The 57,671-nt window shown below is 60.3% G+C and carries 49 protein-coding genes (1 of these 49 running past the window's edge); 10 read left to right on the plus strand and 39 right to left on the minus strand.

Annotated features, from left to right (window positions below):
* From GT019_RS06395 to fabF, 15 genes are all read right to left on the minus strand, one after another.
* Positions 1–147, minus strand: partial view of an AAA family ATPase gene (locus GT019_RS06395; protein WP_161741993.1) — the 5' end (the start) only. 837 nt of this gene lie to the left of the window's left edge; 147 of the gene's 984 nt are visible here — the first part of the coding sequence; the start codon lies at positions 145–147; the stop codon falls past the left edge of the window.
* A 128-nt stretch (positions 148–275) separates the two neighbouring features.
* Complete coding sequence (locus GT019_RS06400) at positions 276–956, minus strand: YdcF family protein (protein ID WP_161741995.1); 681 nt, start codon at positions 954–956, stop codon at positions 276–278.
* The gene (locus GT019_RS06405) at positions 953–1,507 is read right to left on the minus strand and encodes a DUF402 domain-containing protein (protein ID WP_161694488.1); all 555 of its coding nucleotides are present in this window, start codon (positions 1,505–1,507) and stop codon (positions 953–955) included. Before GT019_RS06405 ends, GT019_RS06400 begins: the two co-directional genes overlap by 4 nt.
* Before the next feature lie 319 nt (positions 1,508–1,826).
* Positions 1,827–2,561: a peptidylprolyl isomerase gene (locus GT019_RS06410; protein ID WP_235946936.1), complete on the minus strand. Its 735-nt coding sequence runs from the start codon at positions 2,559–2,561 to the stop codon at positions 1,827–1,829.
* Positions 2,562–2,669: 108 nt separating this feature from the next.
* Positions 2,670–5,387, minus strand: a complete 2,718-nt coding sequence (locus tag GT019_RS06415) for a PBP1A family penicillin-binding protein (protein ID WP_161741997.1) — start codon at positions 5,385–5,387, stop codon at positions 2,670–2,672.
* A 209-nt stretch (positions 5,388–5,596) separates the two neighbouring features.
* Positions 5,597–5,836 carry an RNA chaperone Hfq gene (hfq, locus tag GT019_RS06420; protein ID WP_090635997.1) on the minus strand — a complete coding sequence of 80 codons (240 nt, stop codon included), beginning with the start codon at positions 5,834–5,836 and terminating at the stop codon, positions 5,597–5,599.
* Positions 5,833–6,840, minus strand: a complete 1,008-nt coding sequence (gene miaA, locus GT019_RS06425) for a tRNA (adenosine(37)-N6)-dimethylallyltransferase MiaA (RefSeq protein WP_161741999.1) — start codon at positions 6,838–6,840, stop codon at positions 5,833–5,835. Before miaA ends, hfq begins: the two co-directional genes overlap by 4 nt.
* Positions 6,837–7,607, minus strand: coding sequence for a class I SAM-dependent methyltransferase (locus GT019_RS06430; protein ID WP_161742001.1), 771 nt, complete (start codon positions 7,605–7,607; stop codon positions 6,837–6,839). The genes miaA and GT019_RS06430 overlap by 4 nt, the downstream gene beginning before the upstream one ends.
* A complete protein-coding gene (mutL, locus tag GT019_RS06435) occupies positions 7,604–9,874 on the minus strand; it encodes a DNA mismatch repair endonuclease MutL (protein ID WP_161742003.1) in 2,271 nt (756 codons plus the stop codon). Before mutL ends, GT019_RS06430 begins: the two co-directional genes overlap by 4 nt.
* A 96-nt stretch (positions 9,875–9,970) precedes the next feature.
* Positions 9,971–12,760: a DNA mismatch repair protein MutS gene (gene mutS, locus GT019_RS06440; RefSeq protein WP_161742005.1), complete on the minus strand. Its 2,790-nt coding sequence runs from the start codon at positions 12,758–12,760 to the stop codon at positions 9,971–9,973.
* Positions 12,761–12,850: 90 nt separating this feature from the next.
* Positions 12,851–14,251 carry a putative amidoligase domain-containing protein gene (locus tag GT019_RS32440; protein ID WP_161742007.1) on the minus strand — a complete coding sequence of 467 codons (1,401 nt, stop codon included), beginning with the start codon at positions 14,249–14,251 and terminating at the stop codon, positions 12,851–12,853.
* Between the two features lie 140 nt (positions 14,252–14,391).
* Positions 14,392–14,946, minus strand: coding sequence for an outer spore coat protein CotE (locus GT019_RS06450; protein WP_161742009.1), 555 nt, complete (start codon positions 14,944–14,946; stop codon positions 14,392–14,394).
* A 269-nt stretch (positions 14,947–15,215) separates the two neighbouring features.
* On the minus strand, positions 15,216–16,583 hold the full coding sequence (locus GT019_RS06455) for a YVTN family beta-propeller repeat protein (RefSeq protein WP_161742011.1): 1,368 nt from the start codon (positions 16,581–16,583) through the stop codon (positions 15,216–15,218).
* 105 nt (positions 16,584–16,688) lie between these two features.
* A complete protein-coding gene (locus tag GT019_RS06460; protein ID WP_161742013.1) occupies positions 16,689–17,678 on the minus strand; it encodes an aromatic acid exporter family protein in 990 nt (329 codons plus the stop codon).
* Positions 17,679–17,746: 68 nt separating this feature from the next.
* Positions 17,747–18,994, minus strand: coding sequence for a beta-ketoacyl-ACP synthase II (gene fabF / locus GT019_RS06465; protein ID WP_161742014.1), 1,248 nt, complete (start codon positions 18,992–18,994; stop codon positions 17,747–17,749).
* Between the two features lie 125 nt (positions 18,995–19,119).
* On the opposite strand from fabF, the gene GT019_RS06470 reads away from it, so the two are divergent.
* Entirely contained in the window at positions 19,120–19,971 is an 852-nt protein-coding gene (locus GT019_RS06470) for a helix-turn-helix transcriptional regulator (RefSeq protein WP_161742016.1), read from the plus strand.
* Between the two features lie 132 nt (positions 19,972–20,103).
* On the opposite strand, the gene GT019_RS06475 is transcribed toward GT019_RS06470, so the two are convergent.
* Positions 20,104–21,621, minus strand: a complete 1,518-nt coding sequence (locus tag GT019_RS06475; protein WP_161742018.1) for a carboxypeptidase M32 — start codon at positions 21,619–21,621, stop codon at positions 20,104–20,106.
* Between the two features lie 118 nt (positions 21,622–21,739).
* Here GT019_RS06475 and GT019_RS06480 point away from each other — a divergent pair, with 118 nt between their 5' ends.
* Complete coding sequence (locus GT019_RS06480; RefSeq protein ID WP_161742020.1) at positions 21,740–22,063, plus strand: iron-sulfur cluster biosynthesis family protein; 324 nt, start codon at positions 21,740–21,742, stop codon at positions 22,061–22,063.
* Between the two features lie 58 nt (positions 22,064–22,121).
* Positions 22,122–22,715, plus strand: a complete 594-nt coding sequence (locus tag GT019_RS06485) for a beta-class carbonic anhydrase (RefSeq protein WP_407945063.1) — start codon at positions 22,122–22,124, stop codon at positions 22,713–22,715.
* Positions 22,716–22,844: 129 nt separating this feature from the next.
* Here the strand turns inward: GT019_RS06485 and GT019_RS06490 are convergent, their stop codons facing one another.
* Positions 22,845–23,375: a DUF309 domain-containing protein gene (locus tag GT019_RS06490; protein WP_161742024.1), complete on the minus strand. Its 531-nt coding sequence runs from the start codon at positions 23,373–23,375 to the stop codon at positions 22,845–22,847.
* Positions 23,376–23,506: 131 nt separating this feature from the next.
* Between GT019_RS06490 and GT019_RS06495 the strand changes: the two genes are divergently transcribed.
* The 4 genes from GT019_RS06495 (at position 23,507) to ytxJ (ending at position 26,739) form a co-directional block, all read left to right on the plus strand.
* Positions 23,507–23,941: a hypothetical protein gene (locus GT019_RS06495; protein ID WP_161742026.1), complete on the plus strand. Its 435-nt coding sequence runs from the start codon at positions 23,507–23,509 to the stop codon at positions 23,939–23,941.
* A 2-nt stretch (positions 23,942–23,943) separates the two neighbouring features.
* Positions 23,944–24,222 (plus strand): YxcD family protein, encoded by a 279-nt coding sequence (locus GT019_RS06500; RefSeq protein WP_161742028.1) that lies wholly within the window; start codon positions 23,944–23,946, stop codon positions 24,220–24,222.
* 147 nt (positions 24,223–24,369) lie between these two features.
* Positions 24,370–26,295, plus strand: coding sequence for a glycosyl hydrolase family 18 protein (locus tag GT019_RS06505; RefSeq protein WP_161742030.1), 1,926 nt, complete (start codon positions 24,370–24,372; stop codon positions 26,293–26,295).
* A gap of 96 nt (positions 26,296–26,391) precedes the next feature.
* On the plus strand, positions 26,392–26,739 hold the full coding sequence (gene ytxJ / locus GT019_RS06510; protein ID WP_161742032.1) for a bacillithiol system redox-active protein YtxJ: 348 nt from the start codon (positions 26,392–26,394) through the stop codon (positions 26,737–26,739).
* 75 nt (positions 26,740–26,814) lie between these two features.
* On the opposite strand, the gene GT019_RS06515 is transcribed toward ytxJ, so the two are convergent.
* From GT019_RS06515 to speD, 3 genes are all read right to left on the minus strand, one after another.
* Positions 26,815–29,169, minus strand: coding sequence for a putative bifunctional diguanylate cyclase/phosphodiesterase (locus GT019_RS06515; RefSeq protein WP_161742034.1), 2,355 nt, complete (start codon positions 29,167–29,169; stop codon positions 26,815–26,817).
* 342 nt (positions 29,170–29,511) lie between these two features.
* A complete protein-coding gene (locus GT019_RS06520; RefSeq protein ID WP_161742036.1) occupies positions 29,512–30,819 on the minus strand; it encodes a thioredoxin domain-containing protein in 1,308 nt (435 codons plus the stop codon).
* A gap of 15 nt (positions 30,820–30,834) precedes the next feature.
* Positions 30,835–31,647, minus strand: coding sequence for an adenosylmethionine decarboxylase (speD, locus tag GT019_RS06525; protein ID WP_161742038.1), 813 nt, complete (start codon positions 31,645–31,647; stop codon positions 30,835–30,837).
* A gap of 321 nt (positions 31,648–31,968) precedes the next feature.
* Between speD and GT019_RS06530 the strand changes: the two genes are divergently transcribed.
* A complete protein-coding gene (locus tag GT019_RS06530) occupies positions 31,969–33,582 on the plus strand; it encodes a family 10 glycosylhydrolase (protein WP_161742170.1) in 1,614 nt (537 codons plus the stop codon).
* A gap of 221 nt (positions 33,583–33,803) precedes the next feature.
* Here GT019_RS06530 and GT019_RS32625 read toward each other — a convergent pair whose 3' ends face one another.
* The 17 genes from GT019_RS32625 to GT019_RS06615 form a co-directional block, all read right to left on the minus strand.
* Positions 33,804–34,787, minus strand: coding sequence for an alpha/beta fold hydrolase (locus tag GT019_RS32625; RefSeq protein ID WP_161742040.1), 984 nt, complete (start codon positions 34,785–34,787; stop codon positions 33,804–33,806).
* 150 nt (positions 34,788–34,937) lie between these two features.
* Complete coding sequence (locus GT019_RS06540; protein WP_161742042.1) at positions 34,938–35,810, minus strand: helix-turn-helix domain-containing protein; 873 nt, start codon at positions 35,808–35,810, stop codon at positions 34,938–34,940.
* A gap of 162 nt (positions 35,811–35,972) precedes the next feature.
* The gene (locus GT019_RS06545) at positions 35,973–36,779 is read right to left on the minus strand and encodes an ABC transporter permease (protein ID WP_161742044.1); all 807 of its coding nucleotides are present in this window, start codon (positions 36,777–36,779) and stop codon (positions 35,973–35,975) included.
* Positions 36,754–37,569: an ABC transporter ATP-binding protein gene (locus GT019_RS06550; RefSeq protein ID WP_161742045.1), complete on the minus strand. Its 816-nt coding sequence runs from the start codon at positions 37,567–37,569 to the stop codon at positions 36,754–36,756. The genes GT019_RS06545 and GT019_RS06550 overlap by 26 nt, the downstream gene beginning before the upstream one ends.
* Positions 37,570–37,574: 5 nt before the next feature.
* On the minus strand, positions 37,575–38,585 hold the full coding sequence (locus tag GT019_RS06555) for an ABC transporter substrate-binding protein (RefSeq protein WP_161742047.1): 1,011 nt from the start codon (positions 38,583–38,585) through the stop codon (positions 37,575–37,577).
* Positions 38,586–38,827: 242 nt separating this feature from the next.
* Positions 38,828–39,526, minus strand: a complete 699-nt coding sequence (locus GT019_RS06560; protein WP_161742049.1) for a DUF7002 family protein — start codon at positions 39,524–39,526, stop codon at positions 38,828–38,830.
* Positions 39,527–39,655: 129 nt separating this feature from the next.
* Positions 39,656–41,329, minus strand: a complete 1,674-nt coding sequence (locus GT019_RS06565; RefSeq protein ID WP_161742051.1) for an ABC1 kinase family protein — start codon at positions 41,327–41,329, stop codon at positions 39,656–39,658.
* A gap of 13 nt (positions 41,330–41,342) precedes the next feature.
* A complete protein-coding gene (locus GT019_RS06570; RefSeq protein WP_328803916.1) occupies positions 41,343–41,714 on the minus strand; it encodes a phasin family protein in 372 nt (123 codons plus the stop codon).
* 570 nt (positions 41,715–42,284) lie between these two features.
* The gene (locus tag GT019_RS06575) at positions 42,285–43,850 is read right to left on the minus strand and encodes a histidine kinase N-terminal 7TM domain-containing diguanylate cyclase (RefSeq protein WP_161742053.1); all 1,566 of its coding nucleotides are present in this window, start codon (positions 43,848–43,850) and stop codon (positions 42,285–42,287) included.
* 214 nt (positions 43,851–44,064) lie between these two features.
* Positions 44,065–45,240, minus strand: coding sequence for a sugar ABC transporter permease (locus GT019_RS06580; protein WP_161742055.1), 1,176 nt, complete (start codon positions 45,238–45,240; stop codon positions 44,065–44,067).
* 11 nt (positions 45,241–45,251) lie between these two features.
* Positions 45,252–46,772 carry a sugar ABC transporter ATP-binding protein gene (locus GT019_RS06585; RefSeq protein WP_161742057.1) on the minus strand — a complete coding sequence of 507 codons (1,521 nt, stop codon included), beginning with the start codon at positions 46,770–46,772 and terminating at the stop codon, positions 45,252–45,254.
* Between the two features lie 98 nt (positions 46,773–46,870).
* Positions 46,871–47,974: a substrate-binding domain-containing protein gene (locus GT019_RS06590; RefSeq protein WP_161742059.1), complete on the minus strand. Its 1,104-nt coding sequence runs from the start codon at positions 47,972–47,974 to the stop codon at positions 46,871–46,873.
* 385 nt (positions 47,975–48,359) lie between these two features.
* Positions 48,360–49,454, minus strand: a complete 1,095-nt coding sequence (xylF, locus tag GT019_RS06595) for a D-xylose ABC transporter substrate-binding protein (RefSeq protein ID WP_161742061.1) — start codon at positions 49,452–49,454, stop codon at positions 48,360–48,362.
* Positions 49,455–49,481: 27 nt separating this feature from the next.
* On the minus strand, positions 49,482–51,068 hold the full coding sequence (locus GT019_RS06600; protein ID WP_161742063.1) for a response regulator: 1,587 nt from the start codon (positions 51,066–51,068) through the stop codon (positions 49,482–49,484).
* Entirely contained in the window at positions 51,065–52,504 is a 1,440-nt protein-coding gene (locus GT019_RS06605) for a sensor histidine kinase (protein ID WP_161742065.1), read from the minus strand. The genes GT019_RS06600 and GT019_RS06605 overlap by 4 nt, the downstream gene beginning before the upstream one ends.
* Positions 52,501–53,484: a substrate-binding domain-containing protein gene (locus GT019_RS06610; RefSeq protein WP_161742067.1), complete on the minus strand. Its 984-nt coding sequence runs from the start codon at positions 53,482–53,484 to the stop codon at positions 52,501–52,503. Before GT019_RS06610 ends, GT019_RS06605 begins: the two co-directional genes overlap by 4 nt.
* Positions 53,485–53,767: 283 nt before the next feature.
* Positions 53,768–54,247: a DUF6530 family protein gene (locus tag GT019_RS06615; RefSeq protein WP_161742068.1), complete on the minus strand. Its 480-nt coding sequence runs from the start codon at positions 54,245–54,247 to the stop codon at positions 53,768–53,770.
* A 431-nt stretch (positions 54,248–54,678) separates the two neighbouring features.
* On the opposite strand from GT019_RS06615, the gene GT019_RS06620 reads away from it, so the two are divergent.
* Positions 54,679–55,257 carry a TetR/AcrR family transcriptional regulator gene (locus GT019_RS06620; protein WP_161742070.1) on the plus strand — a complete coding sequence of 193 codons (579 nt, stop codon included), beginning with the start codon at positions 54,679–54,681 and terminating at the stop codon, positions 55,255–55,257.
* Positions 55,258–55,268: 11 nt separating this feature from the next.
* Here the strand turns inward: GT019_RS06620 and GT019_RS06625 are convergent, their stop codons facing one another.
* Complete coding sequence (locus GT019_RS06625) at positions 55,269–56,531, minus strand: potassium channel family protein (RefSeq protein ID WP_161742073.1); 1,263 nt, start codon at positions 56,529–56,531, stop codon at positions 55,269–55,271.
* A 187-nt stretch (positions 56,532–56,718) separates the two neighbouring features.
* A complete protein-coding gene (locus GT019_RS06630) occupies positions 56,719–57,141 on the minus strand; it encodes a VOC family protein (RefSeq protein ID WP_161742075.1) in 423 nt (140 codons plus the stop codon).
* 183 nt (positions 57,142–57,324) lie between these two features.
* Between GT019_RS06630 and GT019_RS06635 the strand changes: the two genes are divergently transcribed.
* Complete coding sequence (locus GT019_RS06635) at positions 57,325–57,504, plus strand: hypothetical protein (protein WP_161742077.1); 180 nt, start codon at positions 57,325–57,327, stop codon at positions 57,502–57,504.
* Positions 57,505–57,671: the final 167 nt, after the last annotated feature.

Genomic DNA, 57,671 nt, shown 5'->3' on the forward strand with positions numbered 1-57,671 from the left:
CCTTGCCGCGGGCGGCAGCTCGCTCTCCAGCTGCGGCGGCGAACTGCCGGTCAACGCATACGGCTCGCTGGTGCGAAGGACCACATTGATTTGGCGGGCGGGTCTCCCGCTCCCGCTGCCGCCCGAAGTAACGACTCGATCGTCCATAGTTGCTCCATCACCTATCCTTCACTGGATCGTTGGCATCTGCCGCGCATATAATCCATTGTATTCTAGTGATTTGAGCCATATTAACAGATTTCAGCCGAGCTCCGGGGCGCGTGCCGGGCTAACCGTCAGAAGGAATCGGGCAGCCGCACGCCCATGCGCATCAATTGCTCGTCGACCTTCCATTTGGTGAACGCCAGCACTTCCCGGCCGTAGTTGTAGGCGATATTCAGCACCTTGGACTTGCGTCCGACGGCCACCGTATCGGCCGGATAATCCAAGTAGCCGGCGATATCCTCGGAACGCGGCGCATGAAAGTCGTGCGTGACGAGAAGCAGCTTCGTCCAGCCCCGTTTGGCGGCCAGCGGTTTGCTGAACAACAGATTTTCATAGGTGCTTCTGGCGTCGTTCTCGAGCACCATGGCAGCGGCGGGTACGCCTTTGCCCGCCAAATACTTCTTCATGCCCTCCGCTTCGGTCAGCGTCGAGCCGTTATGATCAAGGCCGCCGGTCAAAATCATGTGTTTGAACGTCCCCTGCTTGTACAAATCGTAGGCGTAATCGAGCCGCTCCTGCAAGCCGGGGCTTGGCTTGTCGCTCCACAGCGCCGCGCCGAGGACGATGGCGGCATCCGACTTCGGAATCTGCTTCGGCATTTCGTAACTTGAAATTACCCACAGCAGATACGCGCACCAGAATACGCCAATCGCCGCAATCCAGGCGCAGATCCGCAGGAAGAACAGAAAGGGACGGAATTTCCTGCGGGATTTGCGTTTGGGCGATCGTTTCGATACGGAAGCCGGTTTCATGATTCGCTGAGCTCCCCGCTTTGCGCAAGCGTCTTGCGATGCTTCAGGCTGAGCGTGAAATAGCGAAACCGTCCGTTTCGTATCGTGGACAAGAGCCTTCCGGCGGTCTTGCGAGCCAACGCGGCATCCTTGTTCGTCACCGCGCCCTGCATGACCGCTTCCTCCAGCTCATCCTCGTCCAGCAAAAACACTTCCCCGCTCGGAAGGACGACCACGTCGAGATACAAATCGTCGAACCAGGGAACCTGCTGGTCGGTCAATCCTTGCGTCTTGCAAATATCGATATACCATTGAACGACGCGGTTCTTGTCATCGAACATCGTCGTCACGACAAAGTGTTCGCCGCGGGGAAAGTGCTGCATCCACAAATAACCGCGGTCGGCGAGGCATAATTTGCGCCCGTTGTATTCTTTCCACAACGGTTCGCGCAATTCATGGATCCGGTAGAACGTCACCAGTCCTTTGAACTCATCCCCGTCCATCGTCAAGCAGGTGTAGCTTCTACGCAGAATGCGGCGCCAATTGGCTCGGTCAGAAAATTTTCGCTTCATACGGAACGACCTTTCCGTTGGGATCTCGCTTCGAGCGCTGCGCGGAACGCAAACAAGCAACAGGGCGGATATTCCCCCTGAAGGGCTACGATCAATGCCGCCGTCGGCAGCACCGCCGGCTTCATTCAGGGAGACAAGCAGAGTGTAGGTAAGATTACCCTTTTGTATCGTTTAAAAAAAGAGTACCACAACTTAACGTCCATCTCCACTAACCCCCGAAAATAAACCAAGCCCCGCTTTGTCCCGCCGATACACGGACAAACGGCCGCCGCGCGCAAAGGGAGAACGGCCAAATGCCGTTCTCCCCCGTTCGCCAAGCTTATTTCTCCGAAATGGAGATGGACTTGATAATGACGTCCTCGGTCGGCGCGCTCGCCTCGCCCGAATCCGGGTTCTCGGCGACCGGCGTGGCCGCGATCGCCTTCACGACGTCCATGCCTTCGGACACTTTGCCGAAAATCGTATAATTCGGCATGCTGTTCAAATTCGCGGCATCGGCGCCCGTGCAGATGAAGAATTGGCTGCCGCCGGAATTCGGCTGGCCCGTGTTCGCCATCGCGATGACGCCCTCGTCGTACTTATAGCCTTTGCCCAGCTCGTCCGGAATGTTGTACCCGGGGCCGCCGGCTCCCGTGCCGGTCGGATCTCCGCTCTGAATCATGAAGCTTTGGATGATCCGGTGGAATTTGACGCCGTCATAGAACTTCTCCTTGGACAGGAAAACGAAGTTATTGACGGTTTCCGGCGCATCCTTGGCGTACAGCTCCACGGTAAAATCGCCTTTGTTCGTGCTGAACGTGGCGCTGTACGATTTGCTCGCGTCGATGGACATCTTCGGTTTCTCGGACCATTGCTTCGGCGCTCCCGCATCGTTGCCGGCATTGCCCGAGCCGCCGGACCCGTTCGATCCGCCGCCGGCCGTCGTTTCGGTCTGCGTGCCTTGATTGACTGCGTTATTGTTTGCCGTATCGTCGGGTTTGTTTCCGCATGCGGCCGCTACGAGCAGCATGGCGGACAGGACAACGGTCAGCGCTGTCCGATTCTTCATATTCATCTTCGATAATACCTCCGCAATCTGTTGTTTGTTGCATCTGGCTGCAGCCTGCCTAGCCGCGGCGCGAAGAGCCGGAAAGCCTTCTTATCTTATACGGGTTCGGCCGCCTCAGGGGTTCGAATCGGGAACGCCGGAATTCGGCGGCAAAACGTTGTTTACGTTATTGCCGCCCGATCCGTTGCCGGAACCCGGATCCGTTCCGCCGGCGTTGTCCCCGGCGCCCGTGCCGTCGCCGGTTCCCGCGCCGTTATCGCCGGCAGGCGGCGCGGTAACGCCGTTGCCCGGCGTCTGACCGCCATTGGCCGGCGATTGTCCGCCATTGCCAGGCGATTGATTGCCGTTGCCCGGCGATTGATCGCCGTTCCCGGGCGTTTGATTGCCATCGCCCGGCGCCTGCCCGCCGTTATCCGGCGTGCCGCCGCCATTGTCGGGCGGCGTTCCGCCATTGTCCGGCGGCGTTCCGCCATCGTCAGGCGGTGTTCCGCCATTGTCCGGCCCGCCCGGCGGGATCCCGCCGTCTCCGCCGTTTTCGCCGCCTTCGTTGCCGTTTCCGGAACCCGGCGTGCCGCCGTTATCCGGATTCGTCGGATCCAGCTCGGCTTCGGGAACATCGACCTTCACGGTGCTGGACGGCGTGCCTTCCATGTCTTTCGCCGGATCGTATGCCGTCACGTAATATTCGTAACTTAACCCGGGCGCGATCGCCATGTCGTCCACGCCCGTCGTCGTCAACGAGTCGAATGCTTTTACGAACTCCGCCTCGCCCGTCGCTTTGCGGTAGATGCGGTACTGCATGCCTTGGCCGTCGACCGGCGACCAGGCAAGCTGCACGGCGGCCTTCTGGTCGTTATAGACGGCGCTGAAGTTCGCGATGCCGACGGGCGGTTTATCTTCGTGCTCCTCGGTCGGTTTCGTGAAGCTGCCCTTCGCCACGCCCTTCATCGCCTCGCCCATGACCTTCCCGAACATCGCGGCGGACTGCTCGCTGCTTTTCTTGATCATGTGATCCTTATCGGTACGATCATACCCCATCCAGACGACGGCTGTCCATTCGGGCGTATAGCCCGCGAACCAAGCGTCGCGGTTATACCCGTTGCTCAGCCCCGGAATCCCGTTCTGCGTCGTTCCGGTTTTGCCGGCGACCGGACGGTCGATGCGCGCATTGACTCCCGTGCCGCCCTTCTCCAGCACGCCCTGCAGGACGTCCGTCAAGTAAGCGGCCGTCGAAGGCTTCATGACCTGCTCGGCCGCGGGCGCGCTGTACGTATAGACCGGCTCATCCGTTTGGTCGGTGATTTTGACCAACGCATGCGGATCGACGGTCTTGCCGCCGTTCGCGAAGGCGCTGTAGGCTTTCGCCATCTGGAACGGCGTTACGCCGTAAGTCAGGCCGCCGAGGCCGATCGCGAGGTTGCGGTCCTTCGCGCTGTCCAGCTCGAAGCCCAGGTCCTTCGCGAAATTCAGTCCGGCTTTCACCCCGATCTGATTCAGCAGCCAGACGGCCGAAGCGTTGCGGGATTCCTTGATCGACTGCCGCATGCTGACGGGTCCGATGTATTTGACCTTGTTGGAATCGGACGGGCAGTACGAGCCATAACACGTCTTCACGTCCTGCAGCGTCGACCACGGGAACCAATCCCCGGAGTCGATCGCCGGCCCGTAGACCGTGATCGGCTTGAACGACGAGCCCGGCTGCCGCGGCACCAGCACGCGGTTCAAGCCTTTGTTCACGTAATCCCGGCCGCCGACGAGGCCTTGGATCTCGCCGTTTCTGTGATCCACGATGATCATCGCGGCTTGTTCCTTTTGTTCGTCGACGCTTTTCTCGAAGTTGCCGTCGTCCTCGAACTCTTTCTCCATCACCGACTGCGCCTGCGTGTTCAGCGTCGTGTAGATCTTGTAGCCGGCGATGCGGAGCTGCTCTTCCGTGATGCCGCTGACCTTCTCGGCCTCGTCGATGACGTAATCCACGAAAGCCTGATACGTTTGGGTCGATTTGGCATGCTCCACCGGCTTGTAATCGACGGCTTTGGCTTGGTCCATCTCTTCCTTCGTGATGTAGCCCTGATCGAACATCAGCTGGAGCACGACGGACCGCCGTTCCTTCGATTTGTCCGGATTGTTGATCGGATTGTAGGTGGACGGCGCTTTGGGGATCGCCGCGAGCGTCGCGACCTGCCAGAGCTTCAAATCTTTCAGCTCGGCGTTAAAATAATAGTCCGCGGCGGCTTTTACCCCGTAGGCGCCTTTCCCGAAATAAATCCGGTTCAGATACATCGTGATGATTTCGTCCTTCGTCATTTTGTGCTCGATCGCCACGGCGATGGAGGCTTCCGTCGCTTTCCGGAAAAACGTCTTGTCCTGCGTGAGGAATAAGTTCTTGGCGAGCTGCTGCGTGATCGTGCTTCCGCCTTCGACCGCGCTGCGGGCGACGACGTCCTTGACGATCGCGCGGCCGATCGACCAGAGGTCGATGCCGGAATGCTTCTCGAACCGCTGGTCCTCCGTCGCGATGACGGCATCCCGCATCAGCTCGGGGATCTCGGCGAAATCCACGTTTTCGCGGTTCGCGCCGAGCTTCACGACTTCCTTCCCTTTGTCGTCGTAGATCGTGGAGGCTTCGGGAAGAATGAATTTATCTTGATTGTCGGCGAGTATCCGCTCTCCGTTCAGTATGATCAGCATATATCCGATGATGCCGCAAACGACGGCAATGGCCGCGGTGAAGAACAGCCAGACCGCGAGTTTGCGCTTGTTGCGTTTCTTTTTGACCTTCCCTTTCTTCTCTCTCGTGCTGCCTTTCTTGCTGCGTGGTCCTTCTGCCATGAGCCAGGTTCCCCTCCAATTCGAATCGCGAGTCAGCCGCCTCTCTCTATTTATACCCTATATGTGTAAACGGCAACGGATGGACTGAAACTTGAAAATCCTTCAAATTAAAGAGCAGCCCCGCACGTGCGCAAGGCTGCTCTTTCGTGCCGATATCCAATTAAACGATGCGTGTAAGGAAAAGGTTTCAAAACATCCCAGCCGAATCCTTAAGCTTCGTTGTCCTGAACCTGCATGAGCGATACGTTGCGCTGCGGGGTAAACGTCGAGATGGCATGCTTGTACACCATTTGTTGGCGGCCTTCGCTATCGATGACGATCGTAAAGTTGTCGAATGCCTTAATGACACCGCGGATCTGGAAACCGTTCGTCAAGTACACGGTCACCGGCACGCTGTCTTTGCGAAGTTGATTCAGAAACGTATCCTGAATGTTGATAGATTTGTTCATTGCGCGTTACCCCCATCGTCAAAAGGTTGGTTAAAAGTATATTCAAGTTCTATCCTAAACTTTCCTGCTATTATAGCATGTATTGCTTGCAAATTCTTGTTAAAATTTTCACCTGCATCGATCCAAATAATGTCTTTCATATGCCTGAACCAGGACAGCTGCCGCTTGGCAAAATGCCGCGTATCGCGCTTCAGAAGCTCGATCGCCTCGGGTAGCGCAAGATGCCCCTGCACGTATAGCGCGATCTCCTTGTAGCCCAGGCCGTGCATGGAAACGGCGTCGGCCGGAATGCCGCGGTCCAACAGTCCGCGGACCTCCTCGACCAGTCCTTCCTCGATCATCTTGTCGACCCGCTCGTTGATGCGGGCGTAAAGTACAGCGCGGTCCATCGTCAAACCGATAATACACAGTTCGAACGGCGACGTCTTTTTCTGTCCTTCCTGCTGCTCGGTGAAGGTCATGCCCGTCAGGCGATGCACCTCGAGCGCCCGAATGACGCGGCGTTGGTCGTTCGGATGCAGGCGCTGCGCGGCTTCCGGGTCGACCGCTCGCAGCTTGTCGTGGAGCGCCTCCGCGCCGTTCTCCAGCGCGTACCGGGCCATCTCTTCGCGGAACGCGTCGTCGGACCCGACTTCGGCGAAGTCGTAGCCGTACGCCACGGACTCCACGTACAGCCCGGTCCCGCCGACGATGAACGGCAGCTTGCCGCGCCGCCCGATCTCCGGGATCAGCGCCGCGCAGCGCTCTTGAAATTCCGCGACGCTGAAAGGATGCAAGGGGTCGCAGATATCGATCAGATGATGCGGAACGCCTTCTTGCTCCTCCGGCTTGATCTTGGCCGTGCCGATGTCCATGCCCTTGTACACTTGTATGGAATCGCCGGAGATGATCTCGGCGTTCCAGGCTTTGGCGATGTCCAGGCTCATCCGCGTCTTGCCGACCGCGGTCGGCCCGACCAGCACGAGCAGCTTCGGTTTCGCGGGCGCTTGGGATGCTGGACTCATGATGGAATAATCACTCCGTATGCGATTTTGTTGCGGTGCCGGCGCTCGAAGCCGAGCCGTTCGAATTCGCCGCTGTCGCCGTGCTCCTTGAGCACGACGCGTTTGCGCGCGACGCGGACCGCTTGGCGGACCGATTCCTCCCCGAGAGCCGAGCCGTTGGCCAGGCCTCTCAAAGGCGCGAGGGCCGACGAGTCGTGAAGCGGCTGGCGGAACATCGGGTCGAAATACACGATGTCGACGCTCTTGTCGGGCTGAGCGCGCAGATACGCGAGATGATCGGCGCACCGCATCCGGATGCGGCGCAGCGCGTCGTTCACGTCCTCGTGCTCCGTATGGTACGTGCGCAACCCTTCGCGGACGACCGTGTACAGCATGCGCTCGCTTTCCAGCGCGGTGACCGAGCCTTCGGACCCGACCGCATAGGAAAATACGAGGGCATCCGATCCCAAGCCGGCGGTGCAGTCGACCACCGAGTCTCCAGGTTGGCAGTCGGCGAGCGCGATCAACGGATCGCGTTCTCCTTTGCGCATCCGCTTCACGCGGACGTAAGCCATGCTGGGATGAAAATACAACGGCTCCTCCGATTCCTCATAATAGCGCAGTCCACGATCGTCTGCAACAAGGAGGCGGGCGTCCGCGTATTTGTGCCGCAGCAGCTGGAGGGAATCCTGCTTCCGCGGCACGAAGCGGCCGCCGAGCTCTTCCGCGATCGCCTCCGCGTATGCCGTCTGCCCGGGCGTGGGCTTATGCGGCGTGGTGACGATCATGACATCACCCGCTTGAACATTTTCTCCAGCTGGTACGTCGTCATATGGACGACGATCGGCCGGCCGTGCGGGCACGTATAGGGCTGCGAGCAGGATCCGAGGCGGCGGAGCAGGCCTTCGCCTTCTTCGCGCGTCAGCCGGTCGTTCGCTTTGATCGACGCCTTGCACGAGCACATGATCGCCGACTTCTCCCGCAGCTTGCCGATATCGACGGCGCCGCGCTCCTGCAGCAGCCATTCCGCCATCTCCTCGATGACGTCCCCTTCCTCGCCCGCGGGCAGCCATTCCGGATAAGCCCGCACGAGGAACGTATTGGACCCGAACGGCTCCAGCTCCACGCCGGCTTCCTGCAGCAGATGCAGCTTGCCCTGCAGGGCCGCGGCCTCGGTCGCCGTGAATTCCAGCGTCAGCGGCACGAGCAGCTGCTGGCTCGCCTGCTCCGGACGGCCGAATTTAGCCAAATAATATTCGTAATTGATCCGTTCGTGGGCCGCATGCTGATCGATGAGGAAGAGCCCCTCTTCGTTCTGGGCGACGATGTACGTGCCGTGCAGCTGCCCGATCCAATACAGCTCCGGGAAAGCCGGAGACGCCGGAACCGGCGGCCTCGCTTCGGAAGCATGCGTTCCGCCGGGCATGCTTGCGGCTGCGTCTGCCCGGTACTCGCCTTCGGGTTCGCGGAAAAGACCGGCTGGCGATGCCTGGCTGCCAGAAGCCGCGGTCTCGTCCGCAAGCCGTGAACTGTCGTCCGCTGTCAGCATGGCGTCCGCTTGCTGCAGCCCGCCTGCGGTATCTCGAATCACGCCGTCCCGATGCGAGGATGCGTCGATGCCGCCTCCGGCGCGATCCGTTTCGCGCCACGATTCGCGAAGGGAAGGCGGCGCGTACAACCGTTCCGTCGCATCCCGCGGAATCGCCGTCTTCTCGGCATTGGACCATGCCGAAGCTGGCGCATTCGAGCCGCGCGCCGCCGATTCCCACGGCTTGGCCGCGGCGCGGCTGCCGAAGGACTGCTCCGCCTTGTCCAGCGCGGCTGCCACTTCCGAGGCGGATACGGTCCGTCCCGAAGCGGCTCCGCTTGAGCCGAACGTCCCGCCGGGCGGTTGACTTGCCCCGGTCTGAACGCGGTGGATCCCCATCTCCTCTTGAAGCATCCGTCTCGCCGCGTCGAGCTCCGTGCCCGGACCCTGCGGAGGCTCCGGCTGGTGAAACGAGATCCGGTCCTGGACGAATGCCGGCTTCGACCGTTCGGTCGGTTCCGCGGGACCCGGAATATGCCGCTGCTTGCCGAGCGCGCGCCGGATCGCGTCCTCGACGAACTCCCGCAGCTCCGCTTCCTTGCTGAAGCGGACCTCCATCTTGGACGGATGCACGTTTACGTCCAGCAAGGAAGGATGCATGCCGAGCTCCAGCACCGCAAGCGGAAACCGGTTGATCGGCAGCAGCGTATGGTAAGCCTGCATCATCGCCTGATTCAAGACGAAGCTCTTGATATAGCGTCCGTTCACGACGATGGTGATGCCGTTGCGGTTGGAGCGCGTTTGCTCCGGCTTCGAGATGCAACCGCGCAGCTCGTAGTCCGGATGCTCGCCCTCCACGGGCAGCATCGCTTTCGCCGTAGCCGAGCCATATATAGCGGCGAACGTCTGCAGCCGGTCGCCGCTGCCGAGCGTGCGCAGCAGCGTGCTGCCGTTGTGCTTGAGCGTAAAGGCGATGCCGGGATGCGCCAGCGCCAGGCGGTTCACGTAATCGGCGATATGGCCGATCTCCGTCTGAATCGTCTTCATGTATTTCAGTCGCGCGGGCGTATTGTAAAAGAGCTCCCGTACGCTGACGTCCGTGCCTTGTGGCGCATTCGTCTCTTCGTTCGCCGCGATCGTTCCGCCTTCGATGACCAGCCTGCGGCCGAGGCCGCCGTTGTCCGGCGCGGAGATGCACGTTACCTTGGCGACCGCCGCGATGCTCGGCAGCGCTTCGCCGCGAAAGCCGAGGCTGGCGATGCGGAACAAATCCTTGCTCGACGCGATCTTGCTCGTCGCGTGGCGATAAAATGCCGTCTCGATATCGTCCCCGTCGATGCCGCTGCCGTTATCCGTGACGCGGATCAGCGACAATCCGCCTTCCTCGATGACGATGTCGATCGTGGAACTGCCGGCGTCCACGGCGTTCTCCACCAGCTCCTTGACGACGGAGGAAGGCCGCTCCACGACCTCGCCCGCGGCGATCTGGTTGGCCAGCTGCTCGTCCAATATGCGGATTTTGCTCATGTAGCCGAACCCTCCTTACTAGTATGATCGATTGGTCGCCGGCAAAAGAAAGGGCAAGCACGCAAGGATGCATGCATGGCCCGGTTCGCCCTGCCGCTATTCGTTTAGTTTCAGTTTCATCTCATTTAGCCACTGCATTGCTTGCATCGGCGTCAGGTTGAACAAATCGAGCTTGCGCAGCTGGTCGGCCAGCTGCTCGGCGCGCGGACTGACCTTACGCGCTTTGCCGGTCTCCGCCGTCGCGGCTGCCGGAGCCGGTTCTTCGAAAATGGAGAGCTGCACGACGCCGGACGAGTCGGGCGAACTGGACGTCACCGTCTCGATAGCCGGGGCATCATAGGCCGCCGCCGTCTCCGCAGCCACGGCAGTATCCGTCGCCTGCCGCGCCAAATCTCCCGTGCGTCCCGCTGCCGTCCCGCTGCCGTTGTACGCGGCTGCTGCCCCGGATTCAAGCGCTGCTGCCGCATACGGCAGTTCAGCGGCGGCCGCCGCCGTCTCGCGCAGCTCGTGCACGTCGAGCAGCGAATAGGCGCGCTTGATGATGCTCCCCGGCAGCCCCGCAAGCTGCGCGCAGTAGATGCCGTAGCTGGTGCCCGCCGCGCCGGGCACCAATTTGCGCAGGAACGTGACATTGTCGCCCGTCTCCTGCACCGCCATGCACGCGTTCGCCAGATGCGGCAGCGTGTCGCCGAGATGCGCCAGCTCGTGGAAGTGCGTCGAGACGAGCGCCTTGCAGCCCACCTCGTGATGAACATATTCGATGACCGCCTGCGCGATCGCCATGCCCTCGCCCGTCGAGGTTCCCCGGCCGAGCTCGTCGATGATGACCAAGCTTTGGGCGGTCGCTTTCTCCGTCATGACCTGAATATCCTTCATCTCCACCATGAACGTGCTCTGCCCGCCGATCAGGTCGTCCGCGGCGCCGATCCGCGTGAAGATGCGGTCGACGAGCGGCACTTCCGCCTGCTTGGCCGGAACGAAACAGCCGATCTGCGCCATGATGCTGATCAGCGCCACCTGGCGCATGTACGTGCTCTTGCCGGCCATGTTCGGTCCGGTGATCAGCAGCATGGAGGAACCGTCCTTCACCAGCTTCGTCTCGTTCGCGATGAAGGCCGCGCCCTCCATGACCGCTTCCACGACGGGATGGCGGCCTTCCGCGGCGACGAAATCATAGCCTTCCGTCACGTTAGGCTTCACGTAGCGCCGCTCGCCGCTCACCGTGGCGAGCGACTGATACGCGTCCAGCGCGGCGATCACCTCGGCCAGCTTCTGCAACCGATGCAAATGCGCGGTCAGATGATCGCGCAGCTCGACGAACTTGGCGTATTCCAGATCGACCATCTTGTCCTCGGCTTCCAGGATGAGCGTTTCCTTCTCCTTCAGCTCCGGCGTGACGTAACGCTCCGCGTTCGCTAGCGTCTGCTTCCGTTCGTAGCGGCCTTCCGGCAAGCTGCCGATGTTCGCTTTGGACACTTCCAGGTAATAGCCGAACACTTTGTTGTACCCGATCTTGAGCGACTTGATGCCGGTCGCTTCCCGTTCCTTTCGCTCCAGCTCGGCCAGCCATCTCTTCCCGTTGACGCTGGCTTCGCGCAGCTCGTCGAGATGCCCGTCGTAGCCCGCGCGGATCAACCCTCCCTCGCGGACGGACACCGGCGGCTCGTCCACGATGACCGTGCCGATCATCCCCGCCAGGTCGGAGCAGTCGTCCAAGCCGGCGACCAGCTTGCGCAGCGTGGCCGATTCCGAGTCCGCGCACAACGCCGTCAGCGCCGGGACGTGCTGCAGCGACGTCTTCAGCGCGTTGAGGTCGCGCCCGTTGGCGCTGCCGTAAGCTACTCTGCCCACGAGACGCTCCAGATCGTAGATTTCGCCCAGCTCGCCGCGCAGCTCGTCGCGAAGAATGAAGCTGAGGTACAGCTGTTCGACCGCTTCCAGCCGTTCGTCGATCTGCGCCTTGGACAGCAGCGGCTTGTCGATCCATCTGCGCAGCAGGCGCGCGCCCATCGACGTGCGCGTGCGGTCGAGCAGCCACAGCAGCGAGCCTTTCTTGCTGCGGTCGCGCACCGTTTCCGTCAATTCCAGGTTGCGGCGCGTGAACGGATCCAAGATCATGAACTGATTCGGCTCGTAGACCGAGATCCGGCGCACGTGGCCGAGCGAACGCTTTTGCGTCTCGTCGAGGTAGCCCGTGAGCAGGCTGACCGCCCGATGCCTGGCCGGCGCCAGCGATTCCAGCTCCAGCTGGCCGAACTGCCGTCGAAGCAGCTCGTCCGCCATCGGCTCGCGGTCCGTGAACAGCACGGGCCGGTTCCAGCCCGAAGCCGCCGCGCGCAGCCGTTCGAGTACCGCGGCATCGCCGACGATCTCCGACGGATGGTACACGTTGATCTCGTCCGCGAGCGATTCCGCCGCCGCGGCGAAGGAAGTCACGTACAGCTCGCCGGTCGTCAAGTCGCAGGCGGCAACGCCGTAAACCTCGCCCAGCTCCGACACGGAGACGATGAAGTTGTTCGCTTTCTCCGCGAGCGACTTCGACTCCATGACGGTGCCCGGCGTCACGACGCGGATGATTTCGCGGCGAACGACGCCCTTGGCCGCCGAAGGATCCTCGACCTGCTCGCAAATCGCCACCTTGAAGCCTTTCTCGATCAGTCTTGCTATGTATCCTTCAGCCGAATGGTACGGCACGCCGCACATCGGGATTTTCTTCTCGCCGCCGCCCTCGCGGCCGGTCAGCGTTATCTCCAGCTCGCGGGACGCGTTGATGGCGTCATCGAAAAACATTTCATAGAAATCGCCGAGCCGGAAGAAGAGAATCGCGTCCCGCGCGCCTTCCTTGATGGCCAAATATTGTTGGATCATGGGGGTGTATGCAGTCATGCGGCCCCTCCTATATCGATTAATCGTGCATCAAACACCAGAGCTCCATTATAGCAGAAAAGCGCCCCCTCTTGGAGCGCTCCCGCAAGTCTATCGGCTTACCCGCCATTTTGCGCGAATGTCCGCCCCGGCATCCCAGGTCCGCCCCGAGCGAATCGCCGCCAGCAGCGGCTCGATCCACCGGGCCAGCTCCGCGTAAGACCGCGTGCCCGCCATCGACGCGGCGAGCCGGTCGAGGCAGCCGGCCAGCGCCTGGCGATCCCCCGCATAGTAGGCCGCTAGATAAGGCTCGTCCTCGGACGGCAAATACGCCAGCGAACCGCTCTCCTTGGCGCAAAGCAGCGCCAGCGCGAAGGCGCCCTTCGCGGCGAGCGGCGAAGCGAGCCAGCTCGGCAGCGTCCGGTACTCGAAGCCGCCGTGCGGCTGCAGCCGAAAATCGCCGAGCGCGCCGTAGCGCGGCCGCCTCGCGCGCTCGGCCGGCGATTCGATCATCGCGAGCGGAAACGCGACGTAGCTGTCGAGCTGGCGCAGCAGCCTGCCGGTCAGCGGCACGCCGCTCAGATGCAGATGGCCGCCGAGCGAGAAGCCCGCGGCCGGCATCCCCCCCGCCGCCCAGCGCAGCGGCGGCCGGTCCGGGATAAGGAGCGCGGCCCGGCGCAGCAGCGCCCGCAGATTGCGCGCCAAGCCTTCGGGCGTCGCAGCCGGCGCCGGACGCAGCTCGGCGATCGGGTACTTGACCTGTCCGCCGACCAAGACCGCGTCGCAGCCGGCGCCGTGCCCGCCCTCCAGATACCGCGCCGCGGACACGACCTTGCCTTCTTCCGATAGCAGCAGGAATTCGGGATCGGCGCCCAGGAGTATGGCCGGATCGGCTTCGGTTCGGGCGGATTCGGCCGACGCGAGCAGTTGCCGGGCCAAGCCGTTCGCCGCATCGCGCCATATGCCGCGCATGTAATCCGTCTCCTCCGGCAGCCGTATCCCGGCAACGGCGCACTTCCCGGCGTCGTCCTCCGCCAATTCGACGATTCCGTTGTCCAGGCCGCAAGCGTACAAGGCGCGCGCCGCCAACCTTACGAGCGGACGGTAACGGGCATCCTGCTCTGGCACAAGGTGCGGCTCCGTCCACGGCTCCGGCGACGGCCGGTTCGGGCGCAAGGCTCGTCCCCTGGCGCCGGTCATCTCGACCGCGAGCGGCAGCAGGTGAAACAGCGCTACCGCGTACCGCCGCGCGCTCGGTTGATCCGGAGCTTGAACGGCTGCGCCCGCGCGACGCAAACGCCGAACGATCTCCTGCCGGCTCCAGCCGGCAAACGCGGACGCGCCGGCGTTCAGGACGAGCGTTCGCCGGTCTCGCAGCCGCTCGGCGAACGCCTCGCCGGAACCGCCCGCCCCGAGCAAGACGGCATCGCCGCCGTCCGGTTCGGCGCCCTCATCCCCCGCCGCCTGCCGGCCCGCGCAGAGGCGGTAAGCTTTTCCATCCCATAACCACACGCTGCCCGCCACCGGCCAACACTCCGTCCGTTTCGAATTTATCCGCGAATGATTGTATTTCCGGAAAAAAAAGAGGGCTCTCGCCCTCGAATCTTTCCCTGCCCGCGCATACGATACATCAGACCAGTAACCCGCGAGAATTACAGTTCGTCGTCGAGCAGTTCCGGATCCAAATCTTCGAAATCGCCGTCGTCCCCGTACTCGAAATCTTTGCCGTCGTCGTTGCCGCCCGGCAGCGTCGCAACCCATATTTTCGTCTCGGCGATCAGCTCGACCGCGAATTCGCGCTCCACGCGAATGACGACGCCCGAACCGCTGGACGAAATATTGGCTTCGATGCAATTTGGCTCCTGCGTCGATTCCGCGGACACTTCCTCGGTCGAAGCCCGGTGCTTCGGATCGAGATAGGAAAGCGGCACGTGCTCGACGTAAGAAAGCGTTTCTTTAGCTACGTCGGTTTGCGAGTTTTTGTTGTAAGAATACCAAATGTTGATATCGTAAGTACCGATAACCTCGATCCCGTCCCCTGAACGGACCGCCTCGTATTGATGGTTAATAATCCATGCGCCCAAGATGCTCGTGGGATGATGGGGCGGCGTAACGTTGTGGGTTACTGTGGAAAACTTACGACCTTTTCCGCAGACAGCTTTGGTAATGATTTCTCTAGCCTTAAGCTGTTTATCTGCATAAGCCATCGATCTAACCTCCTCCATACAATCATTCAATTAAAGTGTATGCAGGACATAGGCGTTTGTTGATTAAACTAAGAAGAACAAATAGATATTGTTCTTTGAGTGCCGGAATTTATGGATAGAACGGGAATCGATCGCATGCAAGGCGGCTCGGAAGCGAGGCTTCGCCTTGCGCGATCGGCCGTTTTCGAAGCTTTCGCGATCGGACGGCTTCTTCCGGCCAAAGCGAAAAGGCGGCCGCTGCCGGACCGCCGTTTTCGTGTGCCCGACTATTATATTGTATGGTTCGACGCTTGTTTCGATGACTCCCGGCCGCCCGATCCTGCCGTTTTCCTTGCGGTAGGCGGCTTCAGAACAATAGGATCGGCGTAATCGCGATCGAACGCGAGGCGAGGCCCGCCGGAAGCGTGGCGATTACCGTCCCGGCCGCGACGTCGATGACGGCGATCGCGTCGGTTGAGCTGCGTGGATACGTAAGCCAGTTCGCCGTCCGGCGTAAAAGCCGCGGAAACCGGTCTGCCCGCGGTCGTGATTTCCATGAGTACCGCATCGGTCGCCGTATTGATGACGATGACGGAATTCGAAAGATTGCCGGCGACGAACGCCCGCGATCCGTCCGGAGAGACGGCGACGCCGAACGGCAAGACGCCGGCCATTATCGTCGTCACGATCGCGTCGGACGCCGTATCGACGACCGTGACGGAATCGCTGTTTTGGTTGACGACGTACGCGCGGCTGCCGTCGGGCAGAAACGCGACCGCGATCGGCAGAAGCGCATCCAGCAAAGGAATGGTGCCGATGACGGAATTGGTCACCGTCGAGATGATGGCAATGGCATTCAGTCCGCTCTCCGCGACGTAGACGCGAAGGCCGTCCGGCGTCACGGCCAACCCGAATGGCCTGCTGCCGGCGGCAAGCTGGATGTCCGTCAGCAAAACGTTGGCGACGGTATCGATGACCGAGACGGTGTCGTTGCCCAAATTGCCCGCGTACGCGAAAAGGCTATCGGGCGTAACGGCGATCCCCGCCGGCGTGCTCCCGGGCGTCAACGCGATCGACGCGGTTACGGCATTGGAAGCCGTGTCCACGACCGCAACGGAATCGGAGCCGAAATTCGCGACGTACGCGCGCGTTCCGTCTGACGTGATCGCGACCCCGATCGGACTGCTGCCCGCGGGCAAGGCGACCGTCGCCGCGATCGTATTGGCTTCCGTATTGACCACCGTTAACGTATCCTGGCTATTATTGGCGTTGTAGGCAAACAACAGCCGTCCGACGCGCGCCAGTTCCCCCGTCAAGTCGCGCGCGGCAATCACGGTACCGCCTGCGCCGATTTGGGTCACCGCCACGGACACGTTATCGCCCGCCAGCCCGCTCGTGACGACCCGCACGCCGAAGACGTCGAGATCGGCCGGGAGATCCACGAGCGAAAACGTGCTCTCCTGCGTGTTGAAAGGAAACAAATGAACAAGATAGACCTCGTAGACGATCGGATTGCTGAACCCTTCCGAAGCGGAAGCGACGGTATACGCCTGGATGGAGGCGATCGCGTTGTCCCTTCCGCCGTTCATGAGCCGGATCACGAGACTGGTCGTGCGGGGCGAACGATTTTCGATGGGGCCGGTATCGTAAACAGGCATGGGCATTCCCCCTTGAACATGTCATATAGGTCATGATATGCATGCGTTCAAGAAGCGGTTTGGACAACTCCCCCGTTATGTCCGAAGCCCGGCGGCATCTCGGCGCTACGCGGGTTCGTTATCGGCGGCGGCCGGCTCGCCGCTCTTCTGCTTCTTGAGCCGTTTCGCGATCGCCAAGTAGCGCTTCAAATCCTGCAGCAGGAGGAAAAGCGCAGCCCGCATTTCGAATTCCTCGCGCGTAACGGGCAGCGGCATGATCTTGAACCGCGCTTCCAGCAGCTTGATCATATCCTCCACGCCGCCCTCGTAGACGGCGGATTTGACGTCGCCGGACAGATGGTCGAACAATTCGGCGGCATGCTCGCCTTGCGGCAGCGATTCGTAGACGAACGACAGATGGGACAGCATCTGCCCGATCGTTTCCAACTGCAGCTGTCGCATATCGAAGTAACGCGACCAGTATCGGCTGTCGCCGCCGTGCGCCCAGATCCGGTTCTCGCGGTTGATCTCCGCGCGGCGGCTTCCTTCTTCGATGGCATGGCCGGCATCGAGCAGCTCCTGCCCGTCCCAGACGGGCGTCGGCGCGCGGAGCGTTTGGGCCAGCTTCCGGAATATCGCCGCGAAGTTCTCTTCCGTCTCATGACGAAGCTCGAGCAGCTTGAGGTCGTCCTTCGGCATATAGATCAAATTGATGACCGTCGCCCAGCCGAGGCCCGTGAGCAGCAGCATGATCTCGTTGCCGATCAGCCCGAGGGTCACTTCCGCGCGCGCGTAGACGTGGAAGACGATAACGGCGCTCGTCGCGATGCCGTCCTTCAAGCCGGCCCGCGACAGGACCGGAATCGTCAACAGGATAAAGATCGAGATCGTCCACAGGCGAAAGCCGAGCGTCAGAAACAGCAGCGACGCGAACGCCAGTCCAAGCACGGAAGCGGCGATGCGGATCAAGGCGCTCTTCAAGCCGCGCTTCCGCGTCACCTCCACGCCGAGAATGGCAAGCAAGCCGGCGGACAGCGCCGGATTCAGCCCCAGATAGTATGCGGTATACAATGCGCCGAGCGCGGCTATCGCGGTTTTGATCACTCGAATTCCCATGCGCTTCTCCTATAAAAAAGCCGGGGACGCAACCGCCCCGGCTTGAATTGTTCTTCCTATGGTACCCCTCACGCTTGCGGCGAGTCAACCGATTTCAAGACGATGACGGCATTGTGGCCGCCGAAGCCGAAGGAATTGCTGACGCCGATGGAGAGCTTCGCCTGCCTGGCCGCGAGAGGCACGTAATCCAGGTCGCATTCGGGATCCGGCGTTTCCAGATTGATCGTCGGCGGGATCAGTCCCTCCTGCAGGCTCTTCGCCAGCGCGATGGCCTGCGTGCCGCCGGCTGCGCCCAGCATATGGCCGGTCATCGATTTCACCGCCGTCACCGGGATGTCGTAAGCCCGCTCGCCGAAGAGGCGCTTGATCGCCCGCGTCTCCGACAAATCGCCGAGCTCCGTGCTGGTCGCGTGCGCGAAAATCACGTCCACCTGCTCCGTGCCGATTCCCGCTTCCTTGAGCGCGGCTTTCATGGCGAGGTACGGACCGTAGCCTTCCGGATGCGTCGCGACCATATGATACGCGTCGGAACTGGCCCCGTAGCCGATAACCTCCGCATACGTCCGCGCGTTCCGCTTGCGGGCATGCGACTCGGATTCCAGGACGACGATGCCGGCTCCCTCCGCCATGACGAATCCGTCGCGTCCGCCGTCGAACGGCCGGCTGGCCTTTGCCGGTTCGTCGTTGCGCCCGGACAACGCCGTCGCGTTGCTGAAGCTCGCGAGCGATATCTCGTTGACGGCCGCTTCCGTTCCGCCGGCGATGACCACGTCGGCCAGTCCGTACCGGATCAGCCGGAACGCCTCGCCGATCGACGTATTGCCGATGGAGCAGGCCGTCACCGGTGCCATCGTCGGGCCATGCAGCCCGAAGCGGATGCTGATCATCGCCGCCGCCATGTTGGCGATCATCATGGGGACGAGCGTCGGGCTGACGCGGTCCGGCCCGCGTTCCTGAAGCACCGCGTCCTGCGCGAGCAGCGTATCCAGACCGCCGATGCCCGAGCCGACGTAAACGCCCACGCGCTCGGCATCGATGGAATCGGCATCGAGCCCCGCATCGGACCAGGCTTGATCCGCGGCCGCCAGGGCAAACTGGCAGAAGCGGTCCATGCGCCGCGCTTCCTTTCTCCCGAACAGCGCTTCGGCATCGAAATCCTTGACGAGTCCCGCGATGCGCGTCTTATGCCTCTCCGTATCGAACCGGTCGATCGGTCCGACGCCGGACGCTCCCCGCTTCAAAGCCTCCCAGTAACCTTCCACCGTGTTTCCCAGCGGGGAAACGGTCCCCATGCCCGTGATGAATACTTTCTCCATTGCCGACTTCCTCCTTCAGCTTGCCTTGTGGTGCTATGTTGACATACATGTTATCCTATTACAAGTTGTCAATTATCCTAGTATAGTCACTACTACATTATGACGCGTTCCAAAGGAGCCTTGCCATGAACCAGCCTACGAGATTAAAAGCCCTCTCCAGCTTTCTCATGGCGCAGCGCGCCAAGCTGTCGCCGCAGGATGCCGGATTGACCCCCGGGACGCGACGCCGGACGCCGGGACTGCGCCGCGAGGAGGTCGCCCAGCTCGCCGGCGTCAGTCCGACCTGGTACACCTGGCTGGAGCAGGGGCGCGACATCAAAGTGTCCGCTTCCGTGCTGGAAGCCGTGTCCTCCGCGCTGCGCCTCGATGCCGACGAGCGGAAATACCTGTTCGCCCTCGCCTTGGAATCGGGCGCCGGTCCTTCTTCGCTGCGCGAAGATACGGCCGGCATCAGCCCGCCGCTGCGCCGCATCCTGGACGAGCTTCAGACCTGCCCGACGATCATCTCGGACCGGCACTGCCATATCGTCGGCTGGAACGAAGCGGCTTCCCACGTGTTCATGGATTTCGAGCGCATTCCGGCGGAGAAGCGCAACATGATCGCGCTGCTGTTCGAACGCAAGGAATTCCGCCGTCTGGCCGGCAATTGGGAGCATTTCATCAGCGGGTTTCTGGCGATCTTCCGCGCTTACTACGGACAGTACGTCGACGACGATTGGTACGAGACGTTTCTCCGCGACATGACCGCCGCCTATCCCGATTTCAACCCGCTGTGGGAGAAGAGCCGGGTCAGCGCGGCCCCCGAGGTGCTGATCGAATTCCGGCATGCCAGGGCGGGCAAAATGCTGTTCCATCTCACTTCCCTGCAGCTGCAGGGCAATTCCGACCTGCGCTGCAGCATCTACACGCCCGATCCCGATTCCCCGACGGAGACGAAGCTCAGACAGCTGATGGAGAAAGGAAAGTCGCCTCAGTAAGAGGTAGGTCTCTTCGGTAAAAGGTAGGTCGCCTCAGTAAAAAGCAAGTCCACGCCATAAGTGAAATCATCGAAACGAAAAAGCCGCCTTCGCCCGTACGGCGAAAGCGGCCTTTGCTGCTGCGGTTGACGATTACAGCTTGTAAATGGCGGTGTATTTCTTCTTCAAATACGCGACGAGGTAATCGGGGTCGAGCGGCTTGCCCGTGATGCCCTCGATCAGCTCGGACGGCGTTCTGAGCTTGCCGTACTGATAGACTTTGTCCGTCAGCCACGCTTTGATCGGATGCAAATCGCCCTTCTCGACCAGCTCCCAGAAATCCGGCAGCTCGCGCTCGAGCGTATCCGTGAATTGCGCCGCGTACATATTGCCGAGCGAATACGAAGGGAAGTAGCCGAACGCCCCGCCGGACCAGTGCACGTCCTGCAGCACGCCTTCGCCGTCATGCTCCGGCTCGATGCCGAGGTATTCCTTGTACTTCGCGTTCCACAGCGCGGGGAGCTCGGAAGCCTTCACGCCTTCGTTGAAGATTAGTTTCTCGATCTCGTAGCGGATGATGATATGCAGGTTATAGGTCAATTCGTCCGCTTCGATCCGGATCAGCGACGGCTGCACGACGTTGGTCGCGCGGTAGAAGTCTTCCACGGACACCTCCAGCTGCCCCGGGAAATGCTGCTGCAGGTCGCCGTAATAACGGCTCCAGAAGCTCATCGAGCGGCCGATCACGTTCTCCCAGAACCGCGACTGCGATTCGTGGATGCCCATCGACGTTCCCGTCGCGAGCGTCGTGCCGACCAGATCCTTGCGGATATTCTGCTCGTACAGCGCATGGCCGCCTTCGTGAATCGTGCCGAACAGCGCGCTCGTCACGTCGTCCGTCAGGTAACGCGTCGTAATCCGCACGTCGCCCGGATTGAGGCCCGTCGCGAACGGATGCGCGCTCTCGTCCAAACGGCCGGCCGCGAAATCGAAGCCCATCTGTTCGAGAATGAACAGGCTGAACTTCTTCTGCGCCTCCTTCGCGTAGGTTTGCTCCAGGAAGCCGGTCTCGGGCTGATGCGGCGAAGCGGCGATCGCCGCGGACAGCGGCACGAGCTTCTCGCGCAAGCCGCCGAACACCCGGTCCAACTGCTCCGTCGTCATGCCGGGCTCGTACATATCCAGCAGCGTATCGTAGCGCGTGCCCTTCACGCCCCATAAATCGATGAATTGATTCGTATAGGTAATGATTTTGTCCAAATACGGCTCGAACGACGCATAGTCGCTGCTTTTCTTCGCTTCTTCCCACATGGACTCCGCCTGCGAGGTCAGCACGACGTATTCCTGGTACAGCTTCGGCGGGATTTTGACGCTGCGGTCGTACTCCTTGCGCGTCTCCTTCACGAGCCTCCGATGCACGTCGTTCAATTCCGCGTATGTAGCCGGTTCTTCAAGCGACGTCAGCCATTCGCCGAGCTCCGGCGCCGTGGACAGCTTGAACATCTGACCGGACAAATTGCCGATGGCCTCGGAACGGACTTCCATCCCCTTGCGCGGCGCTCCCGTCCGCAAATCCCAATACAGGACGGCCAGCGCTTCTTCGTAACTCTTGATAAGGCCGATTCGCTCCGTAAACTGTTGAAGGACTCCGTTTTCTTGCATGGTCGTCATTCCGATCATCACCTTTCCCTACCCGTTATCGCACTGCTACTTGATCATACTTTTTGCAAACCGTATAATCAACTTTAATCCTGTTTCAGATGGCGTACAAGCGGAAGGAGTCCTGATCATGCATTTTACCTTTACATCGAACGCCGCGGAACGATTGCGCGAGCCGCTTGCCGAAGGCGGCAAAAGCCTGAAGCTGCTGTACGATACGGAGGGCTGCGGCTGCGTCATGAACGGCGTTCCCACCCTGGCCCTCGTCCGCGAGCCGGACCCGAACGACAAGCTCGGCGAAGGGGCGCCCTACCCGGTATGGTACGAGCCGAATTACGAGGTGTTCTTCGAACCGGAGCTCAAGATCGATTATAACGCGTCGCGCAACGCCTTCGTCCTGAAGAGCGACAGCCAGATTTACACCGCGAATTTGCGCCTGCTGAAATTGAGTTGAACGCCTTTTGCCGTCCTTCAGGAAGGCCAAAGAAACTATAGACATGCATGCGTCGTGCATGGGAGGAGGAGCTCGCTTGAGTACAGTTGAAAACATCCTAGCCTTTAATGCGCAGTTCGTGGAGAATCGCGATTACGAGCAATACCGGACCACGAAGTTCCCCGACAAAAAAATCGCCATCGTGACCTGCATGGACGCGCGCCTGACCGAGCTGCTGCCGAAGGCGCTCAACCTGCGCAACGGCGACGCCAAGATCATCAAGAACGCCGGCGCGATCGTCACCCAGCCGTTCGGCAACATCATGCGCAGCATTCTCGTCGCCGTATACGAGCTGGGCGCCGAGGAGGTCCTCGTCATCGGCCACCATGAGTGCGGCATGACGGGCTTGAATTCGGAGCTGGTGATCCAGCACATGCTGGAGAGAAACATATCGCAGGAAACGATCCGCACGCTAAACAACTCCGGCATGCACCTGGAGCGCTGGCTGACCGGCTTCGACAACGTGCAGGAAAGCGTCGAGCGAAGCGTGGGCATCATCAAGAACCATCCGCTGCTGCCGCCCGGCACTCCGGTGCACGGCATGATCATTCACCCGACGACGGGCAAGCTGGACGTCGTCGTCGACGGCTACAAGCAAGAGGTAACGGCATAAGACAAGGCATAAAACAAAAAAGCTTCGCTTTGCACGGTTGCGTCGTCGCCGTGCGAAGCGAAGCTTTTTATTCATTAGATAAGGATATCATCGCGGTGCATGCTGCGGCGTCGATCAGCGAGCCGGCCGTCAATCGGCCAGCCGCCTCTTCTTCGCCTCCGCGGCTGCCGCCCTCGCGGCAATGACCTCGCTGCGGTCCCGGCGCGCATGCCGGTGAATCAGCGCCTCGTCCGTTCCGCTCGGCGCTCCCCAAGCATGCCCGTTCGCCGCGGCTGCCGCGTGCAGCCGTTCGAGCAATCGGCCGTCCGCGAGCGGAAGGTTCAGATCGGCGAACGGCTCGCCGCGCTCGACGGCCGCCATGACGCCGTCCAGCATGGCCGTCAAAGCCGGACCGTCGATCGCCAGCTCCTCCAGCTGCCGCGCAGCCAGCCGATTGCGGGATTGACGGAACATCATCGCGGCGCCCCGCCGATTGCCCCGGCGATAATGGTAGCAACCGACCGCCAGCTGAATCAAGCCGACCCAGACGTCCGCGAAGCCGTCCCCGGCATGGTCCTTCCAATATTCCTCCAGCAGCTCGTGGCATTCGAAATAGTCTCTCGTGGCATGGAACTCGTATAGAAAAGACTCGTAAGCCTCCGGATACCGGCCGTTTCGCATCGCAATCCCCCATTTTCGCCGCCGTCTTCTACAATGAAGAATGAAAACTGAAACCTTTGATTATATTAAACGTAAATGTACCAAGGCGCAATAAATCTAGACGAAGCAGATTAACAGGAGGAGACTTTCAGATGAAGAAGGGGATTTTAGTATTGATGGCGTTCGCGCTGTTCTTCGTGTTCACCGCAAGCACGGCAGATGCCAGGCCGCGCGGGGGCGGAATCAAATCATCGCCGCGGCAGAGCTACACGCCGGCGCCGTCCAAGCCCGCGGATAATATCAACAAGAGCAATTCCGGCACCGGTACCACGAAAGCCGGCACGACGACGAACGCGAATCGCGGATTCTTCAGCGGAGGCAGTTTCATGAAAGGACTCATGATCGGCGGCTTGGCGGGCCTGATGTTCGGCGGCTTGTTCGGCAACATGGGCTTTTTCGGCAATATCGTCGGCTTGCTCGTCAACATCCTGGCCATCTATGTCGTCATCATGGCGATCAGCGGCATCGTGCGCTATTTCAGAAACCGTAAGAAACCGGCCCATCCCGGCAACCGGAGACCCTATTAATCATGCGTCTCTATACGGACGAGATCATTAATGCCGTTTGCCTCCATATGGCAGAACGCAGAGGCGTCTCGCCGACGGATGTCGAAGTTCAGCTGTCATGGGAGGAACAATACGGCTTTACCGCCGAAGTGTGGGTGAATGGCCGCAGTCAGTATTTGGTCGAAGCCAATTTGCTGGAAGCGATCGAGCAGTATCTCTACAAACAATATCAGATCCGCAAATTCCGTTCCCAGATCACGCTGGACGCGGACGAGGAATTTTGGGCGGACATCGAAGATTAATGGATCGCGAATGAAGGGCGCAGCTTTGGGGCTGCCCCTTTTTTTGCGTTGCGAAACCATATTATCGAATTTTGTCGAATTATCGCAACCAGGACCCCTCTTCTGCGTCTAACGATATACGTCTGGAGAGGAGTGTTGTACACGCATATGCCAAACCGCATCAAATGGACCGCCACGCTTGCCGTTGTCCTGGCCTTTCAAGCCGGTTTGACGACGTTCGGCCTGTCGGAAGCGCACGCCGCCTCCGGCACCGCGAATTACCGCGTCTATCAGAACGATAAAGCCATCCGGGATTTCGCCGCCAGTTCAAGCGCGATCAGCTACGCCAAGTCGTTCGCCTATGCCCATGTCGAGAAAATCACCGGCCGCGCTTGGGTCTGGGACAATTGGCCGCGGTATAAAGTTTACGAGAACGGCGTCTCGTCCCCGGGCCGCGAATTCAAAACGCTGCAAGAAGCCGAGCAATTCGCCAAGAAAACCCGCTTCGCCCAGATCCGCGACTTGGAAGCTCCGGGTTTCGTTGAAAGCGTTTTTCCGAACTTTCGGATGTATCAGGGCGACAAATCGCTAGCCGCTTGGTCGTTCGCCACGCTCGCGGATGCCAAGCAAGCAGCCAAGTCGTTCGCCGGCGTGCACATCATGGATTTGTCCAGCAATCAATGGGTATGGGACAATATTACGGATGCCCAAGAAGCCGCGCAGCGCCAGACTACCCCGAAGTACAGCGTGCTCAAGGACGGCGCGCCGATCGGCGGCAAGTCGTACGGCTTCCTGCTCGATGCCATTCGCGCCTCTGCCGGGATGGCGGGCAGCACGGTCGTCAATACGCTGACGAACCAGGTGGTACATAGCAATATTCCTGCGTTCGCGGTCACTCAATCGGGCAAGGCGCTCGGCTCCTACTTCAGCATTTACAGCGCCATCGCGTATGCCAAGACCCTGTCCGGCGCGACCGTCGCGAAGGACGGCGCGACATGGTGGACGAACATGCCTTATTTGACCGTTTCTCAAGGGGACAAGCCCCTCAAGTCCTTCCATACCCGAAAGAGCGCTGTTCAATACGCCGCCCAGTTCAAGGATGCCGTCGTCAAAACGGCGGACGGCCGGTCGGTCTGGAGCAACGCGAAAAAGCTGCTGTATCTCGGCTGGAACGGCACCTCGAGCACGGCGACGGTGCTGGATCAGCTTGGCCGAACGCAGGGCTTGGATATCGATTCGCCGTCCTGGTTCGAGCTTGCGGACGCGAGCGGAACGATATCGGACGGTTCCGATCCCGCGCTCGTCGAAGCGCTTCGCCCGACCGGCATCAAGCTCACGCCGCTGGTCAGCAACCAGTTCGACAGCAAGCTGACCAGCGCGTTTCTGCGCAGCGCGGCGGCGAAGTCGAGATTCATCGCGAATCTGGTCGCCAAACTGTCCGCGCTGCGCGTCGCCGGCGTCAATGTCGATTTCGAAGGCCTCGCGGGCGGCGATCGCGCCTTGTACACGGAATTCATCCGGTCGCTGACGTCCGCCGCCCATAAAGCCGGACTCTCCGTGTCCGTGGACTTGCCGCGCGGCGACGTGCTGTGGGATGCGCAGACGGCTTACGATCAACAGGCGCTGGCAGGCATCGTCGACATGATCATGATGATGGCTTACGACCAGCACTGGGAAGGCGGCGACGACGCCGGCTCCGTCGCGGAGCTTGCATGGGTGGAGGAAGGCGTGAAGCAATTTCTGTCGTACGGGATTCCCCGCGGCAAGCTGATGCTCGGCATCCCGTTCTACGCGCGCGAATGGCGCATCGACGGCTCCGGCAAGCTGATCGACAGCCAAGCCCTCATCATGCGCAACCTCTCCGATCTGATCCAGACCACCGGGGCCAAAGGCGTCTTCGATTCCGTATCCGGCCAAATGAAATACACGTATGGCGGTCACGACGGCTATACCCACGTATTCTGGGCGGAAACGCCGGAAACGGTGAAAGCGCGGCTCGCGATCGCCAAGAAATACGATTTGGCCGGGGTTGCCGCCTGGCGACTCGGCTTCGAGCAGGCCGATCTGTGGAACGCGATGCTGCTGCAGAAATAACGGCGGCGCGGACGAGTGGTGTTGGGGCAATCGAATGTGGTATGATGTGAGCACGAGGTACTGTAACTCATTTCATAACAGTTAGGAGAATGCGCCATGTCGCAACACTACAAAGAAATTACGTCCATCGAAGATTGGAACGCCGCGCTGGAAGGCTCCGCCTCCCGCCCGCTGCTTGTCTTCAAGCACAGCACGACCTGCCCGGTGAGCGCGAACGCGTTCAGCGAGTTCTCGAACTATCTGAACAGCGACGCGGCATCCGCCGACACGGACTACGTGCTCGTGAAAGTCATCGAGTCCCGTCCCGTCTCCAACCAAATCGCCGAGGACGTCTCCGTCAAGCATGAATCGCCGCAGGTCATTCTCGTGAAAGACAAGGCGAAATATTGGACGGCGTCGCACTGGTCCATTACGGAAGCGCATATGAATGCGGTCATGAATTAACCTCCTCCTACAAAGACAAGGAAGCCCCGGGCAAGCGTAATCGATACGCTTCGGCCCGGGGCTTCTTTCGTTCCGTCAGGAGGTGATCTTCGTTATCGCGGGCGTTTCCTTCAGCCTCGCTTGCATGCGCTCCGCCGACAGCGGCTTGTCGATGTAATAGCCCTGGCCTTTGTCGCAGCCCATCTCCCGAAGCCATGCCATCTGCTGTTCCGACTCGATCCCTTCGGCGACGACCGTGATGCCGAGATGATGCGTCATCGTGATCATCGCGGCAACGACGGCGCGCACCGAGCGCTCCTCGACCATCTCAGCGACGAACGACTTGTCGATCTTGATCATGGAAATCGGCAGCTGCCGCAGCAGGCTCAAGGAGGAATAGCCCGTCCCGAAGTCGTCGATCGATATGCCGATGCCCATCGCCGCCAGCTCGTCGAGCAGCTTGAGCGTAAACATCAGCTTATCGATGACGACGCTCTCGGTGATCTCGATGCACAGCTTCGCCGGATTCAATCCGGTCGAATGCAAGATGCCCTTGACGATGTCGACGAAATCCGGCTGCTTGAACTGCTTGGCGGACACGTTCACCGATATCGTCAGCGACGTCCGGCCCGCGCGCTCCCATCGCTTCGCTTCCCGGCAGGCTTCCTCGAGCACCCACTGCCCCAGCTTCAGAATAAGCCCCGTTTGTTCCGCCAGCGGGATAAAATCGGCCGGGGATACGATGCCGTATTCCTTGGAATTCCAGCGGACCAGCGCCTCCGCTCCGATCGTCGCCCCGCTTTCGATATCGATCTGCGGCTGGTACGCCACGTAAAATTCGTTCTCGTCGAAGGCCCGGCGCAGGCTCGCTTCCATGTCGACCATCCGTTGGATGGAGGCGTTCAGCTCCTTCGAGAAGAAGCGGTACTGGCTGCCTCCGCTTGATTTGGCGTGGTACATGGCGATATCCGAGTTCTTGATGATGGCGTCCGCCGTCACGCCGTCGCCGGGAAAGAGGCTGATGCCGACGCTCGCGGTTATGTAATACTCGGCCCCCAGCAATAAGACGGGCGACTCGAGCGCATGCTGCAATTTCTCGGCGATTCGAATGATTTCGTCGTATTCCGCGGCGCCCCGCACGAGAATCATGAATTCGTCGCCCCCCGCCCTGGCGAGGAGCGCTCCTTCGTCCAAGCATTCGCGAAACCGGGCCGCGATGATCTTAAGAACGTCGTCCCCGCATTGGTGGCCGAGCGTATCGTTGATCAGCTTAAACCGGTCCAGATCGACGAGCAGCACGGCATCGAACGTGGTCGCGCCGGATTTGGCCGCCAGCGCTTCATCCAGGGCCTTCTTGAAGGCCGACCGATTGCGCAAGCCCGTCAACACGTCGTGATGCGCCAAATAATCCGTTTGCCGCTCGATGTCCTTGCGCTGCGTAATGTCGCGTATGATGGCGAGGCCGTAGGGCACTCCGTTCTCCGCCATCATCTCCATGTCGAGCAGGACGCTGATCGGCTGCCCGTCCTTCCCGCGCATGGCCATCTCCTTGCCCTGCCAGCTGATGTTCGGAAAGCGCGGCAGGTACATATCGCGGAACAGCTCGCGGTCCTCGGGGGTGAAGAACGATTCCAGCGCATGGACGCGCCGCCCTTCCTCGCCGATGCCGAACAATTCCTTCGCTTTGGGATTGGCCTCCCGAATCCGCGCCTCGCCGTCGAGGATCAATATCGGCGCCGGCGACATACGGAACAACGCCTCGTACCTGCGGATCGGCCGCGGCAGAAAATCGGCGTCGATCATCATGAGGCCGATCGACAATCCCCATGCCAGGCCGGGAAGCAGCGTGTAGGTCGACGGCAGGAAAGCATGCAGCCGCACGAAGGCGCCGATGCCCGCGGTCGCGGCGGAAGTGCCCAGGAAGATGAGATCCGTTCGGATCAGAATCAGAAATCGGTTCCTGTCGAATCGCGCGTCCGAACGGCGCCAAGCCCGATAGGCCAGCGAGGCGTTCAGCAGCGAGAAGAAGACGATGACCAGCAAGTACGCGTCGAGCGCCCGGCTTGGCTCTTCCCATGTCCAAGGACCGTCTGCATCGACGCGGACGATGAAGTAGGCAGATCCGTGCAGGGCAAGCTGCGCCAGGTAGGCCGCCGCCGGCAGCAATCCCGCGGCGATGACGGCAGCCATGGGGATGCGATGGTACTTGCGCGTGATCATCGCGTGCAGGCATACGCTCGCGCCGCCCGAGAGCAGCGCCAGCGGATACTTAAGAGCGGCCGTCAACATCGGAACATGCGCGTGCGGAACGATCAGCTGGGCGAAATCGACGACAAACAGCGCGAGCAGCAGCAGCATGACGAAACTGGCCGTCCGATTCTCCCATCCGGCGGGATTTCTGCGGTAAATCACGACCGATGCGTAAAACAGGAACAAAATCGGCGCCAACATGAGAAGGAGATGCCCGGCGAAAACGATAAGTTCACCCCCTGCCGCTATCGAATGTATAACCAAAGTCCTACGCGAAATTTGTCGCAATCAATACCTTCGAGCTAAATTATACCTGTTATTCGCCGCTTTTCAATGCAAGTTTGAAGAATTTAACTAGTCTTAATGACCTAATTGCATCAACATCCTACTAAATTGGGAATTTAGGGAAATCACACCGCCGACTTACGTCAAATTTCGACAACGGAAACGATCGGCGATGGCGAATATCGCGATAGGAAGCGGCGCGGCGGACGGCATCCTTGCCGTGCTGCCGCAGCCGTTCCCGCAAGAAAAAGCGACGGACTAGCCATGCAGCAGCCGCGCAAGCTCGTCGGCCGACGATGCCGTCGCTTCGCAGGCGAACTTTATCGTCCTTGAGGGGCGGGATGCGCTCTCTGCGCGCCGCGAAGAGCAGCGCTCGCGTGCGCTCGAGCTCGTGGCCAGCGCATCCGGCGCCATATCGAACTCGGCGGCGAGCCGGTCCAGGTCCGCTTCGATCAGGTTCGGGACGCTGGCCCCATGGAAATTGCCCGCGTCCGTGACGTTATATACCCGCCAGTATCGCTCCCCCGGGCCGACGCCGGCCGCATCGATGATTTCCTCCGGCGACCAGACGTAGTATCTTCCCTCCTCGCCTTCCGAGTCCGCGTCTTCCGCGGCGTAAAACCCGCCTTCGGCGTCCGTCATCTCGCGCGGGACGTAGGCGAATATCCGCTCCGCCGTCGTCCGGTAGACCGGTTGGTTCGTCAGCTGGCAGGCTTCCAGGTACGCCATGGCGAGCAGCGCGTTATCGTAAAGCATTTTCTCGAAATGAGGCACGCGCCATTCGGCATCGGCGGAATACCGCGCAAAGCCGAAGCCGATATGATCGTGAATGCCGCCGCGCGCCATGCCCGCAAGCGTCATTTCCGCCATGTACTGCGCGAGCGGCTCGTCGAACCGCCGCGAATACGCCATCAGAAACGATAATTGATGCGGATTCGGGAATTTCGGCGCGCCGCCGAATCCGCCGTTCACCTGGTCGAACAGCCGCTCCAACCGATCGTACGCTTGTCCCGCAAGCGAGATATCCCACTCGCCCGGTTGGCGGGCCAGCATGGGTTCGTTCAGCTGCTCCATGACCTGGCCGCCGATCACGAGCACGTCGCCGATGTCGTCGCGCCACCGAACGGCCATTTGACCGAGGATGTCCATCAGGCCGTAACGGCCCATCTGCCGCTCCTTCGGAAAATACGTGCCCGCGAAGAACGGCTTCTTGTCCGGGGTCAGCAGCAGCGTAAGCGGCCAACCGCCCTGCCCGGTCATCGCCTGGCAGACGGCCATGAACAGATGGTCGAGATCCGGACGTTCCTCCCGGTCGACCAGGATCGCGACGAACGCCCGGTTCAGGAGCTCCGCGACCTCTTCGTCCGCGAACGACTCCCGCTCCATGACGTGGCAAGCGTGGCAGGTACCGTAGCCGATCGAGAGAAAGGCGGTCTTGTCATCGCGCTTCGCTTTATCGAACGCTTCCTCTCCCCACAAATGCCAATCGACCGGATTGTGCGCATGCTGCAGCAAATACGGCGATTTCTCGGCGCTCAACCGATTGGGCTTGCGGTTCGTTGCCACTCAGCCACCCCGCTCTCAGGCAAAGATCATGTTTTTCCCGTAGAAAATTTCGTCCATTTCCCATTTGACGCTTTTCTCGATTTCCTGCTGCTCTTCCTTGCTCAGCGTATCCTTCGCGTACCCGAACAGATAGTTGTTCAGATCGAATTCGCGCAGCTTGCATTTGGTATGAAAAATATTTTCCTGATACACGTTCACGTCGATCATGTGGTACATAGCTTGAATCTCGGTCGGGATGTAGTTTTGGATGGAGCTGATCTCATGGTCGATGAACAGCTTATGCCCGCTGATGTCGCGCGTGAACCCCCGGACCCGGTAATCCATCGTCATGATGTCGGTATCGAAGGAGCGTATGAGGTAGTTCAGCGCCTTGAGCGGGGAGATCTCGCCGCAGGTGGAGACATCGATATCGGCCCGGAAGGTGCTGATGCCCTCGTCCGGGTGATATTCGGGATACGTGTGCACGGTGATGTGGCTGGTGTTCAAATGCATCACGACCGCACCCGGCAGCGGACCGGGCGACTCCTCGAACGATTCATGCGGCGCTTGCTCGATCGGTCCTTCCGAGACCAGCATGGTCACGCTCGCGCCCTGCGGCTCGTAATCCTGCTTGGCGATGTTCAGCACGTGCGCGCCGATGATGTCGGCGACCGCATTCAGGATGGCGGTCAAGCGGTCCGCGTTGTATTGTTGGTCGATGTAGGCGATGTACGCTTCGCGCTCTTCCTTGGTCTTCGTGTAGCAGATATCGTACATGTTGAAGCTGAGCGACTTGGTCAAATTGTTGAAGCCATGCAGGGTGACGCGCTGCTCCGACGTCAATTTCATCCGTATCCCTCCAAAGTACCGCGCTTCGCGCGAAGTATCGTGCCGGCTGCACATAGGTTGCTACGCCGGTTGCGGTTCTATGCCATAATTCGACATCCCACAACCTATTTACCCGATCCGCTTCGTCCTAACCCCCTCGTAACGTCCGGCCGGCAGCCGTCTTCGTTTCGACCGCGACCGCAACTTCAAGGGGCTTTCCCTCGTCTAACCTTTTAACAACATTTAGGAGGAACTATGTCACACTCATTTTTTCGCCGGTTTCCGCGCTTGTTACGAATCCATTGTCTCCTGCTCGCCCTGCTCTTCGCTCAATCGGCTTATATGCCGCCTGATGCGAACGCCGCTTCCGGCGCCGCGCCGGCGAATCAAGAAATCGCCATCTACCTCGAAGGCGGACAGCTCGCCGCCGATGTCCCTCCCTATATCGTACCGAAGCTGAACATCACGATGGTGCCCCTCCGCGTGATCAGCGAAGGGCTCGGCGCCGTCGTCGATTGGAATCAGCGGACGCGCTCCGTCGCCATTCAACGATCGGGCACCTTTATTGCGCTGCAGAGCGGTCAGAGCTCCGCCGTCGTCGACGGTCGGCAGGTCAAGCTGGACGGCTCCGTTCAAATCATCTCGGGCAGAGCGATGGTCCCGCTGCGATTCGTGGGCGAGTCCCTCGGGCTGACGGTGAATTGGGATCCCGCGCTCCGAACGATCTCTCTCTTCGAGACCGACGCTTCCGCTCCCGGCTCCGATCCGGGCACCGATCCCGGAACCGACCCTGGGACCGATCCAAGTACGGACCCCGGAACCGGAACCGATCCCGGATCCGGACACGAACCCGACTCCGGCTCGCTCCGAGGCGCCTGGATCTCGACGGTGTACAATTTGGACTGGCCCAGCGCGCAGTCCGCGGGGAACGCCGACAAACAAAAGGCGGAATTCGTTAAGCTCCTGGATGATCTGCAGGGCATGGGAATGAACGCCGTATTCGTGCAGGTGCGGGCGGCCGGCGATGCTTTCTACGCGTCCTCGCTCGTGCCGTGGTCGAGCTATTTGACGGGCACGCAGGGCAAGGCGCCGACGTACGATCCGCTTGCGTTCATGATCGAGGAGACGCATAAGCGCGGGATGCAATTCCATGCTTGGTTCAACCCGTTCCGAGCCGGCCTCGATGCCAAGACCGACAAGCTCGCGCCGAACCAGGTCATCGTGCAGCACCCGGAGTGGATCGTCTACTCGGGCGGAAAACCGTATCTCAATCCCGGCATTCCCGCCGCGCGCCAGCATATTATCGACACGATCATGGAGGTCGTTCGCGGATACGACATCGACGGCGTCCACTTGGACGATTATTTCTATCCGTCCAGCGGCGACTTCCCGGATTCGGCTTCCTTCACGGCCAATAATCCGCTGATCCTGTCCGTGGCGGATTGGCGGCGCGCCAACGTGAACGCGCTCGTCAGCCAGCTGGGAATCTCGATCCATGCCGTCAAGCCGGCCGTCCGGTTCGGCATCAGTCCGTTCGGCGTATGGCGCAACAGCAACGTCGATCCCACCGGCTCGCCTACCCGCGCGGGCGTAACCGACTACGATAACATGTATGCCGACGTCCGGACCTGGATCAAGAACGAATGGATCGATTACGTCGCGCCTCAGCTCTACTGGAGCTTCGATACGATCGCGGCGCCTTACGGCAAGCTGGTGGACTGGTGGTCGAACGAGGTGAAGGGCACCGACGTCGACCTCTACATCGGCCACTCGCCTTACAAACTGGGCACCGCGGAGATCGGTTGGCAGTCGTCGAACGAAATCATCCATCAGTTGGACTACAACAATACCCATGCGGAAGTGGACGGCGACATCTTCTTCAGCGCCAAAGATTTGCGCGGCAATCCGCTCGGCATCGCCGACGCGCTCCGCGGCTACTACGCGGCCGGCAAGTAACCGGCCTGGCGGACGCAAGAACAGCACGAATAAGCCCCGGAGACCATCGGACCGATGGTTTCCGGGGCTTATTGCGCGCGTGCGCGTGTTCAGGATCGAGCCGGCCGACGGCCGTTTCTCGATCCGGTAAGCCGTTCGCATGTCGCGATTTCGGCATTGATCCGGCTCAGCCGCTCGTATGCCGCTGCAGGTATTGATCCGGCCCAGCCGTGCGCACCTCGTTATCCGGCTTTCGTCCGGCTCCGCCGCTCGTACCACAATACGGCGTTGATCCGGCTCAACCGCCCGTATGCCGCTGTCCGGCGTTGATCTCGCTCAGCCATCGCTGCAGCTCCTGCCCGATCGCATGGGGATTCTCCTCCGTCAGGTGGTGAAAGCCCTTGCCGATTTCGAAGCAGGTCAAGTTGCGCAGATTCGTCCGGCACCAATCCAGCTGCGGCTCGCGAATCGTGCAGCCGGGCGAGGCATGGAACAGCAGCTTGGGCATATCGGTGCCGGTTAACCAGGCATTGCGCGTTTCGACGGCTTGCACGACTTCCTCCGGCGTGCCTTCGATCGGGATCTGGTTCGGGAATACCCACGACGGCTTGCGATGCTCCGGCTCGCGGAACGGCTCCCGGTACCGCTCGTGTTCTTCGGGCGTCAGCGTCCGGTTGATGACGATATGCGGCATGCCTTCGACGAACGGGTTGCTGTCCCGCATGAACGGCCAGCGCGCCTGCGGATCCCGCAGCGTTCGGAACAGCTCCCGCGATTCGTCGGGGGTGAACGCCGACCAATCCGGGGCACGGATACAGCGCCTGCGGCTCGAGCATCGCGACGGCGCGCACGTTATCCGGACGGCGCATCGCGTACTGCAGCCCGATCGCCATTCCCCAGTCATGGCCGACGATAACGAGATCGCGCAGGTCCATTCGTTCGATGAACCGGCTGACGTATTCCGCGTGTTCCCGGAACGTGTAGCCGATGTCCGGCTTGTCGGACAAACCCATGCCGATCAGATCGAGCGCGATGCAGCGGGCGGACGCGTCCAGGTGCGGAATGATATTCCGATACATGTACGACCAGGTCGGATTGCCGTGCAGCAGCAGCACGGGATTGCCCGAGCCATGATCGATATAATGCAGACGATGGCCGTCGATCGCGAGATAGCGGGATTCGAAGGGATACGCGCTGCCCGCGGGCAGCATGTCGCGATTGGACATGATTCAACAGCTCCTTGGTCATGAATGATCGTGCCTATGTCCAGATCTTATCATGCCGCGGAGAAGGCGCATTGTATAAATGCGACAAGTTTACCGCCAAACAAAAAAGCATGCCCTCGCCGCCCGCGCGCCAAGCGGGAGGATAGCATGCTATCTATACATCGCCGGCCCGTCAGGCGAATCCGGCCCATCCGGGGAATCGGCGCCCTTTCCGTTGAATCGCTTCGCCAGCTCCGACTCCTCCCCGCCGGAGAAGAACAGCTCCGGCCGCAGTCCCGTGAAGCTTTTGAACGCATGCGCGAAATGGGCATGGTCGGCGAACCCGCACAACGTCACGATATCCAAGTAATCGCGGCCCGTCTTGCGAAGCCGCACCGCATGCTGAAACCGGACGATCCCCGCGAATTTCTTGGGCGAAATGTCGACGAGCTCGTTGAATTTCCGTTCCAGCGTTCGCTTGCTGACGTAGAACTCGCCTGCCACCCGCTCGATGGACACGCCGCCGCGATGGAGCTCGATCAGCCTCGCCGCTTCGGCGATCCACGGCTCCCGGTCGCGCCGCGTCAAAACGGCCCGCAGGAAGGCCTGTACGACGGCAATGAGCGCATGGGCCGTTCCCGCCTCCCGCAGCCGCTCCTCCATCTCGCCGACGAGACCCGGCGGGAAGACCGCATGCAGGTCGACGTTCGCGTCCTGAAACGCCTGGATCGGGTACGGCGTGAACGCCGCCAGCCCGCCCGGCTTGAAACGCACGATGATCGTCCCGATGCCGCCCGTGCCGACGTACTGCTTGAAGGTCGTCTGCAAGCCCGCGATGCCGCTCGTCCCGAGAAGCTGCTCGCCTTGCGTTCCGATCGCCTTCATCCGGCTGCCGTACTGAATGCCGATGACGGCGAGCGTCGACGGCAGCACGTTCACGGGCGTCAAGTTGGCGTAATTGACGGCATTAAGATCTTCCTGCAGCAGCAGGCTCTCGATATAGGGGCTTAATGACGGATGGGGGCGAAATTGCTGCATCAACATGCTTATTCCCCGCTTCGGTTGGAAGAATGATATGCATCCATCATACCCGATATGCAGCGGGAAGCACACCAATGAGCCACGCCCGTTCTCCCCTTGGCGTGGCTCGCTTCCCGTATGCGCCTGCAGCGTTTGCCGAGCAACATGTTCCCGTCCGATGATCCGTTACGATTCATGATGATATTTCTTGCGCGCGTACCGCTCCAAGACGTTCACGACGCCGTACAGCGCGATCGAGAGCAGCGCGAGCATGGCGATGCTGACCATGACCAGGTTCATCTGGAAGACTTGGCCGCCGTAGATGATGAGGTACCCCAGCCCCGCTTTCGAGGACAGAAACTCGCCCATGATGACGCCGACCAGCGTCAGCCCGACGTTGACCTTCAGCGTCGCGATAAAATGCGGCACGCTAGCCGGCAGCAGCACCATGCGCAGCATTTGCAGCTTGGACGCGCCGAACGATTCCATCAGCTTCAGCTTGGTGCGGCTGATGTCCTTGAACCCGTTCTCGATCATGATGATCGTCACGATGACCGAGATCGCCACCGCCATCCCGTACACCGAGTAGCGGTCCCCGAGCCAGATGAAGAAGATCGGACCGAGCGCTACCTTCGGCAGCGCGTTCAGCACGACCATGTACGGCTCGAGCACCTTGGACGCGAACGTCGACCACCAGAACAGCATCGCGACCAGCGTGCCGACGGCCATGGAGACGGCGATGCCGATCAAGGTCTCCTGCGCGGAGATCCAAACGTGGCGGAACAGGCTCCCCTCCATCGCCAGCTCGCGGAAGGAGCCCCACAGCTGGGACGGCTTGCTCGTCAGCATGGAATCGACCCATTTCCAATCGGCCGCAAGCTCCCAGAGCACGAGGAATGCCGCCAGCAGCACGAGCCGGGTCAGCCAGATCAGCCGCTGCCTGCGCTTTTGGATGCGGAGATAGCGTTCATAGAGCGGAGACGGCATGGTCATCGAGCTCCTTCCAGATGGCGTTGAAATAATCGTGGTACTTGGCCGCCTGGCGTTTGCTCCACGGCGACAGTCCCTCGCCTTCGTCGAAGACGATATTATGGACCGCGGAGATCGTGCTCGGCCGCTTCGACATCACCATGACCCGGTCCGCCATGCTGATCGCCTCGGACAGGTCGTGCGTGACGAGCACCGCCGTCTTGCCTTGGTCCTTGATGATATGGAACACTTCCTCCGAGAGCGTAAGCCGGGTCTGGTAATCGAGCGCGGAGAACGGTTCGTCCAGCAGCAGAATATCCGGCTCCGCCACGAGCGTCCGGATGAGCGCCACCCGCTGGCGCATCCCGCCGGACAGCTGGACGGGCGCGTGGCGGATGAAGTCGCCGAGCCCGTACCGCTCCAACAGCTCCGCTCCCCTTCGCTTCGCCGCCGCCTTCTCCATCCGCCGAATCTCGGCGCCCACGGTCACGTTGCCGAGCACGTCGCGCCATTCGAACAGATGGTCGTGCTGCAGCATGTAACCGACCTTGGCGGATGGCCCCGTCACCTCGGCGCCGTCGATCGACACCTTTCCCTTCGTCGGCTTCAGCATGCCCGAGACGAGGGAGAGCAGCGTGCTTTTGCCGCAGCCGCTCGGCCCTACGATGCTGATGAACTCGCCCTTGCCGATCGAGAGCTCGACGTCGCGCAAGGCCTCGGTCTCTTCTCTCGGCGTGAAGTAGCTGAGCCCGACGCCGCTCAGCCGGATATGCTCGCCGTTCGTCTCCCGCGTGCCGCTTTCCCTGCGCGCCATCGCGGTCAGTCCGACTTTCCGAGCTGCCGCACGAAGCTCATGTCGACGATGTCGTCCATCTTCGTCACCTTGTCTTCCGCCTTCAGCACGCCGTTCTCCACGAGCACGTTTTGCAGAATATCGAATTGATCCTGCGTCAGCTCGGGATCGGTCGGCCATGTGCCCTGCGCCTTGTACCGGTTGACCGATTGGAGGATAAGATCGTCCGGCGTGCCTTCGAAGAACGGCCGGAGCGCCTTCGCGATCTCGTCGTCGGAAGCGGTGTTCAGCCACTTGGCGCCTTCGGCGACCGCGGCCGTGAATTTCTTGAGGACATCCGGGTGCGCTTTGATGTAATCGGACGTCGCCACGTACGAGGTTTCCGGATAAGCGCCGAAATCTTCGCCGAGGGAGGTCACGTAATACGCTTTGCCTTCATTGACGAGCGTCGAGGCGATCGGCTCGAATACTTGGATGAAATCGCCTTGGCCGCTCGTGAACGCGCCCGCCATCGCGGTCGACGCGATATTCGTCACGACGTTGACGCCGGACACCTGCTCCTTCAGCAGCATGGAATTCAGCACCATCTGCGGCGAGCTTCCCGGACGCCAGCCGATGACCGTCTTGCCCGCGAGGTCGCTCCACGCGAAGTTCTCGATTTTCTCCCGAGACAGCAGGAACGAGCCGTCCTTGGCCGTCAGCTGATGGAACACCTTCAGCGTTTTGTCGCCTTTCTGATTGTAGATGTAGATCGTCGTCTCCGGTCCGACCATGGAAACGTCCGCCGTGCCGGCGATGAGCGCGGCCGCGCCCTTGTCGGAGCCCTGCGCGGTGTTCATGTCGACGTTAAGGCCCTGTTCCTTGAAAAAGCCCTGCGACATGGCGACGTAATGCGGCGCGTAAAATATCGAACGGATGACTTCGGAAAACTTGACGGTGGTCAATTCTTCCTTTCCCGAGCTGCTTCCGCAGGCCGCGGTCAACGCCAGCAGCATGGTCGCCAGCAACAGCAGCACCGGCTTGATCGTTCTGCTCATAGTGTTCTCTCCTTCATCGGTATGGGTGGCTCTCTGCTTGCGAAACGCCGTATGTGAACGGTTCGCCCGGAACCGGTATATTCGCGCGCCCTCCGCGAACGCAAAAAGAGCTTTGAATAGGTAATATCCTATTCAAAGCCCGGGTCCGAGGTTCGTCGTCGGCCGCGTTTTCGATTCCGAATCGGGAGAAGATTGTTATTCTATCTGACACGATAGCGCCATCGGCGGTCCAAGCCCGCCGATCAAGGCTCGAGCGGCCGATATAAGGATTCGATCGCGGCCGCGAAGCCGCTCCACCGCTCCGGCGCCTCTTGCTTGTCCTGCACGTATATCGCCCGCAGGAAGCGGGTGAGCCGATTCACGCGGTCCTCGATCAGAACCTCCTTGATCTCCGACGCCTTCGCCGGCACCTCGTTGTTGAGCAAGCGGCCGAATTCGGCAAGCGGCAAAAACATGTCCGGGCTTTTCCTGTACCCCGTGCGCAGCGGAAACCGCGGCGCGCTGCCGGAATCGTACTTGGATAACCGCGCCGTCTCGCGATTGGCCGCGAGCACGGCCGCCGCATCGAACTCCAGCACGGCGAACCGTTCGTCCGGTTCTCTCCGCTTGTAAGTGCCGAGCATCGCCAAACAATCCCTGCGCGTGGGCCAGAAGAAGACGTGATTATCCAAGCTTGCCCGGAACCGCTCCACGGTCCAGCCCGTCTTCATCATCGCTTGCGGAATGCGCAGATGCGAATTCACGGTCAGCGTGTAGCCTTCATATGTCGCTTCTTGCAGCGTCAGCCGGCGTTCGCCCGAGACGTCCGCCGTGATGCAACAGCTGGACCAGAGCGCGTCGAAATGCGCGATCGCCTCGAGATTCCTCGCTCTCGTGAAATGGTACAACGATTTTCGGCCTGCGGCCTTCGTAATTTTGGCGATGATATCGGCAATGTCCATGTCGAACGCGATCCTCCTGCTCTTCATTCCCGTCTGGATGTCATGTCGGACAAAAAAAGCCCCGGCCGCGCCGTATCGGTTCACCCGTACGTAGCAGCATGCGGAGCGCATGTTCGGCGATCAGGCTGGTCAGAATCGGCCGGAACGGATAATTGCGAAGATGAGCCACAGAAACATGAACACGGCCACGACGATGCCGATGTCGATGATCGGGATGCGCCATATCATCGTCTGCGAATGGCTGAGCGCCGACCCGATAATCAAACCGACCATCAAAATGCTCAAGGACAGCAGCACGATGCTGAACGACAGCCGGTTGCTGATCCGGTCCATCTTCGTCGTCAGCAGCTCGACCTGCGGCGAGGCCACCTCGACGCGCAGCTTCCCTTGGCGCATGACGCGCGATAATTGCTTCAGGCTGAGCGGCACGTCGCTGATCAGGTCGATCAGCTCCGGAATGTCCTCCAGCCAATTTTTCGCGATGTTGCGGGGGTCCAGCCGCTCCAGGAACAGCTTCTTCCCGAACGGCTCGGCCACGTCGAAGACGCTGAACGTCGGATCCAGCGCCGTGACGACGCCTTCCATCGTCAGCAGCGATTTGCCGAGCAGCGTCAGCTCGGCCGGAATGCGGATTCGGTGGCGGAACGAGAGCGAGAACAGATCGTTCACGACCGACCCGAAGCCGATCCGGTTGAGCGGCACCTTGTAGTACTTCTCCCGCATCTCGTCGACGTCGGCGCTCAGCGCGTCCGTATCCGCGTCCTCCGGGATGACGCCCATGTTCGATATGGCGCGGATGACGCCCATGGAGCTTTGGTTCCGCAGGGCGATGACGAAGGACACGAATTGCTTCTTCATGCCGGGATTGAGGCGGCCGACCATCCCGAAATCAAGAAGCGCCAGGCTTCCGTCCGGACGCGCCAGCACGTTGCCGGGGTGAGGATCGCCATGGTACAGGCCGGCGACGAGCACCTGGTGCAGGATCGTCGTCGCGAACCGGTCCGCAAGCTTGCGGGCGTCCAGTCCCGCCCGCTCCAGCTGCTCGCGGTCGGACAGCTTGATGCCGTCCATGTACGCCATCGTGAGCACGCGCTTCGAGCTGTAATCCCAATACACGTCCGGCACGTGGACATGCGGCAGGCTCTGGCTCTGGGCCATGAAACGTTCGGCGTTGCGCGCCTCCAGCGTATAGTCAAGCTCCTTGCGCAGCACGCTGCCGAGCTCGTCCACGATCTCCCGCAGCCGGTAATTGCGCGCCCATTCCAATCCGCCCTCCGCCAGCCTCGCCCAATCCGCCAGAATGTCCAGGTCGGTATCGATCAGCTTCTGAATGCCGGGGCGCTGCACCTTGACCGCGACTTTCGTGCCGTCGTGCAGATACGCCTGATACACCTGGCCGATCGAAGCCGCGGCGAGCGGCTCCATGGCGAACGAGCGGAACAACCCCTCGATCGGCGATCCCAGGTCTTCCTCGATGATTTTGGCAATCTCCGGGAACGGAGCCGGAGGCACATTGTCCTGCAGGCGTTCCAATTCCGACACGATGTCGGCCGGGACGAGATCGGGACGCGTGCTCGCGATCTGCCCGAGCTTCACGAAGGTCGGACCCAGCTCCTCCAGCATCAGCCGAATGCGTTCCCCGACGCCGATGTTATGCAGTTCCTTCTGTTCGTCGCTGCGGAAAAACAGCAGTTTGTCGGTCAGGCCCATTTCATGGGACACGTACCCGAGCCCGTTGCGCGCGAAGGCCGAAACGATTTTCCGGTATCGCTGCAGTTGTCGAAGCCGTTTTCCTGCGCTCATCGGCAGCCTCCCGTCATTGCTCCGACGCGTTCGGCCGTTCCAGCGCATCCAGGCGCCGCTCGATTCTCGCGATGTCTTCCCGGGTAGCCAGCTTGTGCTCGCCCAGGATCGCCTGCACGCGCTCGCGCGCCATCGCTTCCACCTGCTTGCGGAGCTCGTCGCCCTTCACCAGCAGCTCTTCCACCAGCGCCTTGGATTCCGCTTTGCCGATCTCGCCCTTCTTCACGAGCTCGTCGAACGTCTTCTCGACCTGCTCCTTGCCCGCAAGCGCCAAGCCCAGACCTAACGAAATGGCTTTCCCGATCGTATCCTTCATTCGATTCACGACTCCTTCGAAATAATAGTCTACCTGCACGGTGCAGCTGAACGATTGCGACGGTTTCACTTGAATCCATTATACCCTTCCATTCCCAAGCTTACCAATATCGCGCGTAGAAATCCGTTCGCATGCCGCGCGGACCGACACGAAACGCCGGAAAAACGCGAAAGCGACGGCGGCATGGCGAAATTTAGGCATTGCGCGTTTTCGACACGGCAAGCGTTCGACACGGCGTCAATCGACGCGCGGATGCGACGGCATCCCGCATGTCATCGTTCGACATTCCATGTCTCGACATGGATCGCGAGTCGATCGTTCGCAGCGGCTCGGGCGAGGCGGAGATGCAAGGAAAAGGATGCCGTGAAGCACGGATATGAGGACACGAGGAGAGCGAAATTCGAGGAAGGAGATATAGAAGCGCAGCGCGGAAGCCCAAGGAAACCCGAAGCTCGGCGATACGGAGACATTGGGACGCCGAGACGGGCGGAAGAACGGATGCATGGACGAGGGTCGCGGCACGAGGCGCGGATGCGCGGGCGCCTGAGACGCGGAGCGCGGGCGCCCGCGACGCGAATGCACGGACAACGAACGCAAAAAGAAGGACACCGCCCTGCTAAGGCCGGTGTCCGGTCACGATTAGAGCGTCAAAACGGCATCGTACAAGCGAACGCGATTGCGTCCTTCCCGCTTCGCTTGATACAGCGCGACGTCCGCGTTCTTCAGCAGCGCCTGCAGCGATTCCCCGAGCGGGCTGGACTGGGATACGCCGAAGCTCGCCGTGATGGCGATGGTCTCGCCGCCCGCGCTCAGCGGCTCGACCGCCAGCGCCGCGCGAATCCGCTCGGCCGCGCCGCCCGCTTCGTCCAGCGCGCTCGCCGGGAGGAAGAAGACGAACTCCTCGCCGCCGTAGCGGGCAAACAGCGCTTCCGGCCCGAGCTGGCGCTTCACGACGGCCGCGACATGCTGGATGGCATAGTCGCCGGTCTCATGCCCGTACGTATCGTTGATGCGCTTGAAGTGGTCGATATCGAACAACACGATCGACGACGGCGCGCTTTTCGCGTGCGACTCCGACAACCGCTGCTTGGCGCGATAGATGAACGCCGTGCGGTTGAGCAGCTTCGTCAGGCCGTCGTGGTAGGCGAGCTGATGCAGCTGGTCCTGCAGCCTTCTCGCTTCCGTGACGTCGATCAGCATCAGCAGGCTGCCGATCGCCTCGCCGATCCGGCCGCGGACGACGGAGGAGCGAACCTGATAATAATAAGGCGTTCCGTCCTCCGCCTGCCACATGAATTCCGCCTGCGCGCCGTCGGACAGCCGGTCCGCCGGAAAGTCGGACCCGCCGAGCTTTTGCCAGGCTTCGTCCAGCGACAGCCCGATCATCCCGGCGTTCAAGCCTGCCAGCATCCGGCCGGCGGCCCCGTTGAAATCGATCAGCCGATCGGAATTGTCCAGCACGATAACGCCTTCGCCCATGCTTTCGAATATGCTTTCCTTCGCGATCGGCACGATCGTCAGCATGCGGGTGGACAGGATCGCCCAGATATACATCCCGGACGTGACGCACAGGATGACCGGCACGGGATCGACGCCGTATGGCGTCAAGCCCATCAAGTACACGAACGCGCCCGCCATGGGCATGAATTGCCCGGTAATCAGCGTCGCGAGCTGAAGGCGGTAGGCTTTCTTCGTATGGCGCCATCTGCGTATGAGCAGGACGACGCCCGCCAGCATGGAACCGAACGTGAACGCGCCGTGCACGACGTAGAACTGCCCGATGACGATCGTCGTCATCGGCTTGGGCGCGTCCGTCCGGAACGAGATCGATTGATAGAACAAATGATGGTAATCGTTCGTCGCCACCATGACGATGGACAGCACCGGAATCACGAACAGCGCGGCCGCCAATTTACGCGGCACGGATTTGCCGATATACTGCAGCACGACGATGAGGCCGAGCGCCGGCGCGGTCGCCATTCCGATGTACTGGACCATCGTCCAGCGCATGATTTCCGCCAGCGTGCTGCTTGCCATTTCGAACGACACCGCGAATATGTAGACGGCTTGCGCGATCGTGTACAGCACGAACATGCGCGCGCCCGGAATTTCCGCCCGCTTCAGGTAAGCGTACAAGCACAGAAAGACCGTAAACACGCCCGAGGTCGCGACAAGCGATATATACATGGTAAGTGATGACCCCATAGTTAGCTCCCCCATGATGTTTCCTGTAAATTTTAGGCGGAAAAAGTCGACTTCATGGTACCACAACGATATCGCGATGTCATGAGCTATTTTCGTATCCGAACAAGGTGCCGCAGCCAATGATCGATCCTTCGCCATCGGCTTGCAGCGCTCGCCGAAAACGGCAAAAAAACCGGCGCCTGTTTCGCAACAGTCGCCGGTTCGGAAGCAAGCGCTAAGCTCTTTTCCTGCGGGTCATCACGTCGAAGATCACGGCGATCGCCAGCACGGCGCCGCGGATCATGTATTGGTACGAGATGCCGACGCCGAGCAGGTTCATGCCGCTCGACAGCGACGCCATGACGATCGCGCCGATGATGGAGCCCGTTACTTTGCCGACGCCGCCCGCCGCGGACACGCCGCCGACGTATGCCGCCGCGATCGCGTCGAGCTCGAACAGGGTGCCGGCCGTCGTGGTGGCGGATTGCAGCCTGGCAGTGAACAGGATGCCGGACAGCGCGGAGAGCATGCCCATGGAACCGAACACGATATACGTGATTTTCTTGACGTTGATCCCGGTCAGATGCGCCGCCTCCGGGTTGCTGCCGACCGCGTAGATATGCCGGCCGAGCACCGTCTGCGTCGTGAGGAAGTGATAGATGACGACGATCAGCAGCATGATGATGACCGTCCACGAAAAGCCGTTGTAACCGGCGATGATCCAGGTGATGTACGCGATGATCGCCGAGACGAATACCAGTTTCACCGCGAACATCCGCTTCGAGATGACGTCGAAATTGTACTTCAGCTTGTTTTGGCGCTTCGAGAACTCGCTGTAGAGGAACAGCACGATGACGACGGCCCCGAGAATGAGCGACAGCAGGTTCAGGCCGCCGAGCTTGCCGAGCGCCGGAATGAACCCGTTGCCGAGCGCGTTGAAATGCTCGTCCTTGACGATGATCGTGCCGGTATCCTCCGTCACGCGCAGCAACGCGCCCCTGAAGATGAGCATGCCCGCAAGCGAAGCGACGAAGGACGGAATGCCGAGTTGGGCGACGAGAAAGCCGTTGAACATGCCGACCACGACGCCCATGACGAGAATGATCGGAATCGTGACGTAGAACGGCACGCCGAGCTGGGTCATGAATATGGCCGCGATGGCCCCCATGAAACCGGCGGCGAAGCCGACGGACAAGTCGATATGCCGAATGACGATGACGAGGGTCATGCCGACGGCAAGCACGGCGATATACCCCGTGGCGTCCAGCAAGTTGCTGATGTTCCGCGACGACATGAACAGGCCGTCCGTCATGATCGAGAAGGTGAGCATGATGACGAATAAGGCAATGTACATCCCGTATTCCCGAATGTTTACTTTGATCAACGACCGTGCTTCCTTGATAAGATTCATCTGTCTTCCCCCTATTGCGTTGCGAAATGCATGATTTTCTCCTGATCCGCGTCCGCGATGGACAGCTCGCCCGTCATGCGGCCCTCCGCCATGACGTACACCCGGTCGCTCATGCCGAGCACCTCGCCCAGCTCGGAAGAGATCATGATAATGCTCATCCCTTCCGCGATCAGCTTGTTCATGATCGTGTAGATCTCGAATTTGGCCCCGACGTCGATGCCGCGCGTCGGCTCGTCGAGAATGAGCAGCTTCGGGCCGACGAACAGCCACTTGCCGAGCGACACCTTCTGCTGGTTGCCGCCGCTGAGGTTGCCGACGAGCTGCTCGACGGAAGGCGCCTTGATGTTCATCGATTGCTTGTAGCCGTTCGCGACCTTCACTTCTTCGTTGACGTTGATGATGCCCCGCGAAGCGACCGCTCCCAGATTCGCCGCCGTGATGTTGTTCTTGATATCCTGGATGAGGAACAATCCGTCGCCCTTCCGGTCCTCCGTGACGTAGGCGACCCCCGCCTTGATCGCGTCGCGCGGATGCTTGAAGACGCGCTTCTCGCCGTTCAGCAGCAGTTCGCCCTGCAATTTATACGACTTCGGATTGCCGAACAGGCTCAGCGCCAATTCCGTTCTCCCGGAGCCCATCAAGCCGGCAATGCCGACGATTTCGCCTTTTTTCACGTGCAGATTGACGTTCTTCACGACGTTCCTGCCGAGCTTCGGATCATAGGCGGTCCAGTCGCGGATCTCCAGCACGTTGCCGCCGATGCCGCCGGACGCCCGTTTGGGGTAAATGTCGTCGATCTCGCGACCGACCATGTTTTTGATGATGACGCTTTCGGATATTTCGCCCTTGGACGCGTCGAGCGTGCAGATCGTCCGGCCGTCCCGGAGAACGGTCGCCTTGTCCGCGATGGCGATGACTTCCTTCAATTTGTGGGAAATCATGATGCATGTAATGCCTTGACGCTTCAGTTCGCGGAGCAGCGCCAGCAGATTCTCGCTGTCGTCCTCGTTCAGCGCCGCCGTCGGCTCGTCGAGGATGAGCAGCTTGACGTCCTTGCTTAAGGCTTTCGCGATCTCGACCAGCTGCTGCTTCCCGACGCCCAGTTCCTTGACCGGCGTCTCGGGATTCACGTTCAGCTTCACTTTCCGCAGCATTTCCTTGGCTTGCACGATCGTCCGGTTCCAATTCACGAACGCGCCCTGCTTGATTTCGTTGCCGGCGAATATATTCTCGTACACCGTCAGATCCGGAAACAGCGCCAGCTCCTGATAAATGATCGCGATGCCGGCCTTGACGCTGTCGCCGATCCTGCCGAAGGTCTGCACGCCGCCTTCGAAGACGATGTCGCCCGTGTACGTGCCGTGCGGATAGACGCCGCTCAGCACCTTCATCAGCGTGGATTTGCCCGCGCCGTTCTCGCCGATCAAGCAGTGGATCTCGCCCCGCTCCACCTTGAAATTCACGTTCGCGAGCGCCTTGACCCCCGTGAATTCCTTGGATATGCCATTCATTTCCAGAATATAGTCACTCATGTGCTATCGCTCCTTACCTGGCCTTCCTGCAAGCGGGAAGCGGCGGCGGACTGGCCGCCGCCGTTTCTCCGAAGCAGCATGCTTGCGATGATTGCGGTTTACAGACCCGTGAAGTCGCCGGCTTTGTAATAACCGGAATCGATCAGCTTCTCCTTGACGTTCGCCTTGTCGACGACGATGACTTCGGTTTGCTTCGCTTTGACGTCGATCTTGCCGTTGTTGTACGAACCCGTCGTCTCCGGCGTGCCGCCGTCGAGAATCGAGACCGCCATGCCCATCGCGTCCTTGACGAGGCTGCGGACGTCCTTGAAGACCGTCATCGATTGCTTGCCGTCGATGACGTATTGAATCGAAGCCTGAACGGCGTCCTGACCTGTCACCACGAAGCTGGTCACCGCTTTATCCGATGAGAAGACGTCCGCGATCGAACGCGCGGTATCGTCGTTCGGCGCCAGTATTGCAACATCGCCTTTCATATCGGCTGCGGCTGCCGTCAAATGCGTCTGCGCTTTGTTTTTCGCTTCGTTGGCATCCCAGTTCGTGGTCACTTGTCCGATGATTTTACTCATCTCGGCGCGGGACAGTTCGGCTTTGTCCTGCAACGCGACCGCTTCGCTGGAATTGGCGATCTTGAACGTGCCGTCGGCGATTTTCGGCTGCAGGACGGACCAAGAGCCTTGGAAGAACAAGAACGCGTTGTTATCGGTAGCGGAGCCGGCGTATAAGTAGAGCGGTTCGCCGCTTCCTTTCGCGTTGTCGACCAGATATTGAGCTTGCGCTTTGCCGACGGCCACGCTGTCGAAGGTGACGTAGTAATCGACCGCGTCCGTATTGGTAATCAGCCGGTCGTAGGAGATGACCTTGACGCCGGCTTTCTTCGCCGATTCGACGGCGGCCGCGGCCGCATCGCCGTCCTGCGGACAGATGATCAGTACTTGAATGCCTTTATTGATCAGCGTTTCCACGTTTTCCTTCTCTTTCGCGGAAGAACCTTGGCTGAATAATATTTCCGTCGTATATTTCGTACCGTCCAGCGCGTCCTTGAAACGCTGCTCGTCTTGGACCCATCGCGACTCGTCCTTCGTCGGGAGCACGATGCCCACGCTCACTTTGCTGCCTCCGTTTTTGCCGCATGCCGCAACCGCGACCGCCAGGATCATGATGACCAGCAGCAGCGAGATCCGTTTCATTCCTTTTCCCATGCTTGTTACCCCTCTCGAAAAATGTCTTAAGCGCTTACATGACAAACTATAGCACCGCTGCCGGCCGTTGAAAGCGCTGTCCACTAGCACATTTTTTATACCGTCTACACTATTTTGATATCGGGTTGTCCAGATTCGCATGGACGGGCTCCGAATCCTTGTCCGGCATGCGTAGGCAGGGATCCGGATACGCCAAAAAAAACGGCGCCTCTGCGAAGTGCAGAAACGCCGTTCATGCGGCTGGTCGTATGCGATTTCTTGCGAACGGTGCGAAGGGTTGATTCGGACGCGCGGATGCCGTTCAATGGAGCCCGGCCGGACAGGCGGCGCTAGCGGCAGCCTTTCTCGCCCGTGCATGCGTTTCGCAGCGCTCCGGACGCGCCATTCACTTCACGTTGCGGTACACGTCCGCGCGGCTGTGAAATCCGTCCGCGATAATCGTCGCGTCGATATTATTCCGGTCGACCGCGATCGGCTCCAGCAGGACGGCGGGGACGTCGATCTTCTTGTTGAATACCGTCCTGTCCGTGCTCACCCGCTCGCCCTTGGCCATCTGGACGGCGAGCGCGGCCGCGGTCTCCGCCAGCTTCTTGATGGGCTTGTAGACCGTCATCGTCTGCGTGCCTTCCACGATCCGCTGCGCGGCGGCCAGTTCGGCGTCCATCCCGGTCACGGGGATGCTGCCGGCCAAATGCTGCTCTGCCAGCGCGGTCACGACGCCGCCCGCCGTCCCGTCGTTGGCCGCGATCACGGCGTCGATCGCGTTGCGGTTGGCCGCGAGCGCCGTGCGCATGTTCGCCAGCGCGTTGACGGGCTTCCACTCGTTCGTGAACTGGTCGTACACGATCTGAATGTCGCCGCGGTCCACGAGCGGCTGCAGGACGCTCATCTGTCCCCGTTTGAACATATGCGCGTTGTTGTCGGTATCGGCGCCTTCGATCAGCACGTAGTTGCCGCGCGGCACCTTGGCGACGATCGCCTGCGCCGCCAGCTCGCCTACCTTCTCGTTATCGAACGAGACGTACAGATCCACGTCCGCGTTCAAGATCAACCGGTCGTAGGAGATGACTTTAATGCCGGCCTGATGCGCCTTCGCCACGATCGCCGCCGACACTTCGGCGTCGTGCGGCACGACGACGAGCACGTCGACATGCCGCGAGATCATATTCTCCGCCTGCGCGATCTGCTTGGCGTCGTCGCCGTTCGCCGCCTGCACGTCCACCTCCGCGCCGAGCTTCTCGACCGCCGCCTTGAACAAGTCGCGGTCTTTCTTCCACCGTTCCTCGAGCAGCGTGTCGAGCGACAGGCCGACGACCAATTTGCGCGCGGCTTGACCTTCGATTGCCGTATTCCGGGCATCCGGCGCTTCATCGGAGACGCCGCCCGCGCCTGGCGGCCGGTTCGCCGAACAGGCGGAGAGCAGAACAAGCAAGACTGCCGCTGCGCCGAACATCCCATTCCGCTTTGAGCCCCGCTTCATCCTCGAGCCCTCCTTCCAGCGCGCCGCTTACGGCCGTTTCTTGTCCGATGGCCGGAGCAGCAGCTTCCTGTAATCCGTCGGCGAAGTGCCGACGATCTTCTTGAACACCCGGCTGAAATAATTGGGGTCGTGATAGCCGATGTCGTACGTGATTTCCTTCAAGCTCTTCTCCGTCTCCCGCATGAGCAGCTTGGCCGTCTCCATCCGGCATTCCGTCAAATAATCGATGTAGTTCATCCCGCAATGCGCCTTGAACAGCTTGCTGGCATAGAACGGATTGCGGTCGACGGCGGCCGCCACGCGCTCCAGCGAGAGGTCCTCGTGGGCATGCGCCTTGATGAACTGCTTCATCGTCGCCACCAGCCCCGATTCCATGTCCCCCGCCGACAGCGCGGTCGTTTCCGCCAAGCGGCCGAGGATAATGCCCGTATCGATCTTGAGCTGCGCGAAGCCCGGCGCTTGGTGCGGATAATACGGCTTGCCGATCTCATAGCCCATCTCCTCCAGCATTCGGGCCAAGACGACCAGCACCTCGAAGATCCGCTGCTGCACGATGCCGATCGGCTGCCCGGCCCCTTCGTATAGATCGATCAGCCGGCCGATGCCGGCCATGGCGGAATCCCAGCTGCCGCGCCTCACGTCTTCCAGGATCCCCTTTTCCAGCTCCATCAATCGCTGCCCGTCCGGCGTAAGGACATGCTGCGGCAAATCCTCGTACAAGCAAAACCGCGCGGGCAGCGACGAATCCACGGAAGCCAGCAGCGCCTCGTGATACGATCTGCGCATCTCCGTCCGTTCGGCGCATAGTCCGCCGATGCCGATAAACGGCTCCTCGCCGTTCATTCGCCGCAGCGCCTGAACGAGCCAGCGCCCGATACCGGCGGCGGCCCGACGGTAAGATTCCCCGTCGTCCTTGAACACGATCAGCGGAATTTGCTCGCCGGACGGCTTGCCGATCCAGCAGTGAACCGCCGACGACGCCAGCTGCTCCGCCAAGCCCGCATGGAGCCGTTCCAGCTCGCGCTGCCCGCCCGCGACTCCCCCGTTGCCCTGCAGCAGCACGTTCACGACGAAGCCGCCGTTCATCTCCGGCACGCCGAGCAGGTCGATCATTTCGTCCAAATGAACCGACGGCGCGAAGTCGAACAACAGCTGCGAGACGATGTCCGCTTCCACGACCGGCAGCATCCGGCGCAGCTTTTCCTTGTCCAGGCTCCGGTTCGCCGATTCGGCGCGCGAAGCCTTGATCTCGTCCGCGACTTTGCCGACCGTCTCCAGCACGACCGCCGTCTTGCTCGGCTTGAGCAGATAGTCGCGAACGCCGAGGCGGATCGCCTGCTGCGCGAACTCGAACGTGTCGTATGCCGTGACGACGATGAATTTGACGGCGTCGTCCGTCTGCCGGATGGTCTCGATCGCCTGCAATCCGCCGATGCCCGGCATCTTGATGTCCATCGTAACGAGATCCGGCTTCAGCCGCGCCGCCGCTTCGATCGCCTCGCGCCCGTTCGACGCCTGGCCGACGATCTCGATATCGCCGAAGCCTTCGCTGATCATCCGCTGCAATGCGGTCCGTTCGATCGGCTCGTCGTCCACGATCAATACCGTAATCATAGTTTCGTCCTCCTTGGAAGCGTGAGCGTGATGCATGTTCCTCCTCCGGTCGCGGAATCGATCGCGATGATATCCTCCGTCCCGTAAAACAACCTCAGGCGATCCATCACGTTGCGAATGCCGATGCCGGTGGAATGGCCCTTGTAGCCCGGCGGATCCAGGTCGGACAGCAGGCTGCCGAGCTTCTCGGGTTCCATCCCCGGACCGTTGTCCCGCACCTGCACGACGACGGCATCCGTTTCGTTTATCACGCGCAGGGTCAGCGTTCCGCCGTCCTCGGACGGCTCGATCGCATAGATGAACGCGTTCTCCACGAGCGGCTGAAGAATCAGGATCGGCACCTCGATCTCCAGCGCCGTCTCGTCGATCTCGCGGACGATCCGCACGCGGTCGCCGAAGCGCGCCTGCTGAATCGTCAAGTACTCCTCCAGCACGTCGATCTCGTCCTTGAGCGAGACCCGGCTGTCCATCCGCCTGAGATTGTACCGCAGCATGCCCGCCACCGAGCTGATAAGCTCGCTGGTCTTGTCCGCGCCCGACAGGTACGCTTCCTTGGACAGCATGTTGAGCGTATTGAACAGAAAATGCGGATTGATCTGGCTCTGCAGGCTCTTCAGCTCGCTTTCCTTCAGCATCAGCTTATGCTTGTGCAGGTCGTATTCCAGCTGCGCCTTGCTCTGGATCTCGTCGAACAGATTGCCGATGTTCAGCCGCATGCTGTCGAGAGTCTTGGCGAGGAAGGCCATGTCGTCGTTGTTGTCGACGACGATGGGATTCTGGAAATTCCCCCGCGACAGCTCGCGCGCGGACTGCGTCAGCTTCAGGATCGGCCGCGTGACGCCGCTGACGAACCGGTAGGAGAACAGCAGCAGCAGCAGGGACACGAAAGCCAGCGCCCAAAAGCCCATCTTCTTGATCTCGTTGCTGCGCGCGATGATCTGCCGGTAGAAGGCATCGTACGTCTTCTGCTCCCCGCCGATCAGCGACAGCGTCGTCTCCGAGATGTACGCGGAGATGTTCGAAGCCTCGTCGAACTGCTCCGCCCCGGCATCGTCGTCGTTATCCCGCTGGAACCGGACGGCCAGATTCATCGCTTCCGACTGGCTGTCGACCATATGCTGGAAATTAACGAGCAGCATATCGTTATTGGGATTGCGCAGCTTGTTCATATCCAGCTTCGTCCGCAGCAGCCGGTTATCGTCCTCCACGTAGCGGCGCAGGTTTTCCTCGGTCGGCGACATCCGGTAGCCGTTCAACGTCGTCAACGCCTGGCGGCTCAGCTCGGAAGCCTGATTCATCAGCAGGTAGCGCTGCAATATCCCGTTGTACTTCTCGACCGTGCGTTGGTTAAAAATACTCATCGAGATCCAAATGAATGCCATGATGATCCAGATGATCAGCGAGAGCATCATCATTTTGTTGCGGATCGTCTTCATGGCGCCGCCTCCTTCGCGCCGGGGGCGGCAACGACGCTGATGGGAGTGAAATAACTGGCGTCGAGCGGCAGCCGGTCGTTATCGAGCCAGCGCCGCAGCAGGTCGACGCTCATCTTCCCCATTTCCTCGTAATGCTGGGACAAGCCCGCCTGCACGAGTCCGGCCCGAAGCAGCGACTCGGTCTGCGGCGAATCGTCGAACATGAACACCTCGGAGGCTCTGCGCTTGGACCGCGAATCGGCGGCCTCGACGATGCTCTTGCCCGAGTCGGCCGGCAGCCCGATGAATGCCTTGACCCCGGGATAATGGTTCAGGATGTCGTCGGTCTGCATGCCCGCCTGCAGCTTCGCGGCGTTCTCCGAAGCGAATACGAGCCGGATGCCCGCGTATGCGTTCAGCACCTCCCGCAGCCCTCGCAGCCGAAGCTGGTCGGTATCCGACGTATCGGCATTCATCACGACGCCGACGATGCCCTCGCCCTTCAGCTGCGCCGCGAGATGATGGCCCATCAGGATCCCCTCCCGGTAATGGTCCGAGCCGATGTATGTTTTGCGCAGGCTGCCCGGAACGTCGGAATTGATCGTGATCACCGGGATGCCCTTCTCGGTCGCCTTGTTCACCAACCGCGCGAAGTCTGGCCGGTCCACGCCTTCGATGATGATCCCGTCCACCTTGGAAGCGATTGCAATATCAACCTGCTTGAGCAGCTCCTCGACGTTCGAACGGTACACGCCCCAGAAGTCGATCATCATGCCGTGAACGGCGGCCGCGTCGCGCGCGCCTTTCTGCATCTCGTTCATGACATAGCTGCCCTGCTCCTGCGAGATGACGACGATGCGCTCCGAATGCTCGTTCGGCGCCGCTCCCGTTCCGTCGGACAGGTCCATGTCGCCGCGGTAAATCGTCAGCATGAGGTACAACGTGACCGCGAGCGCAGCCAGACTGCCCGCGAATACCGTGACAAAAAGCAGCTTTTTCATGCGTACTCCCTTTTTGAAAGCGTTTTTGCACCTATTCTATCCGGAAATGTCGCGTTTGCATAGGTGTAAAATTTGTGCGCGCGGTGGCGGGATTGGATTTACGGGTAAATCCATGTCGCAAAATTGGAGGATTCTGGTTGATTCCGGATGCCGAAAGGCGCGCAAAATAAAAAAGAGCCTTCCATAATCGATCTCGATCTGGAACGCCCTTTGGGCAAGCCGGTCGGTTGGATGATACTTGGCGCAAACGGTTTGGCAACTCGCATGCCGCGCCAAGCTTGCGTTAATAGCCGAGCTCCTTCAACATGCGGGACAACGTCCGCAGCCGTTCGCCGATGAGTTCGTCGTCGTCGCTAAGCGCTTGGCTGAACAGCTTGATGTCCTCGTTGATTTTCTCGTTGTCCGTGCATACGGCGATCGTCATCGCGTCTCCCTGCAGTCCTACCCGGTCGATGACGGGATTTTGCTCGTCGTAAAGATGCTTGTAGCGATAGGCCTCCCGGAAATGAACCATGCTGCGGCTGACCAGAATCGCCAAATCAAGGACGCGATGGAGCGGCAGCTCTTCGGATTGCCTGGACCATTTCTCGCCCGTGTACCGCCATACTTTCGCCGAGATATCGAGCTTTCCCCGGTCGTTCCACTGCGCCAAGCCGAGGGAAATGCCCTTCGCGTCGGAATGGTTGGCGTACCTGCCGTCGATGTGCTCGTAATTCTCGGATACGATGACCGGTTTATGCTTTAACGTCGTCGGAATTTTCATCTTTTGCTGCTCCTGTTCTGCTGTCGATGGAATGGCATAGCGGTTGAATCTGCGTTCGTCTCGAATTACTAATTTAGTAATCCACTAACTTCAAGCCGATCATATCCCGAAGGAGCCCGAGAAGTCAACCCTCCCTGAGCTTATCCCGGTTATTGAACTCGGCATATTTAAGAATGCATATTCTTTAATTCATGCAAGGAACGGCTGCCGTTTCCGCAGCTATTGACTCGTCCGGCGTATTATTCAAGAACAGTCAGTCGGCATTGAACGCGAAAAATATTGGAGCCTAGACGAGTGGAAATGACTTTACCTGCTCCTTCCAGCCTGTTCCGCCCCACCATTCCTTCCATAAAACTCGCCGGCGGCTTCCTCCGCCCATTGTTGACTGTACATTCTTTAATCAGTATACTGATCGAAAGGAGGTATTCATCATGCCACGGCCTAGAGAATTCGATCAGGAGCTCGCGCTCGACAAGGCGATGGAGCTTTTTTGGAGCAAAGGTTACGAACGCACTTCCATTCAGGATCTCGTCGACCATACGGGCGTCCATCGCGGCAGCCTATACGATACGTTCGGCGACAAGAATCAGTTCTTCCTGTCCTGCCTGGACCGATTCCGGCAAAAGTCCTACCAGCGGTTCAAGATACTCGAAGAGCCCGGCGAGCCCAAGGAGCTGCTGACCCGCTATTTCGATGCCATCATCGACAATGCGCTCGGCCCGGACAGCTCCCGCAGAGGCTGCTTCATCGCCAATACGGCCATGGAGCTCGGCGCCATCGAACCGACGATCTCGACCCGCATCGAAGCGTATTCGGTGGATATCGAGTCCCGGTTCTACGACTTCCTGCTGCAAGCCCAGAAGCAAAACAAATTGCGCGGCAAGCATACGCTCCGCGAACTGTCGCGGTTTCTCGTCACCCTGCGCAGCGGACTGTACGTCATGGCCAAGACCGCGCCGGACCGGCAAATGCTTCAAGACAGCGTCAACGTCGCGCTCGCCTTGCTTTGAGCCGAGCGGGCTTAACCCGATTCACGTTTCTTGCGGCTGACGAGCGAGACGTAGATGCCGACGAGCAGCACGCCCAGCAGCGTTTCGATCATGACCGCCACTTTGACGGGGCCGGAATTCGGGGTAATGTCGCCGAACCCGAGCGTCGTGATCGTGATCGCGCTGAAGTACCAGAAGTCCTCGATGCGATAATTCACGTATCCGTTGATGCCGACGTACAATTCCAGGAATTTGCCGTCGGGCAGCGTATGCGAAGCCGCGATCAATCTGCTGAGATGGCGGTCTGACGGGTGGTTTCCGAAAATTTGCATGAAATGCGCGTAGTCCTGACCGGCAAAGTAGAGCGTCAGCGATTTGACGGGTTTCTTCGATGCCTCGCCGGCGGATATACCCTCGCTGCCCTCGTCATATCGCACCCCGTCTTCGTTCGTTTGGCCCGGCTCCTCGGCCGGATACAGCTTGACGACCACTTCCGTGTATCGCTTGCCGAGCTCTTTGTCCCAGGCAGCCATGGAATCGTAATCGAGCATGGCCGGTTCGATGACAAGCGCCTTGTCCGACGCCTCGAACGAATAGAACGCGTACCCTTCCCTCGCAAACTGGTGCTCATAGATCTCGCCCCAATCGATGCCGGTCGCATCCAGCGTCAGATACGCATTCCCTTCCATCGTCAGGTAATCTTTCTTATACTGCGCTTTCTCCAATATCTCCTTCAGCCGATATTCGTCGTAGCCGTCGTAGCCGTCGGCGGCGGCCAGCCCGCCTAGCGTCGCTTGAATCCTCGCCTGCTCCGAGAACACGAAGTCGTCCCCCATCGTCCGGCTCGCCATGTAGTAATAATAGGAACCGAACCATACCCACACGAACAGATACAGCAGCATCGTCAAATGCTTCGAGTTGCGCTTAATCCAAGCCGCGAAGCCGTCCGTGCCGAGGCATGATGCCGCAATCAGGAACGGATACGCCGCCATCTGCAGCCAGGATTCCAGCCGCTGCGCGGAATCCGGTCCATATGCGTTCGATTCCCGAACGAGGATTTGAATCGCGGCAACAGACGCTTGGAAGCCAAGCAGAGCCAGCATAAGCAGCGCGACGTGAAGCAGCATTTGCCGCGAAAGCTTCATCTGCCAATTCGCGAACACGAGCCGCTGGTCCTTGTAGAATCCCCAGGCAAGCACGAGCGCCGCCGCAAGCTTGACCGCCTTCAACGCCCCGTGATACGGCGTGCGGGCAATCGCGTATTCCAGGCTGGCCGCAATGATCGTCAGCGTCATGGCGGCGTGCCTCCAGGAGGATATTCGATCGGACAGACGCATGGCTCGCGCTCCTTTCTTGTCTGTCCCTATTACCCCGAAACAAGAAAAAACTCACACCGCCGGGCGTGAGCTGCAACGCGATTATATAAAAGCATCTTGGTGCGGGGTTATAAGCGCGGAGCAGATTAACCTTGAAAGTCGCCGGTTACCACTCGCCGATGCCCAAATTAAACTGCCATTGGATGTCGAAGCGGTCCGTCACGCTGCCGTACAATTTGCTCCAGAACGTTTCCTGCAAAGGCATGATGACTTGTCCGCCGTCCTGCAGCCGATTGAACGCCCGCTCGAGTTTTTCCCGATCCTCTTCCACGTAAGCAAGACTGATATTGGTGCCTTGGACGAACGGCATGCCCGGGAAAACGTCTGAGAACATGACGGTGCTGCCGCCGATTTTCAAGCGCGAATGCATGATCATCGACTTGGCCTCTTCCGGAACCGGATACGCCGGATCCGCGGGAACGTCCCCGAACGTCATGAATCTAGGCTTGTCCGTTCCGAAAACGTCCGCGTAATGCTCGACGACTTCCCTGCAATTGCCGTTAAAATTCAAATACGCTTCAACCGACATTCCTGCACGCTCCCTGCAAAATTTTTAATTGGATGGCAATGCTCGGATTACCCCGTCATTATAACATGAACCGGCATTCGCGCATACTTGTCACCCATCTTGCCGGCACTTGGACATCCACATAAGCAGGACGGCGAATCGGACATATCCTGTACGAAATACAAGCATGGAGGTCATGGCAAAATGAGAAAATTCAAGCACGGCGGCAAGAACATCTCGATCTATTACATCACGGTCAACAAGCATATCACGGTGTACCAACGGGTAAGCGGCAACTCGCAAATCAACCGCAACATCGGCACCTATGCCAACGAAGGCGGACAAAACGCGAAAAAAGGCGGCAAAAACATTCAAAAGCGCTAATATTTCGCGCTATCCCTCCCCCTATGCAACTCCCGAAGCGCCCGCGACCGGGCGCTTTTTGCATGTGCGAATGTCCTGCAAAGTTTGTCCCGCGGTGACAGAATTATGATATCCCGCGCGTTTCGGAGGTGTTTTTGACAGCTCCCGTAGCGCTCAGCCGAGGTTTC

The organism is Paenibacillus glycinis (assembly GCF_009909185.1).
Lineage (GTDB): Bacteria > Bacillota > Bacilli > Paenibacillales > Paenibacillaceae > Paenibacillus_Z > Paenibacillus_Z glycinis.

Coding starts and splice junctions, on each gene's coding strand:
- GT019_RS06405 (WP_161694488.1), bottom strand. CDS start 1,507: ATGAAGCGAAAATTTTCTGACCGAGCCAATTGGCGCCGCATTCTGCGT.
- GT019_RS06605 (WP_161742065.1), bottom strand. CDS start 52,504: ATGAAGACGATCCGCAACAAAATGATGATGCTCTCGCTGATCATCTGG.
- GT019_RS06555 (WP_161742047.1), bottom strand. CDS start 38,585: ATGAGCAGAACGATCAAGCCGGTGCTGCTGTTGCTGGCGACCATGCTG.
- GT019_RS32625 (WP_161742040.1), bottom strand. CDS start 34,787: ATGTCCAATCGCGACATGCTGCCCGCGGGCAGCGCGTATCCCTTCGAA.
- GT019_RS06635 (WP_161742077.1), top strand. CDS start 57,325: ATGAGAAAATTCAAGCACGGCGGCAAGAACATCTCGATCTATTACATC.
- GT019_RS06530 (WP_161742170.1), top strand. CDS start 31,969: ATGCCGCCTGATGCGAACGCCGCTTCCGGCGCCGCGCCGGCGAATCAA.
- mutL (WP_161742003.1), bottom strand. CDS start 9,874: ATGAGCAAAATCCGCATATTGGACGAGCAGCTGGCCAACCAGATCGCC.
- GT019_RS06610 (WP_161742067.1), bottom strand. CDS start 53,484: ATGAAAAAGCTGCTTTTTGTCACGGTATTCGCGGGCAGTCTGGCTGCG.
- GT019_RS06620 (WP_161742070.1), top strand. CDS start 54,679: ATGCCACGGCCTAGAGAATTCGATCAGGAGCTCGCGCTCGACAAGGCG.
- GT019_RS06615 (WP_161742068.1), bottom strand. CDS start 54,247: ATGAAAATTCCGACGACGTTAAAGCATAAACCGGTCATCGTATCCGAG.
- GT019_RS06540 (WP_161742042.1), bottom strand. CDS start 35,810: ATGTTGATGCAGCAATTTCGCCCCCATCCGTCATTAAGCCCCTATATC.
- GT019_RS06460 (WP_161742013.1), bottom strand. CDS start 17,678: ATGGGAATTCGAGTGATCAAAACCGCGATAGCCGCGCTCGGCGCATTG.
- GT019_RS06585 (WP_161742057.1), bottom strand. CDS start 46,772: ATGAGTGACTATATTCTGGAAATGAATGGCATATCCAAGGAATTCACG.
- GT019_RS06475 (WP_161742018.1), bottom strand. CDS start 21,621: ATGACGACCATGCAAGAAAACGGAGTCCTTCAACAGTTTACGGAGCGA.
- GT019_RS06580 (WP_161742055.1), bottom strand. CDS start 45,240: ATGAATCTTATCAAGGAAGCACGGTCGTTGATCAAAGTAAACATTCGG.
- ytxJ (WP_161742032.1), top strand. CDS start 26,392: ATGTCGCAACACTACAAAGAAATTACGTCCATCGAAGATTGGAACGCC.
- GT019_RS06480 (WP_161742020.1), top strand. CDS start 21,740: ATGCATTTTACCTTTACATCGAACGCCGCGGAACGATTGCGCGAGCCG.
- miaA (WP_161741999.1), bottom strand. CDS start 6,840: ATGAGTCCAGCATCCCAAGCGCCCGCGAAACCGAAGCTGCTCGTGCTG.
- GT019_RS06470 (WP_161742016.1), top strand. CDS start 19,120: ATGAACCAGCCTACGAGATTAAAAGCCCTCTCCAGCTTTCTCATGGCG.
- GT019_RS06505 (WP_161742030.1), top strand. CDS start 24,370: ATGCCAAACCGCATCAAATGGACCGCCACGCTTGCCGTTGTCCTGGCC.
- GT019_RS06415 (WP_161741997.1), bottom strand. CDS start 5,387: ATGGCAGAAGGACCACGCAGCAAGAAAGGCAGCACGAGAGAGAAGAAA.
- GT019_RS06575 (WP_161742053.1), bottom strand. CDS start 43,850: ATGGGGTCATCACTTACCATGTATATATCGCTTGTCGCGACCTCGGGC.
- GT019_RS06410 (WP_235946936.1), bottom strand. CDS start 2,561: ATGAATATGAAGAATCGGACAGCGCTGACCGTTGTCCTGTCCGCCATG.
- GT019_RS06490 (WP_161742024.1), bottom strand. CDS start 23,375: ATGCGAAACGGCCGGTATCCGGAGGCTTACGAGTCTTTTCTATACGAG.
- GT019_RS06545 (WP_161742044.1), bottom strand. CDS start 36,779: ATGACCATGCCGTCTCCGCTCTATGAACGCTATCTCCGCATCCAAAAG.
- GT019_RS06625 (WP_161742073.1), bottom strand. CDS start 56,531: ATGACGCTGACGATCATTGCGGCCAGCCTGGAATACGCGATTGCCCGC.
- fabF (WP_161742014.1), bottom strand. CDS start 18,994: ATGGAGAAAGTATTCATCACGGGCATGGGGACCGTTTCCCCGCTGGGA.
- GT019_RS06450 (WP_161742009.1), bottom strand. CDS start 14,946: ATGGCTTATGCAGATAAACAGCTTAAGGCTAGAGAAATCATTACCAAA.
- GT019_RS06430 (WP_161742001.1), bottom strand. CDS start 7,607: ATGATCGTCACCACGCCGCATAAGCCCACGCCCGGGCAGACGGCATAC.
- GT019_RS06515 (WP_161742034.1), bottom strand. CDS start 29,169: ATGTTGGCGCCGATTTTGTTCCTGTTTTACGCATCGGTCGTGATTTAC.
- GT019_RS06500 (WP_161742028.1), top strand. CDS start 23,944: ATGCGTCTCTATACGGACGAGATCATTAATGCCGTTTGCCTCCATATG.
- GT019_RS06550 (WP_161742045.1), bottom strand. CDS start 37,569: ATGGCGCGCAGGGAAAGCGGCACGCGGGAGACGAACGGCGAGCATATC.
- GT019_RS06630 (WP_161742075.1), bottom strand. CDS start 57,141: ATGTCGGTTGAAGCGTATTTGAATTTTAACGGCAATTGCAGGGAAGTC.
- GT019_RS06560 (WP_161742049.1), bottom strand. CDS start 39,526: ATGGACATTGCCGATATCATCGCCAAAATTACGAAGGCCGCAGGCCGA.
- speD (WP_161742038.1), bottom strand. CDS start 31,647: ATGAAATTGACGTCGGAGCAGCGCGTCACCCTGCATGGCTTCAACAAT.
- GT019_RS06600 (WP_161742063.1), bottom strand. CDS start 51,068: ATGATTACGGTATTGATCGTGGACGACGAGCCGATCGAACGGACCGCA.
- GT019_RS06495 (WP_161742026.1), top strand. CDS start 23,507: ATGAAGAAGGGGATTTTAGTATTGATGGCGTTCGCGCTGTTCTTCGTG.
- GT019_RS06400 (WP_161741995.1), bottom strand. CDS start 956: ATGAAACCGGCTTCCGTATCGAAACGATCGCCCAAACGCAAATCCCGC.
- GT019_RS06455 (WP_161742011.1), bottom strand. CDS start 16,583: ATGCCTGTTTACGATACCGGCCCCATCGAAAATCGTTCGCCCCGCACG.
- mutS (WP_161742005.1), bottom strand. CDS start 12,760: ATGACTGCATACACCCCCATGATCCAACAATATTTGGCCATCAAGGAA.
- GT019_RS06590 (WP_161742059.1), bottom strand. CDS start 47,974: ATGGGAAAAGGAATGAAACGGATCTCGCTGCTGCTGGTCATCATGATC.
- xylF (WP_161742061.1), bottom strand. CDS start 49,454: ATGAAGCGGGGCTCAAAGCGGAATGGGATGTTCGGCGCAGCGGCAGTC.
- GT019_RS06485 (WP_407945063.1), top strand. CDS start 22,122: ATGGGAGGAGGAGCTCGCTTGAGTACAGTTGAAAACATCCTAGCCTTT.
- GT019_RS06565 (WP_161742051.1), bottom strand. CDS start 41,329: ATGAGCGCAGGAAAACGGCTTCGACAACTGCAGCGATACCGGAAAATC.
- hfq (WP_090635997.1), bottom strand. CDS start 5,836: ATGAACAAATCTATCAACATTCAGGATACGTTTCTGAATCAACTTCGC.